We start from the raw sequence: 57,552 nt of genomic DNA, 5'->3' as shown, positions 1-57,552 counted from the left end.
AAACCGTGGTTTGATTTATTATAATCCTTCATATTAGAAGAAGTCATTTTTATAATCATTTTACTCTCCCTTTCTGTATTCATTCATGAGGTAGGATGTGAGGACGTGAAGGGCTTTTATTTTATGAAAATCTATATCCTCTCTCTCAGCTCCTGCTGGATATTGAAATATAAGAAAAGTGGTCTTTTCCTGAAGATCAATAAAGCCTTTTCGCATTGAGTTAATCCAATTTTTCGCGTTCCGTAAACTTTACCCCATTTAAAACAGCTAGCTTATAAATGGCCCTCTTTTCGTCGAGACCAAATTGTCCGTTCTCCACAATCATAAATTGTTCATTGTTTGTTGTTAGAAAAAAATAGGTTCCCACTGTACCTATTTCGTATTCATAGGTAACCTCCTTTATATCTTGCCATTTATAAATAGTTTGGTGGTGATACTGTTGAAAAACGATTTCCTCCTTTTTTATAGCGCTATAGCTTAATAAAGAATAATAACCTAAGACGATACTACCTAAGATGATTACACATGCGAGGATGTAGATTTTTGTATTCCTTTTTAAACCGAGTACTAGTAAAACTAAGAAAATCAATCCTAAGGCGATTAAAAGCATAATAAAGTTGCTAGGTGGTGTCATCAGGACGACATCCTCTCTATGAGCATAGAATGTCTGCGATATGGTTAGAGGCATAAAAAAGGCTAAAAAAGGCGTGAGTATCGCGAATATAAGGGCTACTATAAAGTACTTTGCTCGTACTGATAGTGCATGTAACATACAATCTCCTTTCGTACCTAAAATGATGAGTTTCATTAAGTGTAACATATTGACAAATGAGGATTGTAAATGTATTTTTTCACTTTATAAGGATTGGTCTTAAAATTCTGAATAAAAGCTTTTTTCCATTGAAAGCAAGCAGGTATAATAGATATATAGAGGTGAAGGTTATGAGAAAAGATCGAGGGAAAATATGGTTGGGTGTATCAGGTGTTACAGTTAATGAGCTTGGACAATGGTTAGTGGTGAAAAAGGCTTATAGTGGATTGAAAGGACGTTGGTCATTACCAGCAGGATTTGTTAACGCAGGAGAAACAGTGGATGAGGCAGTCATTCGTGAAATAAAAGAAGAAACAGGGATAGATTGCAGCGTATCAGGGTTAATTGGATTTCGTACAGGCGTCATCCGTGACGATATCAGCGATAATATGGCAATTTTTTATTGTCGTATGCTGGATGAACAGCAGCAAGTATGCATTCAGGAGAAAGAAATACTAGAAGCCAAATGGTTGTATCCTCAGGAGCTCGCACAAGATGAAGCAACCTCCGTTATGTTAAAAGAAATGGCAACTAATCAATTTCAAAAGCATCAATTAGAAGCGATAGAGGGGATTAATCCTGGGGATATTTTTGGTTATACCTCTTATCGACTGTTCTTTAAAAAATAATATGACTTCGAGAGGGGACCTATGATGGAGCTATTTTTATTTATGTTAGAGCGAGTTGGGCTGATCATTGTGTTTGCCTTTTTAATGTCGAGATGGAGACTGTTTCGAGAGAAGCTATTTCAGGAGCAAGGGACGAAGGAGAAAATATGGCTCATCATTACCTTTAGTAGCTTATGTATTATTAGTAGTTATACAGGGATTAAAATTGAAAGCGGTACGATACATCCTTTAAATCAGATGATACATAGTACGATTAACGCTGAGGAGGCTATTGCCAATACGAGATTGATCGGTGTAGCCATTGCAGGTATTTTTGGTGGGCCTCTTGTTGGTGTATGCGTGGGGATTATTGCAGGTATTCACCGCATGACACTTGGGGGCTTTACAGCAATAGCCTGTGGCATTTCGACGATTTTAGCGGGCTTTATGACTGGTGGTTTAAGCAAACGTTTCAAAATACGTCAAACTTTTTCCTACAAGAAAGCTGTCATCATTGGAATTTGTGCGGAAACGATTCAAATGATTGTGATTTTAGCTGTTGCGAAACCATTTGAGCAAGCTTTGCAGCTAGTCACGTTAATTGCCATGCCAATGATTTTGATGAATGCTTTTGGAATCTTTTTATTTTTTATGATTATAAAAACATTTATTGATGAAGAAGAACGAACAAAGGCATTGCAAACACATCAAGCTTTTTCAATTGCCCAACAAACGATTGAGCATTTCAGAAAAGGATTGAATGAGGAATCCTGTCAAACGGTGGCTGAAATTATTAAAAGAGAAATTAAAGTAGAGGCGGTCGCTATTACCGATAAAAACGGTGTATTAGCACATGTTGGTGTTGGAGAGGACCATCATTTAATTCATCGGGAAATTATGACGGCTTTGACGAAGCGAGTATTAGAGGAAGGCAAAATTTTAATGGCTACCTCGGCAACGGAAATTCAATGTCCACATGAGGATTGTCCTTTAAGCGCTGCCATTGTTTTACCTTTAATGGTACAGCATCGTACTGTTGGAAGCCTCAAGCTGTATTTCACGAAAGCAGATTCATTAACAGGGGTGCAGAAGGAGCTTGCGGAGGGCTTAAGTAGACTATTCTCTTCACAGCTTGAATATGCTGAAATTGAACAACAGCGGAAGTTATTAAAGGACGCTGAAATTAAAGCGTTACAGGCACAAGTGCATCCGCATTTCTTCTTTAATAGCCTTAATACCATATCAAGCTTGATCCGTACAGATGCAGATGAGGCAAGAGCATTATTAATCAAACTTAGTACTTTTTTTAGAAGCAATTTGCAAGGCGCACGGCAAATGCTCATTCCATTGAAAAATGAAATTGATCATGTTGAGGCATATTTATCTATTGAGCAAACAAGGTTTCCTAATCGTTACGAAGTTGAGTTTTTTATGGATGAATCACTTTTCGATGTACAGATTCCACCATTTACATTACAGCCTCTTGTTGAAAATGCTATTTATCATGCATTTAAAAATCGTAAGGAAGGAAAGATTTTTGTCCAAGTACAACGAGTAAACGATAAGCTAGTCCTGTTAACAGAAGATAACGGCTGTGGCATGAGAAAAGAGCAGGTAAAGCAGCTTGGTAAACGGATTATGCAATCGGAGCAAGGGACTGGAACGGCTTTATGGAATATTTATCAGCGTATTCATGAAATTTATGGCACAGAGGCTGATTTTCATATAACCAGTACATTGGATGTAGGAACAAAAATAATGATTCAGCTGCCGTTAAAGGCGACTAGATGGGAGTAGAATAGAGTGAATGTATATATTGTGGATGATGAACCGTTGGCACGTGCTGAATTGCGCTATTTATTAGAGCAAACAGCGTTAGTAAATATTTGTGGTGAATCTGAAAGTCTAGATGAATTCTACCATACGACACAGTATGAACAAGTAGATTGTTTATTTTTGGATATTGAGTTAGGCATGAATAATGGGCTCGATTTGGCTAAGCAATTACTGTTGCATGAACAAAAACCAGAAATTATTTTTGCTACTGCCTTTGATGAATACGCATTACAGGCATTCGAGGTCAATGCTTTTGATTATATTTTGAAACCTTTCGAAGCACAGAGAGTACAAGCTGCAGTAGAAAAGTTAGTAGCTAAAAGAAGAGCCGCACAGGTGAAAACAATAGAAGAAATAAAAGTTTCACAGCTGGACAAGCTTGATAAATTAACGGTTTATGTCAACGATCGAATTTTATTAATGAAAATACAGGATATTTTATATTGTACATCAGAGGACAGTAAAACGGTGGTTGTGACAGAGCAAGGGAGGTTTTTTGCTTCGGAGTCATTGGCGGCATTAGAAAGGAAGTTGACATTAAAAGGATTTGTGCGTGTCCATCGTGCGTTTATCGTGAATTTAGAGCATATTGTGGAACTAGAGCCTTGGAGTAGCTCTAAATATAATTTAATATTGTACAACAGACATTCCATTCCAGTCAGTAGGCTCTATATGAAGGATGTACGAAAAATTTTTGACCTATCGAGATAATTGCATTTCAACAGAAGAATACTACGTTTCAACTTTTAATTCTGACATTTCAGTTAATTTTGCGAATATAGTGGACATTCCTTTGCTATGATGTGGAAAAAGTATAAGGGGTGTTGATATGAATGCGATTACAATTGTGATAGGTTCTATTTGTGTTTTGGTGATTAGCTATCGTTTGTATGGCATATTTTTTACAAAAAAGGTACTCAAAATAAAAGATGATACGCCCACGCCCGCCCACGCTTTGGAAGATGGTAAAGACTATGTTCCGACGAATAAATGGGTAACCTTTGGGCATCACTTTGCAGCAATCGCTGCTGCGGGCCCATTGGTAGGGCCGATTTTAGCTGCTCAATTTGGTTACTTACCTGGCCTTCTATGGTTATTGATAGGGGCGGTCATTGGGGGAGCTGTACATGATGCAGTGGTATTATTTGCTTCTATGCGCCATGGTGGGAAGTCTTTATCAGAAGTGATGAAGGAAGAGCTCGGCCCAATAGCTGGCTTCTGTACAGGCCTTGCGATGCTGTTTATTATTACAATTACAATGGCAGGTCTATCTATGGTGGTTTTAGGAGCTTTAGAACGAAATCCATGGGGGACGTTTGCCGTAGGGATCACCATTCCAATTGCTATGCTTGTAGGTATTGCTTATCGTAAAACAGGCAATTTACTTGCCACGTCAGCAGTTGGGTTTATTTTATTAATGATAGGTGTATTTATTGGACCGCTTATTCAAGGAACTGCATTTGGTGATTTTTTAACATTTGATCGTGATACATTAGCAATTATTTTACCTATCTATGCATTTTTTGCTGCGGCATTGCCTGTGTGGCTATTATTGGCTCCACGTGATTATTTAAGTAGTTTTATGAAAATAGGGGTGTTCATCGCTTTAATTATTGGCGTATTTTTCGTTAACCCAGCTATTCAGTTCCCACCATTTACAGAGTTTATTCATGGGGGAGGTCCGGTAATTGCTGGTCCTGTGTGGCCATTTGTATCCATTACGATTGCCTGTGGAGCTATTTCTGGCTTCCATGCCTTTGTAGGCTCAGGAACGACACCTAAAATGATTGACCGTTGGGAAGATATTCGAATTGTTGGCTTTGGAGCAATGTTAGTTGAGTCGTTAGTAGGTGTGATGGCATTGATTGCAGCTACCGCTCTTCATCCGGCAGACTATTTTGCTATTAACTCAGCGCCAGCAGTTTTTGCTACATTAGGAATGGAGCCTGTTCATTTACAAGCATTATCTCAAAGTATTGGAATGGACTTAGAGGGACGAACAGGAGGAGCCGTGACATTAGCTGTCGGAATGACGGATATTTTTACAGGTATTCCTTGGTTTGCGGAGTTATCCTCCTATTTCTATCAATTTGTCATTATGTTTGAGGCTGTGTTTATTCTAACAGCGATAGATGCAGGAACACGAGTGGCACGCTATTTAATTCAAGACTTTGGGGGCAATGTTTATAAGCCATTGAAGCGAACTAATTGGATACCGGGCACAATTTTTGCTAGTGCACTGGCTTGCTTTATGTGGGGTTACTTATTGTATTCAGGGGATATTAGCTCCATTTGGGTATTATTCGGTGTTTCTAATCAGCTCATGGCAGCAATTGGTTTAGTATGTGGAGTGACGATGGTACTGAAGGTGGCAGATAAACGAATCTATGCACTAACTTGTTTTATCCCATTAACTTATTTATATATCACTGTGAATGTTGCAGGCTATTGGATGATTAAAAATGTTTATTGGAATCCAGCAGCAGCCGGCTTCAATATGTTAAACGGCATCTTATCCGTTATTATGCTGATGCTTGGGCTACTCATCGTTATTTCAGCCTTTAAGAAATGGGCACAGCTGTGGAAATCTCAAAAGTTTGTATTAACTCAATCAACTTCATAATGTAAGAGAAGAAACTATTGTAGATAAGAAATTGTCTTCAATAGTTTTTGTGGTATTTGCTAGGATAAAATATCCCTGATTAATCACAATCGATGAAAATGATTTCCTAAATATGTCGAACAAGCGAAAACAAGGATATGTTCATTGAAAGCGTTGTCGTAATCATGTAAACTAATGAGAGGAAAACGGAGGTTATACATACATGGATGGTCCAGTTTCATTAGTACAGTTAATCATTTCTATTTTGTTATTTTTCGTCATGTTCTTTGGTATCGGATTCTTATTAAACATGCTGTTACGTATGACGTGGTTAATGGCGATTGTATATCCAATTGTTGTGATCTTTATCGTGGATGAAGTAAGCTTCTTAGATTATATTTTCAAGCCAGGTTCTGCATTTCCAGCGTTAATCGATAAATTACAAGCTCTTCAGTTTGTAGATATTGCTATTTTATCAGGTGGCTTGGCAGGCTCAATCGTTGCAGGTATTGTGATGATTTATTTACGAAAAAGTGGATATCGTATGTTCTAATTTGCTCAGTATTCTTCTTTCTATTGAATGAAAGAAGAGTACTTTTTTTATTCGATAAAAAACACATCCTTCATTATTAAAAGGATGTGCTTAGCTATCATATGAAAAATTCGTAGGTTATGATGGCGATAAAAATACCTGTGAGAGCCCCAAAAAATACTTCGCTTCGTTTGTGTCCTAATAACGTTTTTAATTCCTCCATTTTCTCTTGCCCATCCATCTGAGGCCATTTTTTTAAATCATGAAGTAGTGTTTGGAAATCCTTACGCAATTGATTTAAAATCGCAGCATGTTGCCCAGCTTGGTAACGTACACCGCTGGCATCGTACATAACAATGATGGAAAACATAGCGGCTACCGCAAAAATTGGGGATGCTAAACCTGTCTCATAGGCAATAGATGTTGCCAGTCCAGTAACAGAAGCGGAGTGAGAGCTAGGCATTCCACCTGTAGAAGTAAAGAGGCTCCATTTCACCTGTCTGGTCATTAGAAAATGAATGGGAATCTTGACAAACTGAGCAAAGATAACTGAAAAGAGGGCAATCAGTAATGGGGTGTTTTGGAGTAAACTCATATTCATCACAACCTTCGCAAATAATTGCTTTTATTATAACATTCATTATTTTCTAAAAGAAGATATAGGCAAATATTACGCGCTTTTCAGAAACTTCGTTATAATAGGAGATGGAATGGAGGAATTTACATGAATATTTTAAAAGAAGCAAAGACATTTGAAACGATTTCGACTGAATTATTAGTGGTGGGTGTCACAAAACACCGTGAACAAATGCAGAATTGGACAAGCTTTTCATCTTTTTATGGTGAATCTCTTGATATGTGGGTTAGCGCGGGAGATGTGTCAACTGATCTTAAGAAGTTAACGAAGTTACCATTTGTGAAGGAGCATGCCAATCTAAAACGTATTTTATTTGTAGGGCTGGATGAGCGTAAAAACTTAACAGAAGGGGATGTTCGAGCAGCCTTTGGTTTAGTTGGGAAAGAGTTAAGGGCTTTAAAAGTGAAAGAGTATTCGATCTGGCTTGAGTCATTTATAACGGAAACAATCTCAGTGACAGATGTAGCTTTCTTAGCAGGTGAGGGAATTGGTCTAGGCTATTATTCTATTCCTCATTACAAAACAACTTCAAACGAAGTGGATAAACGTATTGAAGCTGTTCATCTTGTGACAACAGCAGGGGATTTAGATGAAGTTGTAGCAGGCTTCGAGGTCGGCGTCATTTATGCGGATGCAGTAAATGAGGCACGTAGTCTCATTAATTTACCACCGAATTTACTAACAGCAACTGATTTAGCAAACTATGCGGAATCTCTGGCAAGTGAATATAACTTTGAAGTAGAGATTTTAGGTAAAGCGCAATTAGAAGAACTTGGAATGGGCGGTATTTTAAGTGTCAACCAAGGCTCTTATGAGGAACCTCGATTAATCACATTAAAATATAAAGCGACTGATGATTTTGAAAATCCAATTGGTCTCGTTGGTAAAGGTGTAACATATGATACAGGTGGCTATTCCTTAAAACCAAAGGACTCAATGGTTGGGATGAAAGGCGATATGGGCGGTGCAGCAGCAGTGCTCGGTGCTATGAAAATTATCGGTGAATTACGTCCAAATAAAAATGTAGTAGCCGTTATCGGATCTACTGATAATATGGTATCTGACACAGCATTTAAACCAGATGACGTAATTACAACGTATAGTGGAAAAACAGTTGAAGTATTAAATACAGATGCAGAAGGACGTTTAGTTCTGGCAGATGCAACTACATATGCAAAGCAGCAGGGGGCTGCATCACTTATTGATGTAGCTACTTTAACAGGAGGCGTTATTACTGCGCTAGGTATGGATAAAACAGGTGCTCTTTCTAATGATGATGAATTTTTTGCAGCATTTATGGAAGCAGCAGGGGAAACGGATGAATTTGTTTGGCGCATGCCTTTAACAGAGAGTGATAAAAAGAGAATTCGTAAATCTGATGTGGCAGATTTAAACAATTCACCTGGCCGTGATGGTCATATGATTTTTGGTGGGGGCTTTGTCGGCGAGTTTGTTGGTGAAACACCTTGGATTCACCTTGATATTGCTGGAACATCAGATGCAGTAGCTGCACACGATCTAGGTCCTAAAGGTGGGACAGGTGTAATGGTACGTACACTCGCTAATTTTGTGCAACGTTTAGGAGAAGAAAAATAAGAGAGCATTTGAAACAGCGGGGTTGTCTTCCCGCTGTTTCTTTGCATTTTAAGTACTTATCCCGATAGAATAGGCATTGTACATATGATAGATGTATCTTCCTTCATACGATAGAGTAAAAAGGGAGGTAGCATATGCGTAATTTCGGAGGTTACCCAGGAGGAGGATTTGGAGGTTTTATTTGGCCATTCGGTGCACCGTTTTTTGGTGGCTTTTTAGGAAGTTTCCTTGGCTCTCAATTTAATCAATATCCTTACAATCCATATTATCCAAACTATCGGCCGTATCCACCTGGTCCATTTTACCGACCAGGACCACGGTATCGTAGACCTTGGTAAGAACATAAAATGAAAAAACCAGTTGCCTATTCAAAAATCGGCAACTGGTTTTTTTGTTGTGTGGAGGAAGTATCAAATTTTGTGTTGACAGAATATACTAAATTATTTATTATTCTTATTATATTACTAAGAATTAAATAAGTAGCTGACTAGCAAACTAGAGGCTTTTATTGTCCATAGGCATTTTTGTGCCTAGGGATAATATTGGCCTTTTTTCTTTATCTTGTTTATAGAAAATTTTTCCTCTATAGGAAGAATCAAAAGCTTTGTTCAAATGTCCACCCAATGGGGACATCGCCTCTTGCAGATGTCAAAGAGTGTGGTGATAACTACTCGTTAACTAAAAAACTGGACCCTATGACGCGGGCACAACGAATAGAAGGAGTGAAATGGAATGGGGAAAGTATATATCGTTGGTGCTGGTCCTGGAGATGTTGATCTCATTACGGTCAAGGGATTACGTTGTATTGAATGTGCAGATGTCATTTTATACGACAGACTCATTAATAAAGAGCTATTAAACTATGCTAAACAAGATGCTCAATTGATATTTTGCGGAAAACTGCCACAACAACATGCCATGATTCAGGAACATATTAACCAAACACTTGTCAGTTATGCACAGCAAGGATTAATCGTTACCAGATTAAAGGGAGGTGACCCATTTGTCTTCGGAAGAGGGGCAGAGGAGGCTGAAGTGCTAGTCAAGCATCATATCCCATTTGAAATTGTACCAGGGATTACTTCAGGTATAGCAGCCCCTGCTTATGCAGGAATTCCTGTGACACATCGGGACCTAGGCTCAAGTTTTGCCATGGTTACTGGACATATGCAGGAAGGAAAAGATGATGCAATACGTTGGGAAAGTCTTGCGAAAGGGATCGATACGATTGCTATTTATATGGGGGTAGGTAATCTGCCGTACATCCGACAGCAACTTCTCCAATATGGGCGTGGAGAAGAAACGCCTGTAGCTGTTATTCATTGGGGAACTTTTACTGCTAAGCAAAAAACGGTTACGGGTACTTTAGCGACAATTGAAGAAATCGTTCAAACAGAAAATATTCAGAACCCGAGTATCATTTTAGTTGGGGAGGTTGTGAGATTAAGAGAAACTATTCAATGGTTCGAGCATAACGGTCCACAACCAATTCAAGTTACGGGATAAGGATGTGACTTTATGCAGGCTATTTTATATATTGCCCATGGTAGTCGTGTTAAGGCAGGCGTAGATCAAGCTGTAGCTTTTTTACAAGGGGTTCAACAAGAGGTTAAGGTTTCTATTCAGGAAATATGCTTTTTGGAGCTTGCAACACCCACCATTGGAGAGGGGATTGCAAACTGTGTTAGACAAGGGGCAACTAGGATTGCTATTGTACCCATTCTACTGCTAGCTGCACAGCATGCAAAGGAGGATATTCCAATAGAAATTGCAAAAGCTCAAAAGCTCTTTCCATATATCCTATTTTCCTATGGTGAGCCATTAGGCATTCATGAACGAATCATCGACTCGTTACAGGCTAGAATTCTTGAAAAGCAGCAGCCTAAGCATGAAGCCAGTGTTTTACTAATAGGACGTGGCAGTAGTGATCCGGCCGTAAAGAGAGATTTAGCTGAAATTGCAGCAAGGTTGCGAATGAAATACAACTATCAAACAGTAGATACTTGCTTCTTATATGGAATGGGTCCGAGTTTTGATGACTGGCTCCAGCAAGAAAAAGAGAGGCAGCATCAAGTTTTTATTGTGCCGTATCTCTTATTTACAGGTATTTTACGGCAAAGCATTGCAAAACGATTACAAGGGTTATCAAACAACAACATGGTGTTATGTGAAAGCTTGGGTTATGACGTCAATGTAAAAAAAGTGTTAGTGGAACGTATTAATGAATTACTACATTTCAAAGAGGAAGGTGTTTCGTAATGGTAGATAAAAGGCTTGAAAATGTAAATCTAGCATTAGATAATGTCCGCCAAATGCTAAATACTGTGAACCATGGTTCGATTACATTGATTGTTCAAAACTCTTATGTGGTTCAAATCGAAAAAAAAGAAAAAATAAGACTCCGATAATTTTTTTAGAGGATGAAATGATGACGATTCGCGAGGTGGCAAAGATTGAAACTGCAAGTTATAAACAGTCCATTTAATGAAGAGCAGGTAAAATTATTAAACGAACTTTTACCTCAATTAACACTGGAGCAAAAAATTTGGTTAAACGGTTATTTAAGTGCAGCACAAGCTACTCAGGAGCCCATAGTTGTAACTGCTCCAGCTACAACTCAATCGATTACGAAAACGATGACGATTTTATATGGGTCGCAAACTGGTAATAGTCAAGGGCTAGCTGAAAAATATGCATCTCTATTAGAGGCTCAAAACGTAGACGTTACTGTCTCATCATTAGGGAAATTTAAAGCAAGTAACTTAAAGAAAATCACAAATCTATTACTTATTGTGAGTACACATGGTGAGGGTGATCCGCCAGATCAGGCGATTCAATTCTATGAATTTTTGCATAGTAAACGAGCACCAAAATTAGAGCATCTTCAATATTCGGTACTGGCATTAGGGGATAGTTCCTATGAATTTTTCTGCAAAACAGGTAAAGACTTTGATGAGCAATTTGCTAAACTAGGTGCAACAAGAATGGTTCCTCGTACAGATTGTGATGTGGATTATGATGACGCGGCTGCACAATGGTTCTCAGCGGTTCAACAAGAATTTCTCAAACAAGCTACTGCAATATCGGTAACTTCAACAGAGAGCGATGAAATCCTAGGAGCTACTACATATTCAAGAAAAAATCCATTTTACGCTGAAGTGTTAGAAAATATTAATCTAAATGGTCGTGGATCCAACAAAGAAACACGACATTTAGAATTATCCATTGAAGGTGCTAATTTTCAATTTGAGCCGGGGGACAGCATTGGTATTCAACCAGAGAATAGTGAATCATTAGTCGATGCATTACTGGTAGCTCTGCAATTTGATCCAGCTACTGAGGTGACTGTTTTTGATGAAATCTTGTCCTTAAAAAATGCTTTACAAAAAAGATTGGAAATTACAGTGTTATCTAAGCCTGTTCTTGAAAAAATTAAGGCTTACACAGAACATAATGAGTTTTCAAGGTTATTGGAAGAACCTAATGCGTGGAAGGATTATGCCAAAGGAAGGGATTTACTTGATGTTGTAGAAGATTTTGCTCCTTTCACATGGAGTGCGCAGCAATTCGTGGACATTTTGCGAAAAATTCCATCACGACTGTATTCTATTGCAAGTAGCCAATTGGCGAATAATGATGAGGTACATTTAACGATTAGCAAGGTAAGCTATGAGACGAACGGTCGACAACGTCTGGGAGTTTGTTCAGGTAGTGTGGCGGACCTTCAAATTGGCGATACATTACCAATCTATGTTCATAAAAATCCAAATTTCAGATTACCAGAGCAGAAGGAAACACCAATAATTATGATTGGTGCTGGCACAGGTATAGCCCCATATCGAGCTTTTCTAGAGGAACGAGAAGAGTTAGGGGTTGTGGGTAAAGCTTGGCTCATTTTTGGGGATCAGCATTTTGTTACAGACTTCCTCTATCAAACAGATTGGCAACGCTGGCTAGCTTCTGGTACTTTAAGCCAAATGCATATAGCCTTCTCACGTGATACCGATAAAAAAATCTATGTTCAACACAAAATAGAAGAGAATGCGGCAAATTTTTATGAATGGCTTGAACAAGGTGCTGTCATTTATGTATGTGGCGATGAGAAATCAATGGCAGCTGATGTGGATGCAACTATTCACCGTATTATAGAACAGCAGGGGCAAAAATCGTCTGAGCAAGCAAAAACCTTTGTACAAGAACTAAAGCAACAAAAACGATACCAGCGGGATGTTTATTAACTGTATTCAGGAAAAAAACTTCCTTGTAGGAAGATGACTATTTGCTAGCAAGCGGAGCCTCTGGAGAGGTTAAAGGAGCGATAAAGAATGACAGAGAAAATTGTTTTGCCTCCACAATCAGGGAAACCAAGTGATGTAGAGCGCATTAAGACTGAAAGTAACTATCTTCGTGGGACACTTGAACGGACTATGAATGATCCATTAAGTTCTGGTATTCCTGAGGATGACAATCGTTTAATGAAATTCCATGGTAGTTACCTACAGGATGACCGAGACCTTCGCAATGAACGACAACGACAAAAACTAGAGCCTGCCTATCAATTCATGGTACGTGTACGAACACCTGGAGGAGCGGCTACTCCAGCTCAATGGCTGGTCATGGATGAAATGGCTAGAAAGTATGGCAATGGCTCCTTAAAACTAACGACACGTCAAGCGTTTCAGGTACACGGCATTTTAAAATGGAATGTCAAAAAATATATGCAAGAAATTAATGAAGTGTTATTGGATTCTCTTGCTGCCTGCGGGGATGTAAACCGTAATGTCATGTGTAATGTAAATCCAAATCAGTCAGCATTACATGAAGAAGTTTATAACTGGTCTGCTAAACTAAGTGAGCATTTACTACCTCGTACACGTGCATACCATGAATTATGGTTAGACGGAGAAAAGGTCATAGACAGTCAGGATGATGAAATTGAACCGATTTATGGAGCACAATATTTGCCACGTAAATTTAAAATTGCCATTGCGATTCCGCCAAGTAATGATGTCGATGTGTTTTCACAAGATATCGGGCTTATCGCGATCGTAGAAGATGAAAAGCTTATTGGCTTTAATGTAGCTGTTGGTGGAGGAATGGGGATGACGCATGGAGATCATGCTACCTATCCACAGCTTGCGCGAGAAATTGGCTTTATTACACCTGATAAACTATTGGAAACAGCAGAAAAGATTATAACAATTCAGCGGGATTATGGGAATCGCTCTGTCCGTAAAAATGCACGTTTCAAATATACGATTGATGCGAGAGGACTAGAATGGTTTAACGAAGAACTAACTAGACGTTTGGGTTGGAGCATTCAAGAGGCACGTCCTTATACGTTTGAGCGTACAGGAGATGAGTTCGGTTGGATTAAAGGGGCTGAGGGTAAATGGCATTATACGCTATTTATTCAAAATGGTCGCATTAAAGATTTCCAAGATTATAAGCTGTTAACAGGGTTACGTGAAATAGCTAAGGTGCATACAGGTGATTTTCGTTTAACACCTAACCAGAATTTAATGATTAGTAATGTAACACCACAGAAAAAGAAAAAGATTGCTGCTATTATCGAGCAATATAAGCTGACAGATGGTGCACATTATTCCGCACTGCGTCGTAATTCTATTGCCTGTGTCTCCTTACCAACCTGTGGTTTAGCCATGGCAGAGGCGGAGCGTTATTTGCCATCTCTTATTACTAAAATAGAAACAATCATTGATGAAACAGGGTTAAATGATACAGAAATTGTTATCCGGATGTCAGGCTGTCCAAATGGTTGCTCCCGCGCAGCGATGGCTGAAATAGGCTTTATCGGTAAAGGTCCTGGAAAATATAATTTGTATCTTGGGGCAAGTTTTACTGGTAATCGATTGAATAAAATCTATCGTGAAAATATAGGGGAGGAAGAGATACTAGCGGAGCTCCGACCAATTCTTGTACATTATGCGAAGGAACGTTTAGTCGGTGAGCATTTTGGTGATTTTGTCATTCGTGCTGGGTATGTGACGGCTGTTTATGATGGTAGAGAATTTCACGTCTAATATAAATGCCATGTAGCAAAGAAATTTGCTACATGGTTTTTTAAATGGAGTAATCTTCGGGGATAAAGACCTTTAATTGCTTCGGCCTAACAAATATATGATCACCCACTTCAAGCTGAAGGTGAAGGAACTGTTCTTTTGATAATTCTGCCTCTAAAAATTCATCTAAATCCTCACGGCGTAGCTCAATTTGGACAATAGGTCCCAACAGATGGATATGATTGATTTTGACGGGTACCGTACCTGGAATATTTACCTTTTCTATTTGTATATCATGGGGGCGAACATAGCCAATCACATTATCCTTGCTATGTGATTGTACATCAGGCACATCCAGTGCGACTTCTCCGTGCATCAGCTTACCGTTATGTAAGCGTCCTTTAAAAAGATTGACGTTCCCTAAAAAATCATAGACAAATGGACTTTTAGGATGCGTATATACTTCATCTGGACTTCCGATTTGCTCAATTTTGCCATTGTTCATGACAACTATGCGATCTGCTACATCCAATGCTTCCTCTTGATCATGCGTAACAAAAATACTTGTAATATGAAATTCATCGTGTAACTTTCGTAGCCAGCGACGCAACTCCTTGCGAACCTTTGCATCGAGTGCTCCAAATGGCTCATCGAGTAGAAGAACTTTTGGCTCTACTGCAAGTGCTCTCGCTAGTGCCACACGCTGTCTCTGACCACCTGAAAGCTGTGTGGGATAGCGGTCAGAGAAATTTTCAAGTTTAACTAATTGTAGCAATTCCATCACTTTGTCTCGTATTTCTTGCTTAGTAGGTCTAGTTTTTCGAGGGCGAACCTTTAGGCCATAAGCGACATTTTCAAAGACGGTCATATGACGAAATAGAGCATAATGCTGAAACACAAAGCCTACATTACGTTCCTTTGGATGTCGATCCGTCATGGAATGTCCATCAAAAAAAATATCACCCGTATCGGTGGTTTCCAGCCCTGCAATAACACGTAATAGAGAGGTTTTTCCTGATCCAGAGGGGCCGAGCAATGCAACAAGCTCCCCTGACTGAATATGAATAGAAATATCCTCTAATGCTTGAAAAGATCCGTATATTTTCGAGACATTTTGAATTTGAATACTCATGTTAATTATCTCCTTTTAACTAGATTTGGACTTCCATGCAATGATGTCTTTTAAAATTAATGTAAAGATAGCTATGACACTCATTAAGGATGCAACAGCAAAGGCGGCTGAAAATTGATATTCATTATAGAGAATTTCAATATGAAGGGGCATTGTATTCGTCATGCCTCGTATATGGCCAGATACAACTGAAACTGCACCAAATTCTCCTATAGCTCGTGCATTACACAATATGAGACCATAAAATAAACCCCATTTAATATTGGGTAAGGTGACGTACCAAAAGGTCTTAAAGCCACTCGCACCAAGAGAAATCGACGCCTCCTCCTCAGACGTTCCCTGTGCTTGCATTAGAGGTATTAGCTCACGGGCAACAAAGGGCAGTGTGACAAATATCGTCGCAAGGACAATGCCTGGTAGGGCAAAAACAATTTTAATATCTTTGGCGAATAACCAATCACCAAATAATCCCTGCGATCCAAATAGTAAAATAAATACCAAACCTGCGATAACAGGGGAGACCGCAAAAGGTAAATCAACAATGGTTAGTAAAAGATTTTTCCCCTTAAAATTAAATTTTGTAAGGGTCCATGCAGCCATTACGCCAAAGATTGCATTTAGGGGTACAGCAATCGCTACAACTGTTAAAGTGAGCTTAATAGCAGCTAATGCATCTGGATGTGTGATAGCTGCCAAGTAAACATCCACACCTTTTTGAAAGGCTGTAATAAAAATTGAAGCTAATGGCAGGACGATAAAAAAAGCTAAAAAGACTAGTGCAATACATGTAAGTGTATAGCGAATAACACGAGGCTCCTGTAGGGCGACAGACTTAGGTACCTTATTTTTTTCTGGACTAGCCTGTTGAATAAATGCTGATTGTTCCATAAAGCTCCTCCTAATGTACAAACCGACGATTGGCTAGCCATTGTATGACGTTAATGGTTAATAATAAAATAAATGAAGTAACAAGCATGACTACCGCAATTGCAGTGGCACCAGCATAATCGTATTGCTCAAGTTTAGTCATAATAATTAAAGGGGTAATTTCGGTTTTCATAGGCATATTTCCCGCAATGAAAACAACTGAGCCATACTCACCAAGAGCACGAGCAAAGGCTAATGAAAAGCCCGTTAATATGGCTGGTAATAACTCTGGCAAAATGACTTTACGAAAGGTTTGTAAACGATTTGCTCCAAGGCTGGCAGAAGCCTCCTCAACTTCAGCACTAATATTTTGCAATACTGGCTGTACTGTTCGTACAACGAAAGGAAGCCCAATAAAAGTTAAGGCAATAATAATACCAAGGGGCGTAAAGGCAATTTTAAAATCAAAAAACTGGCCAATCCAACCATTGGGGGCGTAGAGAGATGTTAAAGCAATCCCTGCTACAGCAGTAGGTAAAGCAAAAGGCAAATCTACTAATCCATCCATCATTCTTTTAAAAGGGAACTGGTAGCGAACCAGAACCCATGCGATAATTGTGCCGAAAAGTACATTTAATAGACCTGCAATGAGGGCTGTGCTAAAGCTAACTTTATAGGAAGCAACAGCACGAGGATCAGTGATAATATCAAGAAACACTGTCCAGCTTAAGGACATTGTATGGAAAAAGATCATAGAAAGTGGTAATAACACTAGTAAACTAACATATAACATCGTATATCCAAGAGATAGGTGAAATCCTGGAATAATGCGACGTGATTTCTTCGTCAGGGTTAAACTACTCATCAGAACACTCCTTATTGTGGCAAGTAAATTTCATCAAAGGTACCGCCGTCTTTAAAGTGAGTTGCTTGTGCTTTGGTCCAGCCACCAAAATCATCGATTGAAACAAGTTCAAGCTGTGGGAATTGGTCTTTATATTTAGCTAGAACAGCCTCGTTGCGAGGGCGGTAATAATTTTTGGCAGCAATTTCTTGACCCGTATCGCTATATAAATGCTGTAAGTAAGCCTCCGCTACTTCCCGTGTTCCTTTTTTATCGACGATTTTGTCAACAATCGCCACTGGTGGCTCCGCTAAAATACTTAATGATGGAGTAATTATTTCGAATTCGTCCTTCCCCAATTCATGAAGTGATAAGTAAGCTTCATTTTCCCATGCAATTAAGACATCCCCAATTTTGCGTTCCACAAAAGTTGTGGTAGCACCTCGGGCACCAGAATCCAGTACTTCAACATTGCTGTATAGTGATTTCATAAATTCTTTGATTTTTGTTTCATCATTGTTATATAACTTTCCAGCATAGCCCCAAGCAGCTAGGTAGTTCCACCTTGCACCACCAGATGTTTTTGGGTTAGGGGTAATGACGGATACATCTTTTTTGATGAGATCATCCCAATCTTGTATATCTTTCGGGTTGCCCTTGCGTACTAAAAAGACAATAGTGGATGTATAGGGAGTAGAGTTATGGTCAAATTCGGTTTGCCAATCTTTATTCAGCAGCTCACGAGTTTGGGCAATTTCATCAATATCATAGGCGAGAGCAAGGGTGACAACGTCTGCTTCAAGACCATCAATCACTGCTCTACCTTGTTTTCCTGAGCCTCCATGAGATTGTTTAATCGTGACATCTTGCCCTGTTTCATCCTTCCACTTTTTTATAAAATCTTGATTGAACTCATCGTAAAGCTCGCGTGTTGGGTCATAGGATACATTTAATAGCTCAACGGACTTATTACCTTCCTGGCCACTTGTATCTTCATTTGAGTTAGCACTACTACATCCTGTTACAGATAAAGTTAATACAGCAAGCAGTGCCAAAGATTGAAAGACATTCTTTCTTTTCTTCATTCTATGTCGCTCCCTTTCTGGCTGAAGAATGCAAAAAGCCATCCCCCATAACGATAATTCGTCATAGGTAGATGGCCTTCAGATCCTCTGATCAGCATTTTAGTAGTTGTGTCAAAGCTTTAGATAATACATTAAACACATATTTCCTATTAGTCAACAAGGAATTATAAAATGTTGAAAATCATGGTGATTACCTAGCTGTCATTTATCTTATGCAACTAAGAGTGTCAAAAATGGGTTTATTGCATAAGATATTTGAAAAAACCTAGTTGACTGCTTGGTGTACTTTAGTATATATTTGGTAATAAGAAAAACGATTAAAGAACGAGGTAGCAATTACTAGTGAAAAATCGTTGAATAATGAGCTGGCTAGTCAAACTAGAGGCGTTTTAACAAAGGCATGTTTTTTGGGTGTCTTTAGTTAGAACGCCTTTTTTTGCTATGAGGGGGATTCTATGTTAACACATGCAAATTGGCAAGAACCAAACATTAATTTTCAAGTTGATGAAATGTATAGGGGAGCATTAGAGGTTTTACGATGGAGCTATCAAGAGTATGGGAATGAAATAGTTTATGCCTGTAGCTTTGGGATTGAGGGCATAGTCTTAATTGATCTCATTTCGAAGGTAAAGCCAAATGCAACCATTGTCTTTTTAGATACAGATGTCCATTTTAAAGAGACCTATGAAACGATCCGGCGAGTAAAAGAAAAATATCCACAATTAAACATTGTGATGAAAAAGTCTGCACTCACACTTGAACAACAAGCAGCTCAATATGGTGAAGAACTTTGGAAGTCAGATCCAAATCAATGCTGTGCTATACGCAAGATTAAGCCGCTACATGAAGCCCTTTCAGGCACAAAGGCTTGGATATCTGGTTTACGACGTGAACAATCGCCAACACGTCAACAAACAAATTTTCTTAATCGTGATGATAAATTTAAGTCGATTAAAGTTTGCCCACTTATCCATTGGACTTGGAAGGATGTTTGGCGCTATGTCTCGAAAAACAATCTGCCATACAATCCGTTGCATGATCAAGGCTATCCAAGTATCGGTTGTGAGCATTGTACAAAGCCGGCATTTACGATGGATGATTTACGTTCAGGTAGATGGCAAGGCTCTGGGAAGACAGAATGTGGGTTACATGAATAAAGGAGTTATGCCATGCTTGAATATTTTGCCATAGCTATTAGTTTATTTTTTGCCATGAATATAGGTGCAAGTGGGGCAGCAGCTTCAATGGGAGTTGCTTATGGGGCAGGTGCTATTAAAAAGGCTTGGCAAGCATTATTATTATGCGCCATAGGCGTTTATAGCGGAGCGGTGTTGGGCGGAGGAGAAGTAGTCAAAACGATTAGCTCAGGTATTATGCCTCAGGAGTACATTACGGTTAAAATTGTTATCATTATTTTAATTTCTGCAACAAGCAGTTTATTTTTTGCCAACCTTTTAGGCATCCCATTATCTACCAGTGAGGTTACCGTCGGCGCAGTTGTTGGTGTGGGAATAGCTTATAAAGTGTTATTCGTCCAATCTTTGCTGGTCATTATGTCCTTTTGGGTTATTGTCCCACTTATAGCTTTTGTAATGGCCCTTATATTGGGGAAGTTGTTATATAAATTACAACTTAGGGGGCTATTAAAAGATCATCCGATTTTAACGATTCTACTTGTATTAGCAGGATTTTTTGAAGCCTTTTCGGCAGGTATGAATAACGTGGCGAATGCAGTTGGGCCGCTGGTAGGTGCTGGCATGCTGGATGTTACTATCGGCATTATGCTTGGGGGTGCATTTGTAGCTGCAGGAGCTATCCTACTTGGTAAACGAGTTCTTGAAACAAACGGTAAAAAAATTATGCGTTTTCAAAAGGCAGAGGGTATTTTAATTTCAAGTACTGGGGCGCTACTCGTAGGCATAAGCTCTATTTTTGGACTTCCAGTACCACTAACGCAAGTAACATCTTCCTCTATTATCGGCATGGGAATGGCGAAAAACGGAAAACAAATTTTTCATAAGCATATTGTGAAAAAGATTATTCGTATATGGGTTGTATCCCCCATCTTTTCATTAGCCATTTCTTATTTTTTAGTACAGTTGTTTTTAGAAAAAGATCTATATGCGGTTATTATAAATGGCAGCATTATCGTTGGAACGCTTGGAGTTATTAGTTTAATGCGTACCATTCGAGAAGAAGAGCAATCCATATATGATGCAGGTGAGGGAATTTAATTTTACTAGTGTTACTACATCATTGATGTTGATCTTACTATTAAACTTAGTATTTAACTAGAATTAGGAGGAGATAATATGAGTTTACAACCACATGGAGGGTTTCTTGTGCAAGCTTTTCATCCCGATAAGGAAATAACATCTATTCATAAGGAGATTGAGCTGGATGCCATTTCTTTGAGTGATTTAGAGTTAATTGCCATAGGAGGCTACAGTCCCATCCAAGGGTTTTTAACACAAGCAGATTATGAATCTGTGGTGGAAAAAAGTCGATTAGTATCAGGTATAGTATGGAGTATTCCAATTACCCTCCCAGTGACGGAAGAGAAAGCAGCAACCTTACAACCTGGTGAAGAGGTAAAACTAGTCTATCAAGGTGAAACTTTTGGTGTTATTCAGGTGGCTGATATTTTTGAGCCGAATAAGCGAAAAGAGGCTTTACTTGTTTATGGCACTGAGGATTTAGCACATCCTGGAGTTCACAAGCTACATGAACGTCCTGCCATATATGTTGGTGGAAAAATTACGTTAATTAAACGTCTAGCACAAAAGTTTCCTACGTATTCATTTGATCCAGTGGAAACCCGACAACTATTTGCTTCAAAGGGTTGGCAAACCATTGTGGGCTTTCAAACGCGTAACCCAGTGCATCGGGCCCATGAATATATCCAAAAGGCAGCACTTGAAACGATAGATGGTTTATTTTTAAACCCTCTTGTTGGTGAAACAAAATCGGATGATGTATCTGCGGCTATCCGTATGGAGAGCTATGAGATTTTATTGAAAAATTACTATCCTGAAAATCGTGTGCAATTAGGTGTATTTCCAGCTGCTATGCGTTACGCAGGACCAAGGGAGGCCATTTTCCATGCGCTTGTAAGGAAAAATTATGGCTGTACACATTTTATCGTGGGTAGAGATCATGCAGGTGTTGGGGATTACTATGGCACGTACGATGCCCAAAAAATCTTTGAACAGTTTACGGAAGATGAATTAGGGATTATTCCATTGAAGTTTGAGCATAGTTTTTATTGTCAGCAGTGTGAAGGGATGGCTACTACAAAAACTTGTCCCCATGATAGCTCTGCCCATATTATTTTATCAGGTACAAAAGTACGAGAGATGCTTCGCAATGGAGAAGTACCACCAAGTACATTTAGCCGTAAAGAGGTAGTAGACGTACTAATAAAAGGCATGCAGAAGGAGGTAGTCAAATGAGTTCAAATATTGTTTGGCATGAAGCCTCTGTTACAAAAGATGAGCGTCGCTCTCAAAATAAACATCAAAGCTTTATTTTATGGTTTACGGGTTTGTCTGCTTCAGGAAAATCATCTATAGCCAATGCATTTGCCCGTCAATTATATGAAAGGGGTAATCAAGCTTTTGTGTTGGATGGCGATAATGTCCGTCATGGCTTAAATAAGGATTTAGGTTTTGATGAGTCAGGGCGTAAAGAAAACATCCGTCGTATAGGGGAAGTTTCGAAGCTTTTTATAGAAAGCGGTCAAATTGTGCTAACGGCATTTATTTCACCTTATCGAGAAGATCGTCAAGTAGTTCGTGAGCTTGTTGAAGATGGTGAATTTATAGAAGTCTTTGTAAAGTGTTCAGTAGAAACATGTGAAAAAAGGGATCCAAAGGGACTATATAAAAAAGCTAGAAAAGCAGAGATTGCAAATTTTACTGGTATTAGCGCTCCTTATGAGGAACCCGAAAACCCAGAAATTATTTTAGATTCAGAACATCATACTGTAGAAGAATGTGTGGAACAGTTGACTAGTATTTTAACTGCCAAAGGCTATATTTAACTAACCAATAAAAAAATCTGCTCGTTCATAATGATTGAGCAGATTTTTTATATGTTTTATCGAACATCTTGTTCTTTTTTCATTCTGTCAATTTCAGGGCCTAATTCATCACGTACTGTACCTTTCCAAGGCTTTACACCAGCAATATAAGAGGATCGAGTCATAATATGTCCTCCAACAGGGCCAGTGATGAAGAGGAATAGTATACCTAATAATATACGTGGATTAAAATGATCTTCAATTAGCCAAAAGTGAAAGAATACACCAATTAGTACGCACATAACACCAAGTGTAGCACTTTTTGAGGCAGCATGTGCTCGCGTATATAAATCAGGTAGGCGGATAAGCCCAATGGCTGTGACGACAATAAAAAGTACTCCAACAGAAATGAAAAAAATAACTAAACTATTAGCGAGAATTGTCACGTTTAATGATATCTCCTTTCTCTATGAATTTAGAGAAAGCAACTGTCCCAATAAATGATAAAATAGCTAGTAATAAAATAATCTCAAGGAAGAAGCTTGTTTCCACTAGTATTGAAAATAATCCAATCAAGGAAATAAGAGAGACACCCAGTGAATCCAAAGCGACAACACGGTCAGATGCAGAAGGTCCTTTAATCATTCGATAAATGACCGCAATCATCGATAAGCAAATCACTACAATGACTGCAATAATAAATGTTGTCATGATTTACTCACCTCCAAAATCGCTTTCTCAAATGAATCTCGAATGGAAGCAACAGCCTCATCCACATCGTTTATATCAATAGCATGTACATATAATGTTTTAGCATCATCGGATACATGTACGACTACAGTCCCGGGCGTTAAAGTAATAAGGCTGGATAGTAAAGTGATTTCCCAGTCTTCCGTTAATACAGTAGGGTAAGCAAAAAAGGCAGGCTGCATGTCCAATTTAGGCTTTAATACTACCTTCAGGACTTGCACATTCGCTAATACTAACTCTTTAAAGAACAGCGAAGTCAATTTTAAAATGGCCCATAGTCGGTAGACATAAAGACGAGACTTAAAAAATCTTCGCATTATTATGAGCAGAATGATACCCATTAAGAACCCAATTATAAAGCCGGTTGCTGTGTAATTAGAGGATAGGAACATCCATACGAAGGCAAGTACAAAGTTTAAAATCATTTGAAATGCCATAGCGTTAATCCCCCTTCATCACAGCATCTATATAGATAGATGGATCATTTAAAAGTTTTGCTGCATCGTCCATAAATGGCGTCATCCATTCGGAACCCACACCATATACGACAGAAATAAGTACTAATAGGGCTGAAGGCATAAACAGCATCTTGTAGATAGATTTGTCAACGGTACCCTTTGTTTCTTTCTCCTCGCCCCAAAAGGCATAGATGAAGATACGGATGACTGATAATAGTACGAGCAGTGAGGACGCTAATATGAAAATACTACTCCACATATTTCCCGCTTCAAAACCACCTTGAACAATCAAAAGTTTGCCCACAAATCCGCTAAGTGGTGGAATTCCGGCTAAGCCAAATGCTGCAATTAAATAACACCAACCAAGCACCGGGTATTTCTTCATCAGGCCACCCATCTTACGCAAATCAGATGTACCTGTAATGTAGATGATAATACCGATTAACATAAAGAGTGCAGCCTTTATGAGCATATCGTGTACTAAATAAAACATCGCTCCCTTTAAAGAAGCTTCATTCATTTGTGAGACACCAAATAAAATAACTCCTACAGCAATGACAATATTGTAGATAATAATAAGTTTGACATCAAAGTAGGCGAGTGCCCCAATGCATCCAGCTACAATTGTAGCAATGGCAAGTACCATCAATAAATCATGAGTATATGATAAATCGTGTACAAAGAATAGTGTATAGGTACGTGTAATTGCATAGACACCTACCTTTGTGAGCAATGCACCGAATAGTGTTAATACAGGTATAGGCGCTGCTGCATACGAAGTAGGAAGCCAAAAATACAATGGGAAAATGGCTGCTTTCAATCCGAAAACCATTAAAAAGAGTACAGCTATAACCGTAATGATACCTGGCTGATTGATTTCAGCTATTTTAACGGCAATATCAGCCATGTTCAATGTTCCTACAACCGAGTATAAAAAGGCTACGGTAATGACAAATAAGGCCGACGAAATAACATTAATTAAAATATATTTGATCGATCCTTTCAGTTGCCCTTTCTCGCCACCTAGCACGATCAGTAAATATGAAGCCATTAATAATACTTCGAAGAAAACGAATAAGTTAAAAATATCACCTGTAGTAAAAGCCCCATTAACCCCAGTTAAAATAAACATGATACCAGGGTAATAAAAGAATCTTTCCCGTTCCTTCGTAATAGAACCAAAGCCATACCAAACAACAAAAAAAGCAATTAACAATGTTGTTGTAACGAGCAATGCGGATACCATATCAGAAACCATGGTAATGCCATAAGGGACAGGCCAATCTCCAAAGGTAACCTTTTGGATACCATCATGTTTCACTTTCAATAGAAGTGAAATGGCAGTAATCAAGGATATCCCGATTCCAAGTAATGAAAATGTTCGTTGATACATTAAATTTTTTTGCCCAAACATTAAAATCATACCGAAGAAAAACGGAATGATGATAGGCAGCAGTAGGAAGTTATTCATCCTCATCACTTCCTCTCATTAAGCTAATATCATCAGTTTGTAGCTCCTGATAGGAACGATATGCTAGCACAAGGAAAAACGCTGTGACGCCAAAGCTAATAACAATAGCGGTTAAAATAAGTGCCTGGGGTAATGGATCTGCAAAGGGTTTAGCTCCTTCGTTTAACACGGGTGGAGCCTCACCACCAAGACCACCCATCGTTAATATCAGTAGGTGAGCACCGTGACTTAAAAGTCCCGTACCAATAATAATTCGTAATAAACTTTTTGATAAAATTAAATAGACAGCTGCCATAAAGAGGAAGCCAATGACAAAGGCCATAATTATTTCCATTATTCATCCTCTCCAATCGTTTGAATAATGGTCATCGTAACACCCACAACAACCAGATAGACACCGCTATCAAAAAGCATAGCCGTGTGTAAAGACTGTTTGCCTAGAAGCGGTAAATCGAAATAATTAAAGAAATGCGTAAAAAAAGGTTCGCCAACAAACATAGGAAATGCCGCAGTGGCAAGGGCTAATAATAAACCAATAGCCGTTAAATACGTGTAATTAATAGGTAAAATATGTCGTACAGTACGAATATCAAAGGCTAACACTAATAGCACGATGGCACTGGAGGTTAAAAGTCCTCCAACAAAGCCACCACCAGGCGTGTAATGACCTGCTAAAAAAATATGAATGGAGAAGAAGAAAATAATGAAAAATACAATTTTAGCCGTAAATTGTATTATCACATCATTTGTTTTCATGTGTTTTCTCCTTTCTATTCATGCGCAATTTAATCATAGCCAAAATGGCCATTCCAGCAATACCGAGCACTGTAATTTCAAACAATGTATCAAAGCCACGATAGTCTACTAAAATTACATTAACAATATTTCCTCCGCCCGCTAAGGAGTAAACGGTTTCCTCATAGTATTTAGAAATAGAAGGAATAAGTTTTTGTGAATGAGCAGATAATGCGACAAGTGTTACCATGGCACCTATTGTAATAGATACAACAGCTCGATTTAATTGAAATCTCATACGTTCTTCTCGTTTACCAAGTTTTGGCAGATGGTAGAATGCCATTAAAAAGAGAGCAACAGATATAGTCTCTATAACAAGCTGTGTTAAGGCTAAATCTGGCGCATTAAAAATAACAAAAAATAATGCTACCGTATAACCAACAGAGCCAAGACCTATAATGGCTGTTAAACGCGATTTGGCTAGTATAGTGATAGCTGTTCCAATTAATAAAACCACGACTAAAATAATTTCATAGGGCCTAATTGGAGCTGTCTCTTGGAATGAAAAACTAAAGGCATTTTTCACAAAAAGCGAACCAATGACGATAATAGCAATACCACTAAACATATAAAGTAGATAATGACGCATTGACCCCGTCATGTAGAGTCGAGAAAGGCGATTCAAGCCAACATCTAACCCCTGCATAATTTTGTCATAAGCATTATTCAAGGTGAAAGCCTTTGGGAATCGTTGATACATCCCTTGCCATTTCGGTAGTGATACAAATAGCAGTACTCCTATGATAATAATTCCTATCGTCATTAGAAGCTCTGGATTGATTCCATGCCAGGCAGATACATGAATGTCAATATCTTGTGGTACCTCGTATAAAAATGGCTGAATCGCTAGTACAGCAGGTTTGACAAATGTATCACCAATAAAATTCGGGATAAAGAATATAAGCACAACTAATCCTGCTAAAAGCATTGGAGAAACTAGCATCCCAATAGGTGCTTCATGTGGTTTATGCGGTAATTGTTCTGGTTTGTAGTTGCCATTAAATGTTCGGAAAACAAAATAAAAGCTATAAATAAATGTGAAAATACTAGCAACCCAAGCCACGATTGGGAAGAGCACTCCCCATGTATCGAAGCCAAAAAACTCAAACTTTTGAAGCGCGAGCATGGCTGTTAAAAACATTTCTTTACTTAAGAAGCCATTAAACGGTGGAAGACCAGCCATCGATAAGCTTCCTATTGCCGCAACTGTAAAACTGATAGGCATAATACTCATTAACCCACCCAATTTACGAATATCACGTGTCCCTGTTTCATGATCGATAATCCCGGCAATCATGAATAGGCTACCTTTAAATGTAGCGTGATTGATCAGATGGAAGATGGCAGCAAATGCCGCAAATTTAATTGTATCTACGGATTCGTTGGCATGAAACGCCACTGCGCTTGCCCCAAGTAGTGACATAATAAGTCCAAGTTGACTGACGGTCGAGAAGGCAAGAATCCCTTTCAAGTCCGTTTGTTTGACTGCAAAGAATGAACCCCAGAATAAAGTTAAAATACCTATACCTGTTACAAGCCATACCCAGAGCTCAGAAGCCGCAAAAATTGGGGTAAAGCGTGCTACTAAATAAATACCTGCTTTGACCATTGTGGCAGAGTGAAGGTATGCACTTACTGGTGTAGGTGCTTCCATTGCATCTGGTAGCCAAATGTAAAATGGGAATTGAGCCGATTTTGTAAATGCTCCTAGAAGGAGTAACACAAGCGACCAAGTAAATAAAGGGTGATCAACTAGATTTGGAGCCATAACCATTAGCTCTCGAATGGAATAAGTTCCACCCATTAAGTAGAGAAGAACGAATCCACCTAACATCATTAAGCCACCGCCAACTGTTATCATCATTGACTTCAGTGCTCCAAGGCGTGACGCATCACGGTTATACCAATAACCAATGAGTAGGAATGAGGAAATGGACGTTAATTCCCAAAAGAAATAAAGTGTAATTAAATGATCTGACTGTACTACTCCAAGCATTGCAGACATAAATAACAGTAAGTAAACATAAAAATTATGTAATTTTTCTTTATGTTTATCTAAGTAAAAAATGGAGTAGAGGACAACTAATGATCCGATCCCAGTAATTAGTAGCGAGAATAATAAGCTAAGGCCATCCAAATAGGAGACGAAGGAAATATCAAGCGATGGAATCCAAGGAAGTTTAGCTGTAAACACTCCACCTTTAGCTACTTGTGCAATATAAGATGCATAAATCACCACGAGCGTAGCTGGAACAGCGAGAACAAACCAGCCAGTATGAATATTCTTTATGCTTTTATATAAAAATGGTACGAATATTGCAGCAAGCATGGGAATGAAAATATAAAGTACTTGTAACAAAAAAACCCTCCTTTATGCAGGTAAGTATATCAATTATAACGTACTTTAATCGGGAATGCATACGTACTATTGGGATTTAGCTTGCGGTAGTAGGAGAATTTTCGTTATATTATAAATAGGAAGTTATCAATAAAAATAGAGGAAAAAATTTTTTATGAAGAATCCGTATATCTATGGTTATTTACCATTAATTACAATTTTATTGTTTAGTTTGACATTTGGTATGTATGCAGTTGGAGAATCTTTACAAATTTTTCGAGCAATCGGTGTATATTCAGGTATGCGAGAATTTTTGTCTGATGTTGAATTACGTGTATTTTTACTCATTGTGTTTGCTATTGTTTTTTTTATGCTATTTTCAGCACTCAAACTAGTAGGAGAAACAATCCATGAGTTAGGAATGCTCTTTTTTTCAAAAGACAACGATGGAGCAACTGTTAGTCAAGCACGAGGCGGCTATATTATTTTGTTTATTGGTGCCATGTGTTCAGCATTTGCCATCCAATTTATTTATGTGTTAATAGGAATTTTTGTTCTAACTGTTTTTACATATTTCATTTATCTTATTTACAAAATGAGTCATTTTATGTCAATGGGCGGCACAATCGGTCTATTAATCTTTGAGCTTTTTATGTGGACTATTCTATTAACATTCATCGTTTATGTTGTATTGAAACTATATAATGGAATATTAGCAAGTCTGCCATTTGCTCAATAAATGCATACTGTAGGCAAAAGCCCTCGAGAATCTCAATCTCGAGGGCTTTTGCTATTTCTTAAATGACTGTTTGCATGGGGGTTCTGTTATTTTGCCTGGCACGTCCAAGTAACCCGTTCCTTTTTGTCATACAACCAAACTACTAATTTTACTCAAGTAAAACATTAAATAATTGATGATGAATTTTGTATTCTTCTAATTTTTGCATGGATTGAGGCTTATCATAGCCAATCCATACGGCCGCTGTATAGGTATCATTAAGTCCGGCAAGCCAATAGTCTCGATAGTCATTCGTTGTCCCTGTTTTGGCCCCAACGTAGCTGCTATTACTGTAGACTCCCTGTCCCGTACCGTTCGTCACAACATCGGCAAGTAGCTCACGCATGTATTTTACTGTTTTAGGAGACCAAATTTGATCACGCTGTGTATCCCAACTATAGAGTTCTGTTCCATCTAAAGCTGTCACTTTACGAATGCTATGTGCTAGAACATAAGATCCATCAATAAAGCTTGTATAGGCATCTGCTAGCTCTAAAGCTGTTACACCGTAAGTAAGCCCGCCCAAGGAAGCTGCATAATTATGGTCCTTTTCTACAATGGAGCGAAAATGAAAGCGATCTAAATATTGAAATGCTGTATCAATGCCAACTGTCTGGAAGAGTCGCAGTGCCGATGTATTGTAGCTATGTCGAAATGCAGTGCGCAGCGACACATCCCCATACTTGTAGCCCCCGTAGTTTTGAGGGCAAAATGATCCGACACAATAACTGCCACCATTTACAATCGAATCAGGTGTATGTGTTGTTGTTTCAAAGAAAGGAGCATAGACGGCCAGTGGCTTAAACGCGGAACCTGGTTGCCGTGTTCCTTGAAATGCACGATGATAATCAAACTTTTCATAGCTTTTTCCTGCATATAAGCTAACGATTTCTCTTGATTGGTTTTGAATAACAGCACCTGCTGCTTGCAATGAACCGGCACCTAAGGTAGCTGTCATTTGTTGTTCATCATGCCGCTGTTTTTGTGGATCCAACGCAGTGTTAATAATCAGTCCATTTTGAAATAATGAATCAAGTCGATTGTCTAATTGTGTCTTAATTTTTTTCTTCTCTTCCTCATTATCTGTATGGTTAAGTCGATCCGCATAGCCTTCTTTTTCTGCAACTAACCATTTTAATTCTTGAAGAACGTAAGTACTGTACATAGGATAGCTTTGAATTTTATCCTTAATATGCAATGTAATCGGTTTTGCCTTATAAGTTGTCGCTTCTTCCTTTGTAATGCTACCTTTCACGGCAAGTGTATCTAATAAGCGTTCTTGACGTGCTTTAGTTTGTTCAAAGTTTTTTAAAGGGTTATAAAGTGAAGGGTTATTGGGAATCGCTGCAATAAAAGCAATTTCAGCTATAGATAATTGCTGAAGTGGTCTTTGAAAATAATAGGTTGCTGCTCCACCAATACCGTAAACTTGATTGCTAAAATAGGACTCGTTAAGATACATGGTTAATATTGCTTCTTTATCGAATTCTTTTTCTAATTCATAAGCATAAAAAAGTTCGGTTAATTTTCGTTCATATGTTTTTTCATCAGATAAATAACGCATTCGAACAAGCTGCTGTGTAATCGTACTGCCACCCTGTGAGCTAGTACTTGTACTTGAATTGGCGACTACTGCACGCATAATAGCACTTAAATCAAAGCCAATGTGTTCATAAAAGTCGGCATCCTCACTTGCAATGAATATTTCCTGGGCAATTTGTGGAATTTCTTGCAATGTTAATGGCTGCCGCCATTCGACATATTCTTCACTAAATGTTTGCCCATTTTGATCCTTAAGTGTTATAGGGAGCTGGGGTTGTACTTCAGGTAAATGAATCGCCTGTGAAATTTGTTCTTCATGTGCTTGTGCTGTATTGATTTCTGTTCGTATGTTTGTGCTAATCCACCATAGAACAGGTAGGGAAAGAAGTATAATAAAAAACCCAAAAGCCTTTTTCATGTGTGCCTCCACTCTTTCTATGAATCCTTCAACAGAATAACATATTTTGGATTGATTCCAAATACTCGGTCAGACCTATTTCCATTGTTTTTAGAAAGGAAGTTAAAAGTGCATAAATCGTCAATACTTTGTTGAAGAAAACCAATTGGAATTATGTTAGACTAAAATGAGGTCAAGAAGGATGAATTGTCATCTTTTTCATTGAAACTGAAAATTATCATTAAAGGAGAGACTTCCATGTTTCCACAATTAACAACAGACGTACAAGCAGGCGAAGTGCTTGTAGAAATGAACACAACATTAGGTGCAGTTAAAATTAAGCTGTTCCCAGAGTTTGCACCAAAAACTGTTGAAAACTTTTTGGGTCATGCTAAATCAGGTTATTATAACGGCATCATTTTCCACCGAGTTATTCAAGACTTTATGATTCAAGGTGGTGACCCAACAGGAACAGGTATGGGCGGAGAGTCAATTTGGGGTGATTCTTTTGAAGATGAATTCTCAGATAAATTGTTTAACCTACGTGGTGCGCTATCAATGGCTAACGCTGGTCCAAACACAAATGGTTCTCAATTCTTTATCGTACAAATGAAACATCTTCCAAGCGATATGCTTCGTCAATTACAAGGAGCAGGCTTCCCAGAGGAAATTATCGAAGCTTATGCACAAAATGGTGGTACTCCTTGGTTAGACCATAAACATACTGTATTCGGTCATGTTGTAGAAGGAATGGATATTGTAGATAAAATTGCGGATGTAGAAAAAGATCCTCGTGATAAGCCATTAGAAGATGTGAAAATTGAGTCAATTACAGTCTTTGAATAATAATTATAAGGACGTGTAGAGCATGGAAAACTTAATGTATCAATTTTTATATTTCCCTGAAGATAAATCAGGATATATTCCAGCAGCATTTGAATTTTTAATCATGCTTATTTTATGTGTAATCGTGTTTACGCTTTTCCGAAAAATTTCTAAAAAGCAGGAAATGAAATCAAAGGAAATTGAAGCGCGTATATTAGCAGAAAAGAAAAGCACAAACAACCAACAAAATGTCTAATGAAAAAGAATCTGCCTCCAATGGAGACAGATTCTTTATTTTAAATTTTTCTTTTTGAACGACGAACCATGTTTTGTATTGTTTTGAAGGCATGGAAGCAAACGAGTACAATGGATAGGCCAATTCCACTTAAGGCGGTAATGAAGGCAACCCATTCGAACGGTGTATAGCTCCAAACACTATCTAAATCATTACTGTCCTTCCATTCTTCAATGACTAAATTCATTCCGTAAATACCGGAAATAACCGTAAATACGGTTAAAATAAATAGTAAATTATTGCTTCGATTATCGGATTGATCTTCTTGTGTTCGATATAGGCTGTTCAATGTCGCTTTTGTTCCTACATAATGTTCATTAATACGGAAATGCTTTCGTAGCATTTGAGCTATTTCTCTACCTTCAGTCCGAACAACGACCTCTTCAAAATAATAACGTGCAGAAAACTCTGTGATAAGTTCGATTAATTCATTAACAATTTGTTTATCTTTCCCCCATTTAATTTCACTGTATTCATAGGAAAGCTTTAGAAGCATCATTTTATAAAAATAATGAATGAATAAATTGTAATAGTGAGTCCCCATAAACTCCTGAATGCTATGTGAACAATGTTCAAAAGGCCTATTTGTAAGTGTCATTTGTGACTGTGCTGAAGAGATAATAAAACTATTAGGTGCCCACCGTGTATGGGCGTGTTCCTGCACATAGTTTGAAATATATTGAGAGTTAGTACTCGAAATAAAGGGCTTGCCATCAGGTGTTCTTCCATCTACTTGCCCTAATCGAAAAAGATGCTCAGGTAATAGTTCTGCTTTTTCATCACAAATTAAATAGGCTGAGGAAAACATTCGCTCATCTTCAAAAAAAGGTAACCCTTCATAGGTATGGTCTTGGTGATGCTGAAGGAACGGTTTTAAGAAGGGGATAAAATAGTTGAATAATAGCTCACTTGTTGAATCACAATGACCGAATGAGAAATGATGACTAGCGCCTTTTTCCTCTCGCAGTTTTGCCTCCAGCACCCTAAAGTAATGAATAAAATTTAAAATATCACTAATATCATATTGGCTGTCTATGCTTGTTCGAACGGTGACGATGCCATTGCCGAAAGGGCATAGTGTCACATCGATGCTCATAAGCTCGTAGTTAATACAATTTTCATGATGGTGTAAGGCTCCTTGTGTATAGAATGCTTTTGAGAAGCGAAGAAAGTCTGGGCTATCCATTTTATTTGGAAATAATTTATCCTCAAGAAAGGGATAGAAAAATTGGGCAAGCTCCTCATGTATAATTGTTATGTCTCCATAAAAGGCATGTTCAAGATTAGCGTTGTTCAATTCAAAAAAAGAAAATCCTTCTTCTAAAAGGGTATGACCAATCTTTTGCCGATCTTTTATTTGGTAGGCGAAGGGAAATAAGAATGTCATATATGCACGTTCAATTGTTAAAGGAACTAAGTCCATTTGAAAACACCCCTTTTTCCATCTGTTTGTTAAGAGACTTTTCCACATCGTAAGAATTTTAAACATATAAAAAGAAGGAATCCTAAATAATCAGAATTCCTTCTCTTATTTTTATTGTTCAAAGGCTTTTTTAAAGCGCTCTACGCCGTCTCGTACTGTTTCAAATGAACAAGCTACATTCATACGTAGGAAGCCTCGACCCTCTTCTCCGTATTTTGTACCTGGCTCTAATGCCAGTTGACCAATTTCTAATAGTCGTTTCATAATGTCTTTTTCTTCAAGCTTAAGCTCTCGATAATCAATCCATATTAAATAAGTGGATTGTGGTTTAATGATACGAATGCCTGGAATCTGCTCTAACTCGGCTTTGACATAATCCATATTTGCTGAAATATACGGCAGCAATTCATCTAGCCAAGGGGTGCCTTCCGTATACGCAGCTTGCAATGCTACAGAGGCAAAAGTATTTAAAGAGCCTTGTCCACTTGCCATATTCACGGCTTCTAGCTGTAGACGTTTTTTCTTATCTGGCACAATCATATAGGAAACTTGAATACCTGCTAAATTAAATGTTTTAGTAGGAGCCATACACGTTACGATCCGATTGATTTCATCGCCTGCTATTTTGGCAATAGGAATATGCTTTTCTCCATTGATCATTAAATCAGCATGAATTTCATCTGAAATAATAAGAACATCGTATTGAGCACAGAGTCTTACAATTTCCTTTAAAGTAGCTTCATCCCATACATAACCTCCAGGGTTGTGAGGGTTGCATAATATGTAGGCTTTCACATTTTGAGCTAGTGCCTGTTCAAAAGCTTCAAAATCTACGATAAATTTACCATCATTTTTTTCAACTAGCGGACAGCTTACCACTTCGCGTCCATTGCTTTTTGGAATGTTAAAAAATGGTGGGTAAACGGGTGTTGATATAAGGACTTTATCTCCTGGATTAGTAAAGGCTACAATGCTATTTGCTAAGGCGGCAACAACACCATTACAGAATACGATAGAATCCTTGTCAATTTGCCAATCATGACGAGTATTTTGCCAGTCCACTATTGACTGTATTGCTTCCTCGCTCATAAAGCTATAACCAAAAACAGTACGTTCAGCATGTTCCTGCAATGCTTTTGAAACGGCTGTCGGAGCAGCAAAATCCATATCAGCTACCCACATTGGCAATATCTCGGACGCATCGTTTAGTCCATAAACCATTTTCATTGCGTCCCATTTTACGGAGTTTGTAAAACGGCGTTTGATAGTTTGATCAAAAATAGACAAGCAAATCACTCTTTTCTTTTTTATTTACTATGGTATCATACGATTATGATCAAAGGATAAATAGGTGAGTATTTTGGAAAATGTAAAAATGAATCAAGCAGCTGTGCATCTGCTAGAGGAGTGGGATCCATTCCACTTAGGTCCAGACCATTATGATACGGAAACAGCAGATGTTGTAGCGGCATTGCAAGGAATCGATGATCCGTCGACACTTGCAAAAGTTATTCAAGAAACATATGAGCATTCGTTTGAGCAATGGATTCCTTTTGAGGAATGTGTAGCCATTTCTTACAAACTGATTGCTATTAAATTTGAAGCAAAATGTATTATTTAAAATATTTTGCATATTTCCTATAAAAAAGGGGTTGTCATGTGACAACCTCTTTTTTCATCCTAATGTTGGAGGTTCTTTATTCTTATTTAAATAATGGTAAGATGCCCTGAATGAAAATAATTAATATAGCAATAGGGGACACGTAGCGAATTAACATGTACCAAATTGTAAATATCCAACTAGATGCGGCTAGCTCTTTACGTGAAATATCTTTTGTATAATAATAACCTGCAAAAATTGATATGAGCAGAGCACCAATAGGCATTCCGATGCTGTTGGTCATAAAATCAACAAAATCAAAAATAGAACGGTCTAAAATCTTCACATCTGATAGTATACCAAATGACAATGCACTAGGAATACCAACAATAAAGATAATGATGCCACCAATCCATGCAATTTTTTTCCGTTTTTCTGGCTTATCTCCGATTGCTATTGCTACGACAATTTCTAACATGGAGATGGAAGATGTAACTGTGGCAAATAGTAATAAAATAAAGAAGATGGTTAAGAAAAGAGCACCGAGAGGCAGTTGCTCGAAAACAGCCGGCAAAATAATGAATACGAGGCCAGGTCCTTGATCGGGTGTATAGCCAAGTGCGAATACTGCTGGGAAAATAACAAGACCAGCAAGTAAAGAGATGATGATGTTCATAGATGCAACATTAATGGCTGAGTTACCAATTTTTTCTGTTTTCGATAGATAGGAAGCATAGGTAATCATAACCGCAATACCAACACTTAATGAGAAAAATGCTTGTCCTAATGCCATTAAAAATGTTTCGGCATTCAGGTAAGACCAATCTGGCACAAACATAAATTTAACGCCTTCCATTGCTCCATCCAATGTTAAAGAGCGTATGACTAATATAATGAAGAAAATAAACAAGAGCGGCATCATCCATGTGCTGGCTTTTTCAATGCCACCCTTAATACCAGCTGACACAATGACTACTGTCAATAACATAAATAGCCCTTGCACAAGAACTGCTTCAAATGGACTCGCAATTATATTGCCAAATAAATCTGCATAATTGATGTCAGAACCTGCATTCGTTAGCTTAAAAGTAAAGGCACGACCCAAATAGCTTAAAATCCACCCACCTACAACACTATAGAAAGATAAGATAAGGCCCGCAATGACCATACCGCCCCATCCAATTAAATACCATGGCTTTCCTGGCGCCTGTTCTTTAAAGGATGTGACAGCATCCTTTTGTCCACGACGACCAATCATAAACTCTGCAATGAGTACTGGTAAGCCGATAAAGAATGTACATAAAACGAATAATAAAATAAAGACACTACCACCATTAGTACCAGCCATATATGGGAATTTCCAAATGGCTCCTAGTCCTATAGCACTTCCAGCAGCAGCTAAAATAAACCCAATTTTAGTTGTAAATTGATCTCTTGATGACACAAAAATAAAGCCTCCTTATACTAAAGTTTTATTTTACCGCATTATTTTCATAACACAAGCAAATATCTGAATATTGACTAGGGTGTTTCTACACTAGTAGCCATTGAGATGGAATTTTAGTTGGATACTTCCTTTATTGGTAAAAAATCTTATTGATATGTAACAATTAGGATATTTCTGTCGTTCCATAAACAAAAGGAGGGATCGCTTTGGTAGAGGCCGATTTAATAGCAAGAGCACAGCAAGGAGACAAAGATGCCTATATCGACCTAATTCGAATTCATCAACAGACAGTTGAAAGGTTTGCCTTTCAGTGTGGCGTACATAGCAATGATTTAGCTGATGTTTCACAGGAGGTATTTGTTAAACTGTATCGCTTTTTACATCAATTTAAACAGGATCGGTTTACGACATGGCTCTATAAAATTACATTGAATGCTACACGGGATTATTATCGGAAGGAACAGAGAGAACTGGCGAAAGGGGACAAGCTTAATGCGCATCGTCAAACTATTTTTCTCTCTGCTGAAGACGATGTTCTATTATTTGAAGAAGATAGAACTTTACATAATGCTATTCAATCCCTAGATGAAAAATATCGGTACCCTATCGTACTGTATTATTTTCACGAGTTAAAATACGAAGAAATCGCAGAGGTTTTAAATATTTCATTATCAACGGTCAAAGTACGGCTATTACGTGCGAAAGAAAAGTTGAAGGCAGCATTAATGCAAGAAGGGAGTGTTGAAAATGGATGATAAACAATTTAATCAACGTATAGCACTACTGAAAAAATCCTATGAGCGAATGGAGTCAAAACTAGATCCACAACATGTACTTCAGCAAATTGAAAATGAAGATGCCATTAGGGATTCTCAAGAAACCATAAATACGATTCTAAAGTCTTCAGCAAAATGGCAAAAGCCTGCTGTTTGGATTGCTAGCATCGCCAGCGTTTTATTAGTTGGACTATTAATATCATCGTTTATGCTCCACCCATCAGTTCTCGTGCATTCAAATGAAGAAAAGATAGAAAGCAGCTATGAAGAATGGTTCTCTAGCTTACAAAAGAAGTATCAAGAGAAACGTGAAAAAACACGTGTTGAGCTTGACATACCTGAGGAAGACTTTAAGAAACTCTCGTTTGTTGAATCTGCTGATTATAAATACAATGATAAAGCTAAAAATAAAAAAATAGTACTAAATAAAATGGCTTATGATCCTAAATATTTAACACAGTTAGAGCAAGAGATACTAGACAGTTTGCAAACACCTCGAGAGCTGATAGAGCGGATTGAAACGTACGAAAATCCGATGTCATTTGCCGAGTCTAGATATTTCTTTAGCATATATTACCCAACAAAAGATGTTTTGCAATATTATACAAATGAACTTTCCCAATATAATAAAGTACTGTCACAAAAAAAGAAAGATTATCCTAAAGAACTAAATCAATTAATTGCAACGGCCAAAAAACAATATTTCGAGTTGTCTTATGATGGACAAAACTATAGTTTTAGAACGAATCCGATTTTTATGAAAGATGCACCAGTATCCATTGACCGTCTTCATCCTGATATATTAGGTTATTTTAAATATTTGGCTACAGGCTCTTTATTCAATGGTGAGGATTTACGTTTTTCTGCAGAAGAATCTGCTCGTATTTTAAAATTATACGAAAGAACATTAGTTAATGATTTATCAAATTCATACCTCGATTTCCAATTGCGAAATTTAAACAAAGAGTTTGAAAATACGTGGCTTGTACTTTTGAAAGGTGATGACAAAACTAGATACTCACCAGAACATATAGAGCTATTAAATGATACGGCTAATGGGAAGTATGGGGAATCGATGCGTTTGACCGCACAATTCATCCTCGAAGAATTTAAGAGAGAAGGAACATCCAAAACCATAGACAAACTAACAAGACAGGATATTAGGATGGAGCTTTCATATTTGAGTAATGAAGTCTATATAGAAATATATGATGGTTCAACAGGTTTACAAATTGATAACCGTTGGATTATCCAAACGGAAGGTTTATACAACGCGTATGTGTCAAGTAAAGATGATACCATCCTAGATTCATTAAACCCAATGAATGTTGTGAGCCTATTCTTATATGCACAAGGAAAAGGCGATCAAGAAACAGTAAAACAGTTAGTGTCTCAAGCTGTAGATGTGGATAAATTGGTTCAATTTGATGGTATGCAACATTTTACAGTTCTATATGCAACAGATACATCCCAAACAACCATTAAAGTAGGTGTTAAACCAGAATCCATTCAAATGATTGGCCAGCGCTTAACCTTCCAATTAGGTACAGTTCCTATAGAAAAAGGAGAAAAACGTTTCATCATTACAGCTATTCCCGAATAAGGAGATTTTTTGCCCCGTTTTTACACGTATGTTATAATTTAAGCGATATATACGTAGCAAACCAAAAGAAAGTGGGCAAAGGTTATGGTAAAAAAATATGAATTAGGAGACGTGTTGACCGGAAAAGTTACAGGTATTCAACCATACGGTGCATTTGTTGCATTAGATGACAATACGCAAGGCCTTGTGCATATTTCGGAAATAACATACGGCTTTGTGAAGGACGTTAGTGAATTTTTAGCTGTTGGGCAAGAAGTAGCGGTCAAGATACTTGAAATCGATGAAGAGGCCGAAAAAATTAGTTTATCGATGAGAGCGCTACAGGAACGCCCAGTAACCGTAAGAAAAAAAGAATCACCACCACGAAAATCATTGCAGGACCGTGTAGATGAATCGGATGCGAATGGTTTTAATTCCTTAAAAGATAAATTACAGGACTGGATTGAGCAATCTGGACAATAAAAAAGCGAGGATACTTTCAGCGTGAAGGTATTCCTCGTTTTTTATTATTGCTTTTTTATTTTTCGGATTCGATATTGAAGGTTTTGTCTACTCATCCCAAGTGCATTCGCTGCTTTTGTAATATTGCCCTCATATAAATTTAAGACATTTTGCACATAATATGATTCGGCTTCGCGCAAATAAGCATCTAATGGCATGACATCGTGATTTTGATGGAACATAAAGAATTCTGGTTCACGGTTATTGGTATCTTGCTGCTGTACCTTGAAGCGGAAATGAAGCGGCAATAGATCGGAGGTAACCGTAGATTCTATCGTCATAAATGAAACAATTTCATCCAATAATAACTCGAGTTCCTTTAAATTGCCAGGCCAATCATATTGTAAGAATAATTCCTGTACATCTGGTGCTAGCTCTGTAACTTGTGAAGCAAATCGTTCTCGATGTCGGCTAAAATAATCATCCACAAATGGGAGAATATCTTCTTTTCGATCAGTTAAATTGGGAATCGTAATAGCCATCGTTGCAAAGAAATAATAAAGTGATTTGGACAGTTTTTTTTCAGCAATTAATGTAATCGGATCGCTACCTACACTGCCAATTAACATATACTTGGACTGCGGTAGAGATTGGAGTATATCTAATAGCTGTTCTTGAATGTCTAAGCTCAAAAAATCAATGCGCTCAAAGAAAAAGGTATAGTCTTTATCTTCTTCTAAAAGCTGATTTAATTTATCAAGCACCGATTGAGCTGAACGACGACTAACGAGTGTCATAAAGGCTTCAGGATCTGGTGAAGCTGCGTGGTGGATGCCTTCAGCTACTAAATCCTTGCCTGTCCCGGATTCCCCAATTAATAATACCGGTAATTTTACAGCCGCTGCTTTTTTAGCATTTTCGATGACTTGCTTCATTGCTTCAGATTTAGCTTTTATCATGTCAAACGTCAAAGGCTCATCATAACGACGAAGGGGTTGATAAACAAGCTTTTCCAATGATGTAATATCACGTGCAAATTCTATTGCACCAATTAGTTTTCCTTCTACAATAAGTGGAAAAGTATCATTAATGGTTGTAATTTCATGGCCATTTTTATTCCAATAGGTTTGTTTAACATTAATTTCTTTCTTTCCGGTTTGCAATACACGCATTAATGTACTTTCGTGCTGACGGAAGGAAAACATTTCAATAATCGAACGATCCGCAAGTTCATCAAAATGGAATCCTTCAATTTCTTTCATTTTTGTATTATAAATAATCGTCTTGCCGGATAGGTCTACTGCATGAATACCAACGGATACATTTGTTGCAATAAACTCATAAAAAGGTAGTAAAGGTTCAGAATTTTTCATAAAAATGTGCACCTCAAAAATTTTTTACTTGAAATATGCAACGAAATTTTGCATTATAATAAGTGTAAGAATATTTTATACGCAAAGATATTTTGCGTCAATGTTTTTTGCATACCCAAATACATCTCACAAGGGAGGATTAAGTATGATTCCATACAAACACGAACCATTCACAGATTTTTCACAAGAGGCAAACTACAATGCTTATGTAGAGGCTTTAAATAAAGTTGAAGGTTACTTAGGGCAAGACTACCCACTTATTATCGGTGGTGAGCGTATTACAACTGAAGATAAAATTGTTTCGTACAATCCTGCAAAGAAAACAGAAGTTATCGGCCGTGTGTCAAAAGCAAGCAAAGATTTAGCTGAAAAAGCGATGCAAGCAGCAGATGAAACATTCAAAACTTGGAAAAAGGTAGATCCAGCTATTCGTGCAGACGTTCTTTTCAAAGCAGCAGCTATTATTCGTCGTCGTAAACATGAATTCTCAGCATTATTAACAAAAGAAGCTGGGAAACCATGGGGTGAGGCAGATGCAGATACAGCAGAAGCAATCGACTTCTTAGAATACTATGGTCGCCAAATGCTACGCATTAAAAACGGTCAACCAGTAGAAAGCCGTCCAGGTGAATACAACCGCTATGACTATATTCCACTAGGAATCGGTATCGTCATCTCACCTTGGAACTTCCCATTTGCGATTATGGCTGGTACAACAGTGGCTGCTTTAGTAACAGGTAACACAGTATTACTAAAACCAGCTTCTACAACACCAGTAGTGGCATATAAATTTATCGAAGTATTAGAAGAAGCAGGTCTTCCAGCAGGAGCTGTTAACTTTGTACCAGGTTCTGGTGCAGAAGTGGGCGACTACTTAGTGGATCACCCAAAAACTCGTTTCATCAGCTTCACAGGTTCACGTGATGTTGGTTTACGTATTAACCAACGAGCGTCTGTCCTAAATGATGGTCAAATTTGGATCAAACGCGTTATCGCTGAAATGGGCGGTAAAGATACAATCGTTGTCGATAAAGAAGCAGATCTTGAATTAGCTGCACAATCGATCGTGAAATCAGCATTTGGTTTCTCAGGTCAAAAATGTTCAGCATGTTCTCGTGCTGTTATCGTAGAAGATGTGTATGACCAAGTAGTGAACCGTGTAGAAGAGTTAACAAACGCACTAACAGTTGGAGATCCAACAGATTTCAGCAACTTCATGGCAACGGTTATTGACCAAGCAGCATTCAATAAAATTACGGAATACATCGAAATCGGTAAAGGCGAAGGTCGTCTAGTAGCTGGTGGTACAGCAGATGATTCAGTAGGCTACTTCGTACAACCAACTGTATTTGCGGACGTAGAGCCTTCTGCACGCATTATGAAAGAAGAAATCTTCGGACCAGTAGTAGCGATTGCAAAAGCAAAGGATTTCGATCATGCGATTGAAATTGCGAACGATACAGAATACGGTTTAACAGGTGCTGTCATTACGACAAACCGCATGAACTTAGAAAAAGCACGTGAAGAATTCCATGTTGGCAACCTTTACTTCAACCGTGGCTGTACAGGTGCGATTGTTGGCTACCAACCATTTGGTGGCTTCAACATGTCAGGTACAGACTCAAAAGCTGGTGGCCCAGACTACCTACAACTTCACATGCAAGCAAAAACAACTTCTGAAATGCTTTAATTTTACATGGACGTTAGGGCTATTTAATAAGTAGTAATTGAAGCATTGTGACAGAATTTGTGAAACTTCTCCAGGTAATATTGCCTCTCGCTATACCATAGACACTTATGAGGTAGTTACTTGGGGGGAGTTTGCAAATTTAGCGTTTTAATTGTTACTAAATTAATTAGTTACTTACCGAAATACATAGTCCTTTCTTCCATAGATTTTTTATCATCATTTAGTAAGGAGAGAATAGAATATGACAAAAACTCAACAAGTTATTGAACAAACACAAAATTATGGTGCAGCAAACTATCATCCACTGCCGATCGTAATTTCAGAGGCTGAGGGTGCTTGGGTTAAAGATCCAGAAGGCAACAAATATTTAGATATGTTATCAGCTTATTCAGCTGTAAACCAAGGACACCGTCACCCAAAAATTATCGCTGCTTTAAAAGAGCAAGCTGATAAAGTAACATTAACTTCACGTGCATTCTACAGCGAAAACCTTGGTGAATGGTATGAGCTAGTAGGAAAGTTAACAAATAAAGAAATGGTATTACCAATGAATACAGGTGCTGAAGCAGTAGAGACTGCTTTTAAAGCAGCTCGTCGTTGGGCATATGATGTAAAAGGCGTAGAAGAAGGCAAGGCAGAAGTTATTGCATGTAATGGTAACTTCCATGGTCGTACAATGCTTGCTGTATCTCTTTCTTCTGATGAGGAATATCGTCGTGGATTCGGTCCAATGTTACCAAACGTTAAATTAGTAGACTACGGTAATCTTGAAGCATTAAAAGCGGCTATTACACCAAACACAGCAGCATTCTTAATTGAACCAATTCAAGGTGAAGCTGGTATTGTCATTCCAACAGAGGGCTTCCTAAAAGCAGCTCGCGAACTTTGCCGTGAAAACAACGTATTATTCATTGCTGACGAAATCCAAGCAGGTTTAGCACGTACTGGTAAAATGTTTGCTTGTGATTGGGAAGAAGTAGAACCAGATATGTACATCTTAGGTAAAGCACTAGGCGGCGGTGTATTCCCAATTTCTTGTGTAGCTGCAAACCGTAACATTTTAGGTGTATTTAATCCAGGTTCACACGGATCAACTTTCGGTGGAAATCCTTTAGCTTGTGCAGTTTCAATTGCATCTATTAAAGTATTATTAGATGAAAAATTAGCTGAACGTTCACATGATCTTGGTGAATACTTCAAAGGTAAGTTAAAAGAAATTAACAACCCAGTTATTAAAGAAGTACGTGGTCGTGGTTTATTCATTGGTATGGAATTAACAGAGGCAGCTCGTCCATACTGTGAAAAACTAAAAGAATTAGGTTTATTATGTAAAGAAACACATGATACAGTTATTCGTTTTGCTCCACCACTTGTTATTTCACAAGAGGATTTAGATTGGTCAATCGAACAAATTGAAAAAGTATTTAAACTTTAACAAAATGTTCACATTTTAATTCGGAAGTATGTTACAATGATGCCGATATACTATCATTAAATAAAACAAAGAGGCGATTTAATAATGTCTGAAAACTTAAATCTTTTCACATCAACACAAGATGTCATTCAAGATGCTCTAAACAAACTTGGCTATGATGAAGCAATGTATGAATTACTAAAAGAACCGCTTCGCATGCTCCAAGTACGTATCCCGGTGAAAATGGATGATGGTACAACAAAAGTATTCACAGGTTACCGTGCACAACATAACGATGCTGTAGGACCAACTAAAGGTGGAGTTCGTTTCCACCCACAAGTGTCTGAGGAGGAAGTTAAAGCGCTTTCAATGTGGATGACATTGAAGTGTGGTATTGTCGATCTACCATATGGCGGTGGTAAAGGCGGTGTCATCTGTGACCCTCGTCAAATGTCTATGGGCGAAATCGAGCGTTTAAGCCGCGGTTACGTTCGTGCTGTAAGTCAAATCGTAGGACCAACAAAAGACATTCCTGCACCAGATGTATTTACAAATGCACAAATTATGGCATGGATGATGGATGAGTATAGCCGTATGGATGAATTTAACTCACCAGGCTTTATCACAGGTAAGCCATTAGTTCTTGGTGGTTCACAAGGTCGTGACCGTGCGACTGCACAAGGTGTTACAATTGTAATCGAAGAAGCAGCGAAAAAACGTGGTATTGATATTAAAGGTGCGCGAGTTGTTATTCAAGGATTTGGTAACGCAGGTAGCTTCCTTGCGAAATTTATGCATGATTTAGGTGCAAAGGTAATCGGTATTTCAGATGCTTATGGTGCACTTCATGATCCAGAAGGTTTAGATATCGACTACTTATTAGATCGTCGTGATAGCTTTGGTACTGTAACAACTTTATTTGAAAACACGATTTCAAATAAAGAATTATTAGAACTTGATTGTGATATTTTAGTGCCTGCTGCGATTGAGAACCAAATTACTGCTGACAATGCACACAATATTAAAGCTGATATCGTAGTAGAAGCAGCAAATGGACCAACAACTGCTGAAGCAACTAAAATCCTGACAGAACGTGGCATTTTACTTGTGCCAGACGTATTAGCATCTGCTGGTGGTGTTACAGTTTCTTACTTCGAATGGGTACAAAATAACCAAGGTTATTATTGGACAGAAGAAGAGGTTGAAGAACGTCTATACAAAAAAATGGTAGAAGCATTTGATAATGTTTATACAACAGCTACAACACGTAACATTAACATGCGCTTAGCTGCTTATATGGTAGGTGTTCGCCGCACTGCAGAAGCTTCACGCTTCCGTGGATGGGTTTAAAATAAGTTCAATCTAAAACGAGTTTCTCCTATTGTAATGGGAGGACTCGTTTTTTTATATTTACATGAATGGGAAGCTAAGAGGCATTCAATTAAACAGATGTACTAAATTCTTTAATAAATTAAAGAGACCGTCCAAACCGAAACTAATTAACAGAGTTGTGCTATACTGCACCAAACGTTATCTTTGCTTTCTTTAATATAAATATGAGAAAATCCAACTAGAAAGGGGCGAATTAAATGGATTCATTTACATTTTTTAACCCAGTGAAACTGCATTTTGGTGAAGATGCGCTGGAAAAGTTACCAAAGGAATTAGAGCAGTATGGAAAAAAAGTATTGGTTGTATATGGTGGTGGTAGCATCAAGACAAATGGTGTTTACGACGCTGTTATCGACAAATTACAACAAGCAGATAAAACAATTTTTGAATTAAGTGGGGTAGAACCTAATCCTCGTGTGGAAACAGCTAGACGTGGTATTGAAATTTGTAAAACAGAAGGAATCGACTTAGTTCTTGCGGTTGGTGGTGGTTCTGTAATTGATTGTTCCAAATTAATTGTTGCTGGTGCAAAATATGATGGAGACGCATGGGATATCGTTAAACGTAAGGTTTTGGTGGAACAAGCTCTACCATTAGGAACCGTGTTAACATTGGCTGCTACAGGCTCTGAAATGAACTCTGGATCGGTTATTACTAACGCTGCTACTGAAGAAAAATTAGGCTGGGGTAGCCCTGCGGCATTCCCGAAATTTTCAATATTAAATCCTGCGTATACGGTGAGTGTACCTAAAAATCATACGGTTTATGGAATCGTTGATATGATGTCACATATATTCGAACAGTACTTCCATAATACAACGAATACACCAATCACTGATGAAATGTGTGAGGGGGTATTACGGACGGTTATTAAGACAGCACCTAAATTATTAGAGGATCTAGAAAATACACAGTTACGTGAAACGATTCTATTAGCAGGAACAATTGGATTAAATGGATTCTTATCAATCGGTTCTCGTGGAGACTGGGCATCTCATAATATCGAGCATGCTGTATCGGCGGTTTATGATATTCCGCATGCAGGTGGTTTAGCTATTCTTCAGCCGCATTGGATGCGTTTAAGTGTACCAGTGAATCCTGAACGCTTTGCGGGTATAGCAACACGAGTATTCGGAGTGGATGCAACAGATAAAACGGTAGAAGAGGTTGCTTATGAAGGGATTGATCGCTTGTCAGCATTTTGGTCATCGTTAGGGGCACCGAATCGTTTAGCTGATTATAATATCGATGATTCGAAATTCCAACAGATTGTAGAGCATGCTATGCATAATGGTCCTTTTGGAAACTTCCATCAGTTACAAGAAAAAGATGTACGAACAATTTTACAAAATTCTCTTTAAGATAATGATTGAGTGTGAGGCTGTGTAGTTAGCCTCACACTTTTTTGTTAAAAGTTAAGAAAAATTAGTCAGCTGAATAGTTTGTATAGGACTTTAAGAAAGTCTCTACACCATTTTTTTGATAACGGTGAACCCATTCAGTCACACCGATATCTTTCGCAATTTCAAGCATGGTTTCATATCCATTTAAATATCGTTGAACTGCTTGAATACGTTGTTCAACACTTACTTTTCCCATAAAAAAACCCGTAAAAGTTAGATTGATGTCTAACTTTTACGGGGCTGTTTAAAACAAGGCAATTGGCTTGTTAGCTTTTAGTTTTAATGGTCAGGTCTTTCACCAAGATGTATCCAGCTAGCTTTTCCGTCATCTTCATCAAATAAAATGGCGACCTTTGATACACCCTTCTGACTTAATATAACTTCTGTTAAATGATCTCGAACATCGTCTAAAAATGCTAAGGATAGTTTAGGGTCAGCTTCTGCCACTAATTCAACATGTAAAAACTCCCCTTCTTTAATAACTTCAAGGCGTACAATATCTTTAATATTTGGATCATCCATTACAAGGTGGGCGATATGATTTAACATTTCTTCATCTGTCTCACCGATTACACCACGAGCATTGTCCAAGAATACTTTACCAACAACATAAAACATCATGGCCCCAATAATCATCGAAACAAGACCTTCTATTCTAGTCCAACCTGTAAAATGAGCGATTACAATAGCAATGAAGGCCAAAATATTTCCGCTTGTAGCGACTAAATCTTCCATAAAAACTAATTTAGTCGCAGGTTTTGCACGATTTAAATAATTGAAAGCTTTTGGAATAGTTGTAATACCTGCTTTTTCCTGCCCAGCTTCATGTAATACTTCTACAGCGGCTTTTGCAAGTACTGTTCCTTCTAAAACAATACCTATGAATAATACTCCAAGAGCAATGAGTACCCCGCTCGATTCTCCAGTAGGATGGATAAAATGATGCCATCCTTCCTTGATTGTTTCATAGGAAAGAATTGCTACGATAATAACTGCAAATAAGCATACTAAATTGACAATACGACCGAAGCCACTAGGGAATTTTTTTGTAGGTGCTTTTTTAGATAGAGCGGAACCAATATACACGAACAATTGGTTTGCTGCATCTCCAAGTGAATGCATCATTTCTGCGAACATAGCTACATTACCTGTTAAGAAAAAGGCAATGCCTTTAATAATACCTAAAAAGGCATTGACACAAGCCGCCATCAGGGAAGGTTTGTTGCCATCCTTTAGTAGTTTAAATAATTCTCCCATAAAAAATCCTCCAACTAGTTTAAAATTTCCATTTCGATTTTTTCAATATATGATAATGTTCGTAATGAACGGTAAAACGACAGTAAATTATCAGAGACAATTAAGGACAAACGTAAATCCAACTCATGTAAAACAGTATCATTTTTTAAAGGTACATCTTTAATACGGATATTTTCGATGATGATATTGTTGTTTTTAAGGAATAGCAGAAAGGATTCCGTATGTTTATCATCATCTATTTGAACTTTTAATAAAATCTCTCTCATGCGAATACGTTTTGGTCCAATTTTCATTAGGAAAGGGGAGAGAATTTCAATTCCGAATACAATAATAATCACAGCTAACGTGGCATCCATATAAAAACCAGCGCCTACAGCGATTCCAATGCCGGCAGCTCCCCATATCATGGCTGCAGTTGTTAAACCAGAAATGCTATCATTACCACGTCTTAAAATTACGCCTGCTCCTAGAAATCCAATACCACTGACAATTTGAGCAGCTAAGCGAAGGGGATCCATTGTAATATTAATATCTTCTCTAGAAGGGGTGGAGTAAGCTGTTTCAATGGAAATAATGGTTAGCAAACAGCTGAATGTTGCTATGACTAAACTGGTCTTTAATCCAACTGGTTTCTTCTTTAATTCCCTTTCAATTCCGATTACTAAACTTAATGTGGCTGCTAAAACTAATTTTATGCCAACTTCATATGTAATCATATTTTCCAATAATGTTCCCATACACAACCCTCCATAGATATTTCGCATTGCTAAGAGATATGCAAGCAGTCATTATTATATGTGCATTACTTTTTTGTATTGTACAACATGGAAGGGAGGAAATATATGTGTTTTATTTTATAGAAATCTAAAATTCATCTATACATCCATATCGTAATTGGTATCACAATGATTAAAGGTCGATTATTTATGTAAAACATGCATCTGAGGAAGTTGAGAGCGTTGCATTTTCTCATATGCTCTTTTCTAATTTAATTATGGCACCATTGTTTTTAGAGGAATGAACAATGGAGTTATTGATATGAAGCGAGCGAAATAGGTGTTTCTTTAGGTTGTAGGAATTATTTTAGGCTGTTTTTTTACATATTTTCAAAAAACAATCGGAATAGAGCGTACTAATGGTACTAGTCCTAGACATGGTGCATAAAATCAAGACGTGCCAGCCAAGATTAAAATAGATTCATGACAATTAGCTATGGGAATATTTAATTAGAAATGATAATGGAAGATGAAACAAGTAGCGTGCTTGCTACAAGAATTGATGATGGATATGCCGAGGTTCCTATATAAATTACATTTCCAAAAACTATATTTTATTCACATAAAATGGTATAATAAATGGGTAACTAGATAGAGGTTTCATGGGCGGTAAGCATACATTCTTCACCCGTTCTTCAGGTATCTGGAGGGGAAGGAGGTGTTGCTAATGACAACTTACGAGGCAATGTCCTTAATGATCAGTTTTAGCGGATTGATCGTTTCGGTAATCGTTCTGTCATTTACTTTTTCTCAGAAAAAAAAGTAAACCGCCCCTGCCCTCCAAGCATGTGAGTGGTTTACTCCTTCATTATGCAAATCGCCTTTGAAGCGATTCGTCGGTTACATGACCATTTGGTGGTGACACACCAAGTGGTCCTTTTTTTATATCCATCTTCATGAAAAATTATAACATGCATTCTTAAATTACTCAAATTAATTGGAAATGAGTACAATTCTAAATTTCAAAGGACACAAGGAATAAGAGAAAAACTTTAAGTGATATAAAAAGTATGTTTTGTTTTCCCTATTTAGATATGTCGAAACTCAGATTAAAGATAACCATTGATTTTTTAGTTGTAATCTGGGGATGCGCTCGTCACCTGTGCACTTGTTACATCTTATTGTATAATAGGATGGGATATACGTAGAGATGATCGTTTGTTACTAATATAATAGTTGTCTATGTTGGTAGTATGATCAATTTATTTATCTATAAAATCTAAAAGACGCACAGAAGGACCGTATAATGGATGGGTTATGTTTTTTATTAATAGCGTTAATACTTAACTTATTTGGTCACCTTTTGTTTAATTGGCTATGGTTCTAAACCTGTTGGTACTGTTATTTAAATGGTTGGATATTCTTTTAGTAGGAAGCATTCTATTTCCTTGCTATCAATATAAAAAAGATTTTTAACTTTTTTTAAGAAAATGCTTGATTTTTAAAATGCTATATTATATATTATTACTTGTCCTTAACAAGAAGAAACGCTTTGAAATTTTAAAAACAAAAAAGTTGTTGACTTCCTGTTATAAATAAGTTATCATAATGAAGTCGCTGAAAACGACTAAGATAATTATGAACCTTGAAAACTGAACATGCAAAACGTAATCAATAAAGTTTTAAGTAGCTAGCCTAGCTAGTGAACGAAACAAAATTTTGGACATCAAAATGATGCCAGCAAAACAATTTGAGCTAATCAAATTTCTTTTATGGAGAGTTTGATCATGGCTCAGATTGAACGCTGGCGGCAGGCCTAACACATGCAAGTCGAGCGAACAGAGAAGGAGCTTGCTCCTTTGACGTTAGCGGCGGACGGGTGAGTAACACGTGGGCAACCTACCTTATAGTTTGGGATAACTCCGGGAAACCGGGGCTAATACCGAATAATCTGTTTCACCTCATGGTGAAATATTGAAAGACGGTTTCGGCTGTCGCTATAGGATGGGCCCGCGGCGCATTAGCTAGTAGGTGGGGTAACGGCTCACCTAGGCGACGATCCCTAGCTGGTCTGAGAGGATGACCAGCCACACTGGAACTGAGACACGGTCCAGACTCCTACGGGAGGCAGCAGTGGGGAATATTGCACAATGGGCGCAAGCCTGATGCAGCCATGCCGCGTGTATGAAGAAGGATTTCGGTTCGTAAAACTCTGTTGTAAGGGAAGAACAAGTACAGTAGTAACTGGCTGTACCTTGACGGTACCTTATTAGAAAGCCACGGCTAACTCCGTGCCAGCAGCCGCGGTAATACGGAGGGTGCAAGCGTTAATCGGAATTACTGGGCGTAAAGCGCACGCAGGCGGTCTGTCAAGTCGGATGTGAAATCCCCGGGCTCAACCTGGGAACTGCATTCGAAACTGGCAGGCTAGAGTCTTGTAGAGGGGGGTAGAATTCCAGGTGTAGCGGTGAAATGCGTAGAGATCTGGAGGAATACCGGTGGCGAAGGCGGCCCCCTGGACAAAGACTGACGCTCAGGTGCGAAAGCGTGGGGAGCAAACAGGATTAGATACCCTGGTAGTCCACGCCGTAAACGATGAGTGCTAAGTGTTAGGGGGTTTCCGCCCCTTAGTGCTGCAGCTAACGCATTAAGCACTCCGCCTGGGGAGTACGGCCGCAAGGTTAAAACTCAAATGAATTGACGGGGGCCCGCACAAGCGGTGGAGCATGTGGTTTAATTCGATGCAACGCGAAGAACCTTACCTACTCTTGACATCCCGTTGACCACTGTAGAGATATGGTTTCCCCTTCGGGGGCAACGGTGACAGGTGCTGCATGGCTGTCGTCAGCTCGTGTTGTGAAATGTTGGGTTAAGTCCCGCAACGAGCGCAACCCTTATCCTTTGTTGCCAGCGGTTAGGCCGGGAACTCAAAGGAGACTGCCAGTGATAAACTGGAGGAAGGTGGGGATGACGTCAAGTCATCATGGCCCTTACGAGTAGGGCTACACACGTGCTACAATGGCGCATACAAAGAGAAGCGACCTCGCGAGAGCAAGCGGACCTCATAAAGTGCGTCGTAGTCCGGATTGGAGTCTGCAACTCGACTCCATGAAGTCGGAATCGCTAGTAATCGTAGATCAGAATGCTACGGTGAATACGTTCCCGGGCCTTGTACACACCGCCCGTCACACCATGAGAGTTTGTAACACCCGAAGTCGGTGAGGTAACCTTTTGGAGCCAGCCGCCGAAGGTGGGATAGATGATTGGGGTGAAGTCGTAACAAGGTAACCGTAGGGGAACCTGCGGTTGGATCACCTCCTTTCTAAGGATATTTTCGGAATACAAACCTTGGGTTTGTAAGATTACGTTTTGCGTTCAGTTTTGAAGGTTCATTCTTTCTGAATGAAATACTTCAAAACTTGTTCTTTGAAAACTGGATAAAACGACATTGAAATTGTAACAAACACATTTATTTTTTTAAGTTTTTTATAGGCTTAATAACATGATAAGGTTTTCAGACACGAGCAGTTCTAGGAAGCAATCGAGTAAATGAAGGAGCGTACTTCAGTACGTGACTGATTGAACGAGTGAGGCTGACAACGAAATGTGAAGTGTATGGAAAGCTGATAGGTTAAGTTATTAAGGGCGCACGGCGAATGCCTTGGCACTAGGAGCCGAAGAAGGACGGCACTAACACCGATATGCTTCGGGGAGCTGTAAGTGAGCTTTGATCCGGAGATTTCCGAATGGGGGAACCCACTACGTTTAATCGCGTAGTATCTTGACGTGAATACATAGCGTCTTGAAGGCAGACCCAGGGAACTGAAACATCTAAGTACCTGGAGGAAGAGAAAGAAAAATCGATTCCCTGAGTAGCGGCGAGCGAAACGGGAAGAGCCCAAACCAAGAGGCTTGCCTCTTGGGGTTGTAGGACACTCAATACGGAGTTACAAAAGAGCGAGTTAGATGAAGCGACTTGGAAAGGTCCGCCAGAGCAGGTAAAAGCCCTGTAGTCGAAAGTTCGTTCTCTCCTGAGTGGATCCTGAGTACGGCGGAACACGTGAAATTCCGTCGGAATCCGGGAGGACCATCTCCCAAGGCTAAATACTACCTAGTGACCGATAGTGAACCAGTACCGTGAGGGAAAGGTGAAAAGCACCCCGGAAGGGGAGTGAAAGAGATCCTGAAACCGTGTGCCTACAAGTAGTTAGAGCCCGTTAATGGGTGATAGCGTGCCTTTTGTAGAATGAACCGGCGAGTTACGATTACGTGCGAGGTTAAGCTTTAGAAGGCGGAGCCGCAGCGAAAGCGAGTCTGAATAGGGCGAAATAGTACGTGGTCGTAGACCCGAAACCAGGTGATCTACCCATGTCCAGGGTGAAGGTAAGGTAACACTTACTGGAGGCCCGAACCCACGCACGTTGAAAAGTGCGGGGATGAGGTGTGGGTAGCGGAGAAATTCCAATCGAACTTGGAGATAGCTGGTTCTCTCCGAAATAGCTTTAGGGCTAGCCTCGTGATGAGAATACTGGAGGTAGAGCACTGTTTGGACTAGGGGGCCATCCCGGTTTACCGAATTCAGACAAACTCCGAATGCCAGATATTTATACACGGGAGTCAGACTGCGAGTGATAAGATCCGTAGTCAAAAGGGAAACAGCCCAGACCACCAGCTAAGGTCCCAAAGTAATCGTTAAGTGGAAAAGGATGTGGCGTTGCACAGACAACCAGGATGTTGGCTTAGAAGCAGCCATCATTTAAAGAGTGCGTAATAGCTCACTGGTCGAGTGACACTGCGCCGAAAATGTATCGGGGCTAAACGATTCACCGAAGCTGTGGATTGACATCTACGATGTCAGTGGTAGGAGAGCGTTCTAAGTGCGTTGAAGTCAGACCGGAAGGACTGGTGGAGCGCTTAGAAGTGAGAATGCCGGTATGAGTAGCGAAAGACGGGTGAGAATCCCGTCCACCGTATGACTAAGGTTTCCTGAGGAAGGCTCGTCCGCTCAGGGTTAGTCGGGACCTAAGCCGAGGCCGATAGGCGTAGGCGATGGACAACAGGTTGATATTCCTGTACCACCTCCTCACCGTTTGAGAAATGGGGGGACGCAGTAGGATAGGGTAAGCGCGCTGTTGGTTATGCGCGTCCAAGCAGTAAGGCGTGTGTGTAGGCAAATCCGCACACTGTAACGTTGAGCTGTGATGGCGAGTCCGTATGGACGAAGTTCCTGATTTCACACTGCCAAGAAAAGCCTCTATCGAGGTGAGAGGTGCCCGTACCGCAAACCGACACAGGTAGTCGAGGAGAGAATCCTAAGGTGTGCGAGAGAACTCTCGTTAAGGAACTCGGCAAAATGACCCCGTAACTTCGGGAGAAGGGGTGCTCTTGAGCGTGCAAGCGCATGAGAGCCGCAGTGAATAGGCCCAGGCGACTGTTTAGCAAAAACACAGGTCTCTGCAAAACCGTAAGGTGACGTATAGGGGCTGACGCCTGCCCGGTGCTGGAAGGTTAAGAGGAGTGGTTAGCGCAAGCGAAGCTGCGAATTGAAGCCCCAGTAAACGGCGGCCGTAACTATAACGGTCCTAAGGTAGCGAAATTCCTTGTCGGGTAAGTTCCGACCCGCACGAAAGGCGTAACGATCTGGGCACTGTCTCAACGAGAGACTCGGTGAAATTATAGTACCTGTGAAGATGCAGGTTACCCGCGACAGGACGGAAAGACCCCGTGGAGCTTTACTGTAGCCTGATATTGAATTTTGGTACAACTTGTACAGGATAGGTAGGAGCCAGAGATCTCGGAGCGCCAGCTTCGAAGGAGGCGTCGGTGGGATACTACCCTGGTTGTATTGAAATTCTAACCCATGCCCCTTAGCGGGGCAGGAGACAGTGTCAGGCGGACAGTTTGACTGGGGCGGTCGCCTCCTAAAAGGTAACGGAGGCGCCCAAAGGTTCCCTCAGAATGGTTGGAAATCATTCGTAGAGTGTAAAGGCACAAGGGAGCTTGACTGCGAGACCTACAAGTCGAGCAGGGTCGAAAGACGGGCTTAGTGATCCGGTGGTTCCGCATGGAAGGGCCATCGCTCAACGGATAAAAGCTACCCCGGGGATAACAGGCTTATCTCCCCCAAGAGTCCACATCGACGGGGAGGTTTGGCACCTCGATGTCGGCTCATCGCATCCTGGGGCTGTAGTCGGTCCCAAGGGTTGGGCTGTTCGCCCATTAAAGCGGTACGCGAGCTGGGTTCAGAACGTCGTGAGACAGTTCGGTCCCTATCCGTCGTGGGCGTAGGAAATTTGAGAGGAGCTGTCCTTAGTACGAGAGGACCGGGATGGACACACCGCTGGTGTACCAGTTGTCTTGCCAAAGGCATCGCTGGGTAGCTATGTGTGGACGGGATAAGTGCTGAAAGCATCTAAGCATGAAGCCCCCCTCAAGATGAGATTTCCCATTACGCAAGTAAGTAAGATCCCTCAAAGACGATGAGGTAGATAGGTTCGAGGTGGAAGTGTGGTGACACATGGAGCTGACGAATACTAATCGATCGAGGACTTAACCAAAAAGTTTGAAGCATTCAATGAACCGTTTATCCAGTTTTGAAAGAATAATTTCTTTTATAAAGGGTTTCAAGATACGAGTAGTTCGAGGAAGCAATGGAGAGAGGGAAGGAGCGTACTCAAGTACGTGACTGACTGAACGACAGAAGCTGACGAAGAAATGCGATGTATATTGAAAGCCGAACATAGTCTAGTGATGATGGCAAAGAGGTCACACCCGTTCCCATACCGAACACGGAAGTTAAGCTCTTTAGCGCCGATGGTAGTTGGGGGCTTCCCCCTGTGAGAGTAGGACGTCGCTAGGCATAATACCCAGGAGGATTAGCTCAGCTGGGAGAGCATCTGCCTTACAAGCAGAGGGTCGGCGGTTCGAGCCCGTCATCCTCCACCATTCGCCGGTTTAGCTCAGCAGGTAGAGCAACTGACTTGTAATCAGTAGGTCGTGGGTTCGATTCCTATAGCCGGCACCATTTTTTGAGCCATTAGCTCAGTTGGTAGAGCATCTGACTTTTAATCAGAGGGTCGAAGGTTCGAGTCCTTCATGGCTCACCATTTAAGTACCAACCATATTAAGCGGGTGTGGCGGAATTGGCAGACGCACTAGACTTAGGATCTAGCGCCGCAAGGCGTGGGGGTTCGACTCCCTTCACCCGCACCATTTTTCAATATGCCAGATAAAAAAACTTATGCACATGCGGAAGTAGTTCAGTGGTAGAACACCACCTTGCCAAGGTGGGGGTCGCGAGTTCGAACCTCGTCTTCCGCTCCAAATGTGCCGGGGTGGCGGAACTGGCAGACGCACAGGACTTAAAATCCTGCGGTAGGTGACTACCGTACCGGTTCGATTCCGGTCCTCGGCACCATTTTATATGCGCCCGTAGCTCAATTGGATAGAGCGTCTGACTACGGATCAGAAGGTTATGGGTTCGACTCCTGTCGGGCGCGCCATAAGAACAACGGGAAGTAGCTCAGCTTGGTAGAGCACTTGGTTTGGGACCAAGGGGTCGCAGGTTCGAATCCTGTCTTCCCGACCATTTCCAAAAAATATTATGGGGCCTTAGCTCAGCTGGGAGAGCGCCTGCCTTGCACGCAGGAGGTCAGCGGTTCGATCCCGCTAGGCTCCACCATAGTAAAATAACCAGTATAAAGATCCTGGCGGCGTAGCTCAGCTGGCTAGAGCGTACGGTTCATACCCGTAAGGTCGGGGGTTCGATCCCCTCTGCCGCCATCTTAAAGGACCTTTAGCTCAGTTGGTTAGAGCAGACGGCTCATAACCGTCCGGTCGCAGGTTCGAGTCCTGCAAGGTCCACCATTTATATATTGTTACGGAGGTATACCCAAGTCTGGCTGAAGGGATCGGTCTTGAAAACCGACAGGCGGGTAACACCGCGCGGGGGTTCGAATCCCTCTACCTCCTCCAGTTTCTATGAATGAATGGTGCTTTAAAAACTCGAAAAGACAATATGATTATCGCGGGGTGGAGCAGTGGTAGCTCGTCGGGCTCATAACCCGAAGGTCGTTGGTTCAAATCCGGCCCCCGCAACCAAATGGTCCCGTGGTGTAGCGGTTAACATGCCTGCCTGTCACGCAGGAGATCGCCGGTTCGATCCCGGTCGGGACCGCCATTATTTATTGATAGACGTGATAAGCAAAGAGTGAGCAAGCTTAGCATGGACGAAATGGGTCAGTAGCTCAGTTGGTAGAGCATTAGATTGAAGCTCTAAGTGTCGGCGGTTCGATTCCGTCCTGACCCACCATTTATGCGGGTGTAGTTTAATGGTAAAACCTCAGCCTTCCAAGCTGATGTCGTGAGTTCGATTCTCATCACCCGCTCCAAGGGCCTATAGCTCAGCTGGTTAGAGCGCACGCCTGATAAGCGTGAGGTCGATGGTTCGAGTCCATTTAGGCCCATTATTATTCCGAAGTAGCTCAGTTGGTAGTAGCACCTGACTGTTAATCAGGTTGTCGCAGGTTCGAGTCCTGCCTTCGGAGCCATTTTTTTATGGGGAAGTACTCAAGAGGCTGAAGAGGCGCCCCTGCTAAGGGTGTAGGTCGGGTAACCGGCGCGAGGGTTCAAATCCCTCCTTCTCCGCCATTGGCCCGTTGGTCAAGTGGTTAAGACACCGCCCTTTCACGGCGGTAACACGGGTTCGAATCCCGTACGGGTCATATAAAAAACAGTAGATGCACTAGCGTCTACTGTTTTTTTATAGAAAAATA

Annotated in this window: 50 protein-coding genes, 20 tRNA genes and 3 rRNA genes (1 of these 73 only partly in view); 51 read left to right on the top strand and 22 right to left on the bottom strand. The window is 39.4% G+C overall.

The window, feature by feature from the left end; genetic code table 11:
- On the bottom strand, positions 1-59 hold the start of the coding sequence (locus ACE1MS_RS17935) for a GNAT family N-acetyltransferase (RefSeq protein ID WP_099806392.1). It extends 463 nt beyond the left edge of the window; the window shows 59 of its 522 coding nt (coding positions 1-59); it begins with the start codon at positions 57-59; the stop codon falls past the left edge of the window.
- A 161-nt stretch (positions 60-220) separates the two neighbouring features.
- Positions 221-634, bottom strand: a complete 414-nt coding sequence (locus tag ACE1MS_RS17930; RefSeq protein ID WP_230584516.1) for a hypothetical protein — start codon at positions 632-634, stop codon at positions 221-223.
- 308 nt (positions 635-942) lie between these two features.
- Between ACE1MS_RS17930 and ACE1MS_RS17925 the strand changes: the two genes are divergently transcribed.
- The 5 genes from ACE1MS_RS17925 (at position 943) to ACE1MS_RS17905 (ending at position 6,410) form a co-directional block, all read left to right on the top strand.
- Complete coding sequence (locus ACE1MS_RS17925; protein WP_031418553.1) at positions 943-1,440, top strand: NUDIX hydrolase; 498 nt, start codon at positions 943-945, stop codon at positions 1,438-1,440.
- 24 nt (positions 1,441-1,464) lie between these two features.
- A complete protein-coding gene (locus ACE1MS_RS17920) occupies positions 1,465-3,216 on the top strand; it encodes a sensor histidine kinase (RefSeq protein ID WP_036160556.1) in 1,752 nt (583 codons plus the stop codon).
- A 6-nt stretch (positions 3,217-3,222) separates the two neighbouring features.
- Entirely contained in the window at positions 3,223-3,966 is a 744-nt protein-coding gene (locus ACE1MS_RS17915) for a LytR/AlgR family response regulator transcription factor (RefSeq protein ID WP_036217940.1), read from the top strand.
- A gap of 118 nt (positions 3,967-4,084) precedes the next feature.
- Positions 4,085-5,878 carry a carbon starvation CstA family protein gene (locus ACE1MS_RS17910; RefSeq protein WP_031418550.1) on the top strand — a complete coding sequence of 598 codons (1,794 nt, stop codon included), beginning with the start codon at positions 4,085-4,087 and terminating at the stop codon, positions 5,876-5,878.
- A gap of 202 nt (positions 5,879-6,080) precedes the next feature.
- Positions 6,081-6,410, top strand: coding sequence for a YuiB family protein (locus ACE1MS_RS17905; protein WP_012292359.1), 330 nt, complete (start codon positions 6,081-6,083; stop codon positions 6,408-6,410).
- Between the two features lie 97 nt (positions 6,411-6,507).
- Here ACE1MS_RS17905 and ACE1MS_RS17900 read toward each other — a convergent pair whose 3' ends face one another.
- On the bottom strand, positions 6,508-6,990 hold the full coding sequence (locus ACE1MS_RS17900) for a divergent PAP2 family protein (RefSeq protein WP_036160560.1): 483 nt from the start codon (positions 6,988-6,990) through the stop codon (positions 6,508-6,510).
- Between the two features lie 123 nt (positions 6,991-7,113).
- Here ACE1MS_RS17900 and ACE1MS_RS17895 point away from each other — a divergent pair, with 123 nt between their 5' ends.
- From ACE1MS_RS17895 to cysI, 7 genes are all read left to right on the top strand, one after another.
- Positions 7,114-8,622, top strand: coding sequence for a leucyl aminopeptidase (locus tag ACE1MS_RS17895; RefSeq protein WP_198695069.1), 1,509 nt, complete (start codon positions 7,114-7,116; stop codon positions 8,620-8,622).
- 134 nt (positions 8,623-8,756) lie between these two features.
- Complete coding sequence (locus tag ACE1MS_RS17890; protein ID WP_012292362.1) at positions 8,757-8,960, top strand: hypothetical protein; 204 nt, start codon at positions 8,757-8,759, stop codon at positions 8,958-8,960.
- Positions 8,961-9,354: 394 nt separating this feature from the next.
- Entirely contained in the window at positions 9,355-10,128 is a 774-nt protein-coding gene (gene cobA, locus ACE1MS_RS17885; RefSeq protein ID WP_012292363.1) for a uroporphyrinogen-III C-methyltransferase, read from the top strand.
- 12 nt (positions 10,129-10,140) lie between these two features.
- Positions 10,141-10,881 (top strand): sirohydrochlorin chelatase, encoded by a 741-nt coding sequence (locus ACE1MS_RS17880; protein ID WP_198695073.1) that lies wholly within the window; start codon positions 10,141-10,143, stop codon positions 10,879-10,881.
- A complete protein-coding gene (locus tag ACE1MS_RS17875) occupies positions 10,881-11,030 on the top strand; it encodes a YezD family protein (protein WP_012292365.1) in 150 nt (49 codons plus the stop codon). Before ACE1MS_RS17880 ends, ACE1MS_RS17875 begins: the two co-directional genes overlap by 1 nt.
- A 45-nt stretch (positions 11,031-11,075) precedes the next feature.
- Entirely contained in the window at positions 11,076-12,860 is a 1,785-nt protein-coding gene (locus tag ACE1MS_RS17870; protein WP_197150255.1) for an assimilatory sulfite reductase (NADPH) flavoprotein subunit, read from the top strand.
- 87 nt (positions 12,861-12,947) lie between these two features.
- Entirely contained in the window at positions 12,948-14,666 is a 1,719-nt protein-coding gene (cysI, locus tag ACE1MS_RS17865; protein WP_012292367.1) for an assimilatory sulfite reductase (NADPH) hemoprotein subunit, read from the top strand.
- Between the two features lie 40 nt (positions 14,667-14,706).
- On the opposite strand, the gene ACE1MS_RS17860 is transcribed toward cysI, so the two are convergent.
- The 4 genes from ACE1MS_RS17860 to ACE1MS_RS17845 are packed head-to-tail and all read right to left on the bottom strand — an operon-like array spanning position 14,707 to position 18,573.
- Complete coding sequence (locus tag ACE1MS_RS17860; protein WP_036160565.1) at positions 14,707-15,777, bottom strand: sulfate/molybdate ABC transporter ATP-binding protein; 1,071 nt, start codon at positions 15,775-15,777, stop codon at positions 14,707-14,709.
- Positions 15,778-15,792: 15 nt separating this feature from the next.
- Positions 15,793-16,665 (bottom strand): sulfate ABC transporter permease subunit CysW, encoded by an 873-nt coding sequence (cysW, locus tag ACE1MS_RS17855; protein WP_012292369.1) that lies wholly within the window; start codon positions 16,663-16,665, stop codon positions 15,793-15,795.
- Positions 16,666-16,675: 10 nt separating this feature from the next.
- Positions 16,676-17,509, bottom strand: a complete 834-nt coding sequence (gene cysT / locus ACE1MS_RS17850; RefSeq protein ID WP_012292370.1) for a sulfate ABC transporter permease subunit CysT — start codon at positions 17,507-17,509, stop codon at positions 16,676-16,678.
- Positions 17,510-17,520: 11 nt separating this feature from the next.
- Entirely contained in the window at positions 17,521-18,573 is a 1,053-nt protein-coding gene (locus tag ACE1MS_RS17845) for a sulfate ABC transporter substrate-binding protein (protein WP_036217952.1), read from the bottom strand.
- Between the two features lie 455 nt (positions 18,574-19,028).
- On the opposite strand from ACE1MS_RS17845, the gene ACE1MS_RS17840 reads away from it, so the two are divergent.
- The 4 genes from ACE1MS_RS17840 (at position 19,029) to cysC (ending at position 22,615) form a co-directional block, all read left to right on the top strand.
- Positions 19,029-19,730 carry a phosphoadenylyl-sulfate reductase gene (locus ACE1MS_RS17840; protein ID WP_012292372.1) on the top strand — a complete coding sequence of 234 codons (702 nt, stop codon included), beginning with the start codon at positions 19,029-19,031 and terminating at the stop codon, positions 19,728-19,730.
- Between the two features lie 12 nt (positions 19,731-19,742).
- Positions 19,743-20,807 carry an inorganic phosphate transporter gene (locus ACE1MS_RS17835; RefSeq protein ID WP_031418542.1) on the top strand — a complete coding sequence of 355 codons (1,065 nt, stop codon included), beginning with the start codon at positions 19,743-19,745 and terminating at the stop codon, positions 20,805-20,807.
- 78 nt (positions 20,808-20,885) lie between these two features.
- Positions 20,886-22,025 (top strand): sulfate adenylyltransferase, encoded by a 1,140-nt coding sequence (sat, locus tag ACE1MS_RS17830; RefSeq protein ID WP_031418541.1) that lies wholly within the window; start codon positions 20,886-20,888, stop codon positions 22,023-22,025.
- Positions 22,022-22,615, top strand: a complete 594-nt coding sequence (gene cysC / locus ACE1MS_RS17825) for an adenylyl-sulfate kinase (protein ID WP_012292375.1) — start codon at positions 22,022-22,024, stop codon at positions 22,613-22,615. Before sat ends, cysC begins: the two co-directional genes overlap by 4 nt.
- A 56-nt stretch (positions 22,616-22,671) precedes the next feature.
- On the opposite strand, the gene mnhG is transcribed toward cysC, so the two are convergent.
- From mnhG to ACE1MS_RS17790, 7 genes are read right to left on the bottom strand one after another with little or no spacing between them, the layout of a single operon-like run.
- Entirely contained in the window at positions 22,672-23,040 is a 369-nt protein-coding gene (gene mnhG / locus ACE1MS_RS17820) for a monovalent cation/H(+) antiporter subunit G (RefSeq protein WP_012292376.1), read from the bottom strand.
- On the bottom strand, positions 23,024-23,305 hold the full coding sequence (locus ACE1MS_RS17815) for a Na(+)/H(+) antiporter subunit F1 (RefSeq protein ID WP_012292377.1): 282 nt from the start codon (positions 23,303-23,305) through the stop codon (positions 23,024-23,026). The genes mnhG and ACE1MS_RS17815 overlap by 17 nt, the downstream gene beginning before the upstream one ends.
- Complete coding sequence (locus ACE1MS_RS17810) at positions 23,302-23,781, bottom strand: Na+/H+ antiporter subunit E (RefSeq protein WP_012292378.1); 480 nt, start codon at positions 23,779-23,781, stop codon at positions 23,302-23,304. The genes ACE1MS_RS17815 and ACE1MS_RS17810 overlap by 4 nt, the downstream gene beginning before the upstream one ends.
- 4 nt (positions 23,782-23,785) lie before the next feature.
- Complete coding sequence (locus tag ACE1MS_RS17805) at positions 23,786-25,273, bottom strand: Na+/H+ antiporter subunit D (protein WP_012292379.1); 1,488 nt, start codon at positions 25,271-25,273, stop codon at positions 23,786-23,788.
- Positions 25,266-25,607 (bottom strand): Na(+)/H(+) antiporter subunit C, encoded by a 342-nt coding sequence (locus ACE1MS_RS17800; protein WP_012292380.1) that lies wholly within the window; start codon positions 25,605-25,607, stop codon positions 25,266-25,268. Before ACE1MS_RS17800 ends, ACE1MS_RS17805 begins: the two co-directional genes overlap by 8 nt.
- Positions 25,607-26,029: a Na(+)/H(+) antiporter subunit B gene (locus tag ACE1MS_RS17795; protein WP_012292381.1), complete on the bottom strand. Its 423-nt coding sequence runs from the start codon at positions 26,027-26,029 to the stop codon at positions 25,607-25,609. The genes ACE1MS_RS17800 and ACE1MS_RS17795 overlap by 1 nt, the downstream gene beginning before the upstream one ends.
- Complete coding sequence (locus ACE1MS_RS17790) at positions 26,016-28,427, bottom strand: Na+/H+ antiporter subunit A (protein WP_012292382.1); 2,412 nt, start codon at positions 28,425-28,427, stop codon at positions 26,016-26,018. The genes ACE1MS_RS17795 and ACE1MS_RS17790 overlap by 14 nt, the downstream gene beginning before the upstream one ends.
- A 154-nt stretch (positions 28,428-28,581) precedes the next feature.
- On the opposite strand from ACE1MS_RS17790, the gene ACE1MS_RS17785 reads away from it, so the two are divergent.
- Positions 28,582-29,145, top strand: a complete 564-nt coding sequence (locus ACE1MS_RS17785; RefSeq protein ID WP_012292383.1) for a DUF5366 family protein — start codon at positions 28,582-28,584, stop codon at positions 29,143-29,145.
- 148 nt (positions 29,146-29,293) lie between these two features.
- Here the strand turns inward: ACE1MS_RS17785 and ACE1MS_RS17780 are convergent, their stop codons facing one another.
- A complete protein-coding gene (locus ACE1MS_RS17780) occupies positions 29,294-31,144 on the bottom strand; it encodes a transglycosylase domain-containing protein (RefSeq protein ID WP_031418539.1) in 1,851 nt (616 codons plus the stop codon).
- 237 nt (positions 31,145-31,381) lie between these two features.
- Between ACE1MS_RS17780 and ACE1MS_RS17775 the strand changes: the two genes are divergently transcribed.
- Together ACE1MS_RS17775 and ACE1MS_RS17770 are read left to right on the top strand one after the other, a co-directional pair.
- The gene (locus ACE1MS_RS17775; protein ID WP_012292385.1) at positions 31,382-31,969 is read left to right on the top strand and encodes a peptidylprolyl isomerase; all 588 of its coding nucleotides are present in this window, start codon (positions 31,382-31,384) and stop codon (positions 31,967-31,969) included.
- Positions 31,970-31,991: 22 nt separating this feature from the next.
- Positions 31,992-32,204, top strand: a complete 213-nt coding sequence (locus ACE1MS_RS17770) for a hypothetical protein (protein ID WP_012292386.1) — start codon at positions 31,992-31,994, stop codon at positions 32,202-32,204.
- Positions 32,205-32,244: 40 nt separating this feature from the next.
- Here ACE1MS_RS17770 and ACE1MS_RS17765 read toward each other — a convergent pair whose 3' ends face one another.
- The gene (locus ACE1MS_RS17765) at positions 32,245-33,666 is read right to left on the bottom strand and encodes a hypothetical protein (RefSeq protein ID WP_012292387.1); all 1,422 of its coding nucleotides are present in this window, start codon (positions 33,664-33,666) and stop codon (positions 32,245-32,247) included.
- 111 nt (positions 33,667-33,777) lie between these two features.
- Positions 33,778-34,953: a MalY/PatB family protein gene (locus ACE1MS_RS17760; RefSeq protein ID WP_031418536.1), complete on the bottom strand. Its 1,176-nt coding sequence runs from the start codon at positions 34,951-34,953 to the stop codon at positions 33,778-33,780.
- A gap of 73 nt (positions 34,954-35,026) precedes the next feature.
- Between ACE1MS_RS17760 and ACE1MS_RS17755 the strand changes: the two genes are divergently transcribed.
- Positions 35,027-35,287: a DUF1871 family protein gene (locus ACE1MS_RS17755; RefSeq protein ID WP_031418535.1), complete on the top strand. Its 261-nt coding sequence runs from the start codon at positions 35,027-35,029 to the stop codon at positions 35,285-35,287.
- 82 nt (positions 35,288-35,369) lie between these two features.
- On the opposite strand, the gene ACE1MS_RS17750 is transcribed toward ACE1MS_RS17755, so the two are convergent.
- Positions 35,370-36,710 (bottom strand): sodium-dependent transporter, encoded by a 1,341-nt coding sequence (locus ACE1MS_RS17750; RefSeq protein WP_031418534.1) that lies wholly within the window; start codon positions 36,708-36,710, stop codon positions 35,370-35,372.
- Between the two features lie 209 nt (positions 36,711-36,919).
- Between ACE1MS_RS17750 and ACE1MS_RS17745 the strand changes: the two genes are divergently transcribed.
- The 3 genes from ACE1MS_RS17745 to yugI all read left to right on the top strand — a co-directional run bounded on the left by ACE1MS_RS17745 (position 36,920) and on the right by yugI (position 39,554).
- Entirely contained in the window at positions 36,920-37,468 is a 549-nt protein-coding gene (locus ACE1MS_RS17745; RefSeq protein WP_012292392.1) for an RNA polymerase sigma factor, read from the top strand.
- Positions 37,461-39,092: a hypothetical protein gene (locus ACE1MS_RS17740; RefSeq protein ID WP_447402517.1), complete on the top strand. Its 1,632-nt coding sequence runs from the start codon at positions 37,461-37,463 to the stop codon at positions 39,090-39,092. Before ACE1MS_RS17745 ends, ACE1MS_RS17740 begins: the two co-directional genes overlap by 8 nt.
- Positions 39,093-39,176: 84 nt before the next feature.
- A complete protein-coding gene (gene yugI / locus ACE1MS_RS17735; RefSeq protein ID WP_012292394.1) occupies positions 39,177-39,554 on the top strand; it encodes a S1 domain-containing post-transcriptional regulator GSP13 in 378 nt (125 codons plus the stop codon).
- Positions 39,555-39,598: 44 nt separating this feature from the next.
- Here yugI and ACE1MS_RS17730 read toward each other — a convergent pair whose 3' ends face one another.
- On the bottom strand, positions 39,599-40,906 hold the full coding sequence (locus ACE1MS_RS17730) for a sigma-54-dependent Fis family transcriptional regulator (protein ID WP_012292395.1): 1,308 nt from the start codon (positions 40,904-40,906) through the stop codon (positions 39,599-39,601).
- A 145-nt stretch (positions 40,907-41,051) separates the two neighbouring features.
- Between ACE1MS_RS17730 and pruA the strand changes: the two genes are divergently transcribed.
- The 4 genes from pruA (at position 41,052) to ACE1MS_RS17710 (ending at position 46,763) form a co-directional block, all read left to right on the top strand.
- Positions 41,052-42,596 (top strand): L-glutamate gamma-semialdehyde dehydrogenase, encoded by a 1,545-nt coding sequence (gene pruA / locus ACE1MS_RS17725; protein ID WP_447402516.1) that lies wholly within the window; start codon positions 41,052-41,054, stop codon positions 42,594-42,596.
- 241 nt (positions 42,597-42,837) lie between these two features.
- On the top strand, positions 42,838-44,031 hold the full coding sequence (locus ACE1MS_RS17720) for an ornithine--oxo-acid transaminase (RefSeq protein ID WP_012292397.1): 1,194 nt from the start codon (positions 42,838-42,840) through the stop codon (positions 44,029-44,031).
- Positions 44,032-44,115: 84 nt separating this feature from the next.
- Positions 44,116-45,360, top strand: coding sequence for a Glu/Leu/Phe/Val family dehydrogenase (locus tag ACE1MS_RS17715; RefSeq protein WP_012292398.1), 1,245 nt, complete (start codon positions 44,116-44,118; stop codon positions 45,358-45,360).
- Positions 45,361-45,599: 239 nt separating this feature from the next.
- Positions 45,600-46,763 (top strand): iron-containing alcohol dehydrogenase, encoded by a 1,164-nt coding sequence (locus ACE1MS_RS17710; protein ID WP_012292399.1) that lies wholly within the window; start codon positions 45,600-45,602, stop codon positions 46,761-46,763.
- A 64-nt stretch (positions 46,764-46,827) separates the two neighbouring features.
- On the opposite strand, the gene ACE1MS_RS17705 is transcribed toward ACE1MS_RS17710, so the two are convergent.
- From ACE1MS_RS17705 to ACE1MS_RS17695, 3 genes are all read right to left on the bottom strand, one after another.
- Positions 46,828-47,001 (bottom strand): helix-turn-helix domain-containing protein, encoded by a 174-nt coding sequence (locus ACE1MS_RS17705; protein ID WP_200990617.1) that lies wholly within the window; start codon positions 46,999-47,001, stop codon positions 46,828-46,830.
- Between the two features lie 83 nt (positions 47,002-47,084).
- Complete coding sequence (locus ACE1MS_RS17700; protein ID WP_012292401.1) at positions 47,085-48,062, bottom strand: cation diffusion facilitator family transporter; 978 nt, start codon at positions 48,060-48,062, stop codon at positions 47,085-47,087.
- Between the two features lie 14 nt (positions 48,063-48,076).
- Positions 48,077-48,799 carry an MgtC/SapB family protein gene (locus ACE1MS_RS17695; protein ID WP_012292402.1) on the bottom strand — a complete coding sequence of 241 codons (723 nt, stop codon included), beginning with the start codon at positions 48,797-48,799 and terminating at the stop codon, positions 48,077-48,079.
- Between the two features lie 706 nt (positions 48,800-49,505).
- On the opposite strand from ACE1MS_RS17695, the gene ACE1MS_RS17690 reads away from it, so the two are divergent.
- The 24 genes from ACE1MS_RS17690 (at position 49,506) to ACE1MS_RS17575 (ending at position 57,501) form a co-directional block, all read left to right on the top strand.
- Complete coding sequence (locus ACE1MS_RS17690) at positions 49,506-49,604, top strand: putative holin-like toxin (RefSeq protein WP_220273102.1); 99 nt, start codon at positions 49,506-49,508, stop codon at positions 49,602-49,604.
- A gap of 943 nt (positions 49,605-50,547) precedes the next feature.
- Positions 50,548-52,100 (top strand): 16S ribosomal RNA (locus ACE1MS_RS17685).
- 307 nt (positions 52,101-52,407) lie between these two features.
- Positions 52,408-55,335, top strand: a 23S ribosomal RNA gene (locus ACE1MS_RS17680).
- Between the two features lie 186 nt (positions 55,336-55,521).
- Positions 55,522-55,637 (top strand): 5S ribosomal RNA (rrf, locus tag ACE1MS_RS17675).
- Together the 16S, 23S and 5S rRNA genes with 20 tRNA genes alongside form the textbook arrangement of a ribosomal RNA operon.
- A gap of 10 nt (positions 55,638-55,647) precedes the next feature.
- A tRNA-Val gene (locus tag ACE1MS_RS17670) sits at positions 55,648-55,723 on the top strand.
- A gap of 3 nt (positions 55,724-55,726) precedes the next feature.
- Positions 55,727-55,802: transfer RNA gene (locus ACE1MS_RS17665), tRNA-Thr, on the top strand.
- Between the two features lie 6 nt (positions 55,803-55,808).
- A tRNA-Lys gene (locus ACE1MS_RS17660) sits at positions 55,809-55,884 on the top strand.
- 21 nt (positions 55,885-55,905) lie between these two features.
- Positions 55,906-55,990: transfer RNA gene (locus tag ACE1MS_RS17655), tRNA-Leu, on the top strand.
- Between the two features lie 36 nt (positions 55,991-56,026).
- Positions 56,027-56,101 (top strand) — tRNA-Gly (locus ACE1MS_RS17650).
- Positions 56,102-56,106: 5 nt separating this feature from the next.
- A tRNA-Leu gene (locus ACE1MS_RS17645) sits at positions 56,107-56,195 on the top strand.
- Positions 56,196-56,203: 8 nt separating this feature from the next.
- Positions 56,204-56,280, top strand: a tRNA-Arg gene (locus ACE1MS_RS17640).
- Between the two features lie 9 nt (positions 56,281-56,289).
- A tRNA-Pro gene (locus ACE1MS_RS17635) sits at positions 56,290-56,366 on the top strand.
- Between the two features lie 17 nt (positions 56,367-56,383).
- A tRNA-Ala gene (locus ACE1MS_RS17630) sits at positions 56,384-56,459 on the top strand.
- Positions 56,460-56,486: 27 nt separating this feature from the next.
- Positions 56,487-56,560 (top strand) — tRNA-Met (locus ACE1MS_RS17625).
- A gap of 7 nt (positions 56,561-56,567) precedes the next feature.
- Positions 56,568-56,644 (top strand) — tRNA-Ile (locus ACE1MS_RS17620).
- A gap of 15 nt (positions 56,645-56,659) precedes the next feature.
- Positions 56,660-56,752: transfer RNA gene (locus ACE1MS_RS17615), tRNA-Ser, on the top strand.
- Between the two features lie 51 nt (positions 56,753-56,803).
- Positions 56,804-56,878 (top strand) — tRNA-Met (locus tag ACE1MS_RS17610).
- 3 nt (positions 56,879-56,881) lie between these two features.
- A tRNA-Asp gene (locus tag ACE1MS_RS17605) sits at positions 56,882-56,957 on the top strand.
- 56 nt (positions 56,958-57,013) lie between these two features.
- Positions 57,014-57,089, top strand: a tRNA-Phe gene (locus ACE1MS_RS17600).
- A 5-nt stretch (positions 57,090-57,094) separates the two neighbouring features.
- Positions 57,095-57,168, top strand: a tRNA-Gly gene (locus ACE1MS_RS17595).
- Position 57,169: 1 nt separating this feature from the next.
- Positions 57,170-57,243 (top strand) — tRNA-Ile (locus ACE1MS_RS17590).
- Between the two features lie 7 nt (positions 57,244-57,250).
- A tRNA-Asn gene (locus ACE1MS_RS17585) sits at positions 57,251-57,327 on the top strand.
- Between the two features lie 9 nt (positions 57,328-57,336).
- A tRNA-Ser gene (locus ACE1MS_RS17580) sits at positions 57,337-57,427 on the top strand.
- Between the two features lie 2 nt (positions 57,428-57,429).
- A tRNA-Glu gene (locus ACE1MS_RS17575) sits at positions 57,430-57,501 on the top strand.
- Positions 57,502-57,552 lie beyond the last annotated feature (51 nt).

This window comes from Lysinibacillus sp. fkY74-1 (assembly GCF_053165895.1).
This window is presented reverse-complemented; position numbering and strand designations above follow the sequence as displayed.

Excerpts from the sequence above, each read along its gene's own strand:
- ACE1MS_RS17930 (WP_230584516.1), bottom strand. The coding sequence starts at position 634 with ATGACACCACCTAGCAACTTTATTATGCTTTTAATCGCCTTAGGATTG.
- ACE1MS_RS17925 (WP_031418553.1), top strand. The coding sequence starts at position 943 with ATGAGAAAAGATCGAGGGAAAATATGGTTGGGTGTATCAGGTGTTACA.
- ACE1MS_RS17920 (WP_036160556.1), top strand. The coding sequence starts at position 1,465 with ATGGAGCTATTTTTATTTATGTTAGAGCGAGTTGGGCTGATCATTGTG.
- ACE1MS_RS17910 (WP_031418550.1), top strand. The coding sequence starts at position 4,085 with ATGAATGCGATTACAATTGTGATAGGTTCTATTTGTGTTTTGGTGATT.
- ACE1MS_RS17905 (WP_012292359.1), top strand. The coding sequence starts at position 6,081 with ATGGATGGTCCAGTTTCATTAGTACAGTTAATCATTTCTATTTTGTTA.
- ACE1MS_RS17900 (WP_036160560.1), bottom strand. The coding sequence starts at position 6,990 with ATGAATATGAGTTTACTCCAAAACACCCCATTACTGATTGCCCTCTTT.
- ACE1MS_RS17895 (WP_198695069.1), top strand. The coding sequence starts at position 7,114 with ATGAATATTTTAAAAGAAGCAAAGACATTTGAAACGATTTCGACTGAA.
- ACE1MS_RS17890 (WP_012292362.1), top strand. The coding sequence starts at position 8,757 with ATGCGTAATTTCGGAGGTTACCCAGGAGGAGGATTTGGAGGTTTTATT.
- cobA (WP_012292363.1), top strand. The coding sequence starts at position 9,355 with ATGGGGAAAGTATATATCGTTGGTGCTGGTCCTGGAGATGTTGATCTC.
- ACE1MS_RS17880 (WP_198695073.1), top strand. The coding sequence starts at position 10,141 with ATGCAGGCTATTTTATATATTGCCCATGGTAGTCGTGTTAAGGCAGGC.
- ACE1MS_RS17875 (WP_012292365.1), top strand. The coding sequence starts at position 10,881 with ATGGTAGATAAAAGGCTTGAAAATGTAAATCTAGCATTAGATAATGTC.
- cysI (WP_012292367.1), top strand. The coding sequence starts at position 12,948 with ATGACAGAGAAAATTGTTTTGCCTCCACAATCAGGGAAACCAAGTGAT.
- ACE1MS_RS17860 (WP_036160565.1), bottom strand. The coding sequence starts at position 15,777 with ATGAGTATTCAAATTCAAAATGTCTCGAAAATATACGGATCTTTTCAA.
- cysW (WP_012292369.1), bottom strand. The coding sequence starts at position 16,665 with ATGGAACAATCAGCATTTATTCAACAGGCTAGTCCAGAAAAAAATAAG.
- cysT (WP_012292370.1), bottom strand. The coding sequence starts at position 17,509 with ATGAGTAGTTTAACCCTGACGAAGAAATCACGTCGCATTATTCCAGGA.
- ACE1MS_RS17845 (WP_036217952.1), bottom strand. The coding sequence starts at position 18,573 with ATGAAGAAAAGAAAGAATGTCTTTCAATCTTTGGCACTGCTTGCTGTA.
- ACE1MS_RS17840 (WP_012292372.1), top strand. The coding sequence starts at position 19,029 with ATGTTAACACATGCAAATTGGCAAGAACCAAACATTAATTTTCAAGTT.
- ACE1MS_RS17835 (WP_031418542.1), top strand. The coding sequence starts at position 19,743 with ATGCTTGAATATTTTGCCATAGCTATTAGTTTATTTTTTGCCATGAAT.
- sat (WP_031418541.1), top strand. The coding sequence starts at position 20,886 with ATGAGTTTACAACCACATGGAGGGTTTCTTGTGCAAGCTTTTCATCCC.
- cysC (WP_012292375.1), top strand. The coding sequence starts at position 22,022 with ATGAGTTCAAATATTGTTTGGCATGAAGCCTCTGTTACAAAAGATGAG.
- ACE1MS_RS17815 (WP_012292377.1), bottom strand. The coding sequence starts at position 23,305 with ATGACAACATTTATTATTGCAGTCATTGTAGTGATTTGCTTATCGATG.
- ACE1MS_RS17810 (WP_012292378.1), bottom strand. The coding sequence starts at position 23,781 with ATGGCATTTCAAATGATTTTAAACTTTGTACTTGCCTTCGTATGGATG.
- ACE1MS_RS17805 (WP_012292379.1), bottom strand. The coding sequence starts at position 25,273 with ATGAATAACTTCCTACTGCTGCCTATCATCATTCCGTTTTTCTTCGGT.
- ACE1MS_RS17800 (WP_012292380.1), bottom strand. The coding sequence starts at position 25,607 with ATGGAAATAATTATGGCCTTTGTCATTGGCTTCCTCTTTATGGCAGCT.
- ACE1MS_RS17795 (WP_012292381.1), bottom strand. The coding sequence starts at position 26,029 with ATGAAAACAAATGATGTGATAATACAATTTACGGCTAAAATTGTATTT.
- ACE1MS_RS17785 (WP_012292383.1), top strand. The coding sequence starts at position 28,582 with ATGAAGAATCCGTATATCTATGGTTATTTACCATTAATTACAATTTTA.
- ACE1MS_RS17780 (WP_031418539.1), bottom strand. The coding sequence starts at position 31,144 with ATGAAAAAGGCTTTTGGGTTTTTTATTATACTTCTTTCCCTACCTGTT.
- ACE1MS_RS17775 (WP_012292385.1), top strand. The coding sequence starts at position 31,382 with ATGTTTCCACAATTAACAACAGACGTACAAGCAGGCGAAGTGCTTGTA.
- ACE1MS_RS17770 (WP_012292386.1), top strand. The coding sequence starts at position 31,992 with ATGGAAAACTTAATGTATCAATTTTTATATTTCCCTGAAGATAAATCA.
- ACE1MS_RS17765 (WP_012292387.1), bottom strand. The coding sequence starts at position 33,666 with ATGGACTTAGTTCCTTTAACAATTGAACGTGCATATATGACATTCTTA.
- ACE1MS_RS17740 (WP_447402517.1), top strand. The coding sequence starts at position 37,461 with ATGGATGATAAACAATTTAATCAACGTATAGCACTACTGAAAAAATCC.
- yugI (WP_012292394.1), top strand. The coding sequence starts at position 39,177 with ATGGTAAAAAAATATGAATTAGGAGACGTGTTGACCGGAAAAGTTACA.
- ACE1MS_RS17730 (WP_012292395.1), bottom strand. The coding sequence starts at position 40,906 with ATGAAAAATTCTGAACCTTTACTACCTTTTTATGAGTTTATTGCAACA.
- pruA (WP_447402516.1), top strand. The coding sequence starts at position 41,052 with ATGATTCCATACAAACACGAACCATTCACAGATTTTTCACAAGAGGCA.
- ACE1MS_RS17720 (WP_012292397.1), top strand. The coding sequence starts at position 42,838 with ATGACAAAAACTCAACAAGTTATTGAACAAACACAAAATTATGGTGCA.
- ACE1MS_RS17715 (WP_012292398.1), top strand. The coding sequence starts at position 44,116 with ATGTCTGAAAACTTAAATCTTTTCACATCAACACAAGATGTCATTCAA.
- ACE1MS_RS17710 (WP_012292399.1), top strand. The coding sequence starts at position 45,600 with ATGGATTCATTTACATTTTTTAACCCAGTGAAACTGCATTTTGGTGAA.
- ACE1MS_RS17705 (WP_200990617.1), bottom strand. The coding sequence starts at position 47,001 with ATGGGAAAAGTAAGTGTTGAACAACGTATTCAAGCAGTTCAACGATAT.
- ACE1MS_RS17700 (WP_012292401.1), bottom strand. The coding sequence starts at position 48,062 with ATGGGAGAATTATTTAAACTACTAAAGGATGGCAACAAACCTTCCCTG.
- ACE1MS_RS17695 (WP_012292402.1), bottom strand. The coding sequence starts at position 48,799 with ATGGGAACATTATTGGAAAATATGATTACATATGAAGTTGGCATAAAA.
- ACE1MS_RS17690 (WP_220273102.1), top strand. The coding sequence starts at position 49,506 with ATGACAACTTACGAGGCAATGTCCTTAATGATCAGTTTTAGCGGATTG.